The 55684-nt window shown below is 67.0% G+C and carries 59 protein-coding genes and 1 tRNA gene (1 of these 60 cut by a window edge); 27 read left to right on the forward strand and 33 right to left on the reverse strand.

Translation table 11 applies throughout. The features are described 5' to 3' along the window. The 3 genes from ACPUER_RS13660 to ACPUER_RS13670 form a co-directional block, all read left to right on the forward strand. A partial coding sequence (locus ACPUER_RS13660) for an AIR synthase-related protein (protein WP_425131376.1) occupies window positions 1-416 on the forward strand: 416 nt, incomplete at its 5' end. Further along, a complete protein-coding gene (locus tag ACPUER_RS13665; RefSeq protein ID WP_310138367.1) occupies window positions 406-957 on the forward strand; it encodes a phosphatidylglycerophosphatase A in 552 nt (183 codons plus the stop codon). The genes ACPUER_RS13660 and ACPUER_RS13665, both read left to right, overlap by 11 nt. A gap of 31 nt (window positions 958-988) precedes the next feature. Then, a complete protein-coding gene (locus tag ACPUER_RS13670) occupies window positions 989-1489 on the forward strand; it encodes a CinA family protein (RefSeq protein WP_072436346.1) in 501 nt (166 codons plus the stop codon). 102 nt (window positions 1490-1591) lie between these two features. Here the strand turns inward: ACPUER_RS13670 and pyrF are convergent, their stop codons facing one another. From pyrF to ACPUER_RS13730, 12 genes are all read right to left on the reverse strand, one after another. After that, window positions 1592-2419: an orotidine-5'-phosphate decarboxylase gene (pyrF, locus tag ACPUER_RS13675; RefSeq protein WP_175963101.1), complete on the reverse strand. Its 828-nt coding sequence runs from the start codon at window positions 2417-2419 to the stop codon at window positions 1592-1594. 39 nt (window positions 2420-2458) lie between these two features. Continuing rightward, window positions 2459-3520 (reverse strand): aldose 1-epimerase, encoded by a 1062-nt coding sequence (locus ACPUER_RS13680; RefSeq protein WP_175963102.1) that lies wholly within the window; start codon window positions 3518-3520, stop codon window positions 2459-2461. A 50-nt stretch (window positions 3521-3570) separates the two neighbouring features. After that, on the reverse strand, window positions 3571-4386 hold the full coding sequence (locus ACPUER_RS13685) for an SDR family NAD(P)-dependent oxidoreductase (protein ID WP_425131377.1): 816 nt from the start codon (window positions 4384-4386) through the stop codon (window positions 3571-3573). A 24-nt stretch (window positions 4387-4410) separates the two neighbouring features. Further along, window positions 4411-5427 carry an L-arabinose ABC transporter permease AraH gene (gene araH, locus ACPUER_RS13690; protein ID WP_034182693.1) on the reverse strand — a complete coding sequence of 339 codons (1017 nt, stop codon included), beginning with the start codon at window positions 5425-5427 and terminating at the stop codon, window positions 4411-4413. 70 nt (window positions 5428-5497) lie between these two features. Continuing rightward, the gene (gene araG, locus ACPUER_RS13695; RefSeq protein ID WP_175963104.1) at window positions 5498-7009 is read right to left on the reverse strand and encodes an L-arabinose ABC transporter ATP-binding protein AraG; all 1512 of its coding nucleotides are present in this window, start codon (window positions 7007-7009) and stop codon (window positions 5498-5500) included. A gap of 66 nt (window positions 7010-7075) precedes the next feature. Next, window positions 7076-8071 carry an arabinose ABC transporter substrate-binding protein gene (locus tag ACPUER_RS13700; RefSeq protein WP_034182691.1) on the reverse strand — a complete coding sequence of 332 codons (996 nt, stop codon included), beginning with the start codon at window positions 8069-8071 and terminating at the stop codon, window positions 7076-7078. A gap of 102 nt (window positions 8072-8173) precedes the next feature. Further along, window positions 8174-8953, reverse strand: a complete 780-nt coding sequence (locus ACPUER_RS13705) for an SDR family oxidoreductase (RefSeq protein ID WP_425131396.1) — start codon at window positions 8951-8953, stop codon at window positions 8174-8176. After that, the gene (locus ACPUER_RS13710) at window positions 8953-9630 is read right to left on the reverse strand and encodes a 2-dehydro-3-deoxy-6-phosphogalactonate aldolase (protein WP_425131378.1); all 678 of its coding nucleotides are present in this window, start codon (window positions 9628-9630) and stop codon (window positions 8953-8955) included. The genes ACPUER_RS13705 and ACPUER_RS13710 overlap by 1 nt, the downstream gene beginning before the upstream one ends. Before the next feature lie 23 nt (window positions 9631-9653). Continuing rightward, window positions 9654-10679 (reverse strand): 2-dehydro-3-deoxygalactonokinase, encoded by a 1026-nt coding sequence (locus tag ACPUER_RS13715; RefSeq protein ID WP_175963106.1) that lies wholly within the window; start codon window positions 10677-10679, stop codon window positions 9654-9656. Further along, window positions 10676-11575, reverse strand: coding sequence for an IclR family transcriptional regulator (locus ACPUER_RS13720; protein WP_425131379.1), 900 nt, complete (start codon window positions 11573-11575; stop codon window positions 10676-10678). Before ACPUER_RS13720 ends, ACPUER_RS13715 begins: the two co-directional genes overlap by 4 nt. Window positions 11576-11924: 349 nt before the next feature. Beyond that, window positions 11925-12323, reverse strand: a complete 399-nt coding sequence (locus ACPUER_RS13725) for an EF-hand domain-containing protein (RefSeq protein ID WP_175963107.1) — start codon at window positions 12321-12323, stop codon at window positions 11925-11927. 80 nt (window positions 12324-12403) lie between these two features. After that, window positions 12404-14014 (reverse strand): S10 family peptidase, encoded by a 1611-nt coding sequence (locus ACPUER_RS13730; protein WP_425131380.1) that lies wholly within the window; start codon window positions 14012-14014, stop codon window positions 12404-12406. Here ACPUER_RS13730 and ACPUER_RS13735 point away from each other — a divergent pair. After that, window positions 13908-14255 (forward strand): hypothetical protein, encoded by a 348-nt coding sequence (locus ACPUER_RS13735; protein ID WP_425131398.1) that lies wholly within the window; start codon window positions 13908-13910, stop codon window positions 14253-14255. The genes ACPUER_RS13730 and ACPUER_RS13735 overlap by 107 nt on opposite strands. A gap of 184 nt (window positions 14256-14439) precedes the next feature. Here ACPUER_RS13735 and mtgA read toward each other — a convergent pair whose 3' ends face one another. The 5 genes from mtgA to mpl all read right to left on the reverse strand — a co-directional run bounded on the left by mtgA (window position 14440) and on the right by mpl (window position 20174). Then, window positions 14440-15177, reverse strand: a complete 738-nt coding sequence (gene mtgA, locus ACPUER_RS13740) for a monofunctional biosynthetic peptidoglycan transglycosylase (RefSeq protein WP_175963109.1) — start codon at window positions 15175-15177, stop codon at window positions 14440-14442. 14 nt (window positions 15178-15191) lie between these two features. Beyond that, window positions 15192-16058 carry a shikimate dehydrogenase gene (aroE, locus tag ACPUER_RS13745; protein ID WP_425131381.1) on the reverse strand — a complete coding sequence of 289 codons (867 nt, stop codon included), beginning with the start codon at window positions 16056-16058 and terminating at the stop codon, window positions 15192-15194. After that, window positions 16055-18142, reverse strand: a complete 2088-nt coding sequence (locus tag ACPUER_RS13750; protein WP_425131382.1) for an RNB domain-containing ribonuclease — start codon at window positions 18140-18142, stop codon at window positions 16055-16057. The genes aroE and ACPUER_RS13750 overlap by 4 nt, the downstream gene beginning before the upstream one ends. An 80-nt stretch (window positions 18143-18222) precedes the next feature. Further along, entirely contained in the window at window positions 18223-18792 is a 570-nt protein-coding gene (locus ACPUER_RS13755; protein ID WP_072436359.1) for a YqiA/YcfP family alpha/beta fold hydrolase, read from the reverse strand. After that, a complete protein-coding gene (mpl, locus tag ACPUER_RS13760; protein WP_425131383.1) occupies window positions 18789-20174 on the reverse strand; it encodes a UDP-N-acetylmuramate:L-alanyl-gamma-D-glutamyl-meso-diaminopimelate ligase in 1386 nt (461 codons plus the stop codon). The genes ACPUER_RS13755 and mpl overlap by 4 nt, the downstream gene beginning before the upstream one ends. Window positions 20175-20409: 235 nt before the next feature. Here mpl and ACPUER_RS13765 point away from each other — a divergent pair, with 235 nt between their 5' ends. The 10 genes from ACPUER_RS13765 (at window position 20410) to ACPUER_RS13810 (ending at window position 28651) form a co-directional block, all read left to right on the forward strand. Beyond that, a complete protein-coding gene (locus ACPUER_RS13765) occupies window positions 20410-21054 on the forward strand; it encodes a hypothetical protein (protein WP_034182679.1) in 645 nt (214 codons plus the stop codon). 7 nt (window positions 21055-21061) lie between these two features. Further along, entirely contained in the window at window positions 21062-21613 is a 552-nt protein-coding gene (locus ACPUER_RS13770; RefSeq protein ID WP_425131384.1) for a TlpA family protein disulfide reductase, read from the forward strand. Window positions 21614-21807: 194 nt separating this feature from the next. Then, window positions 21808-22260 (forward strand): type II 3-dehydroquinate dehydratase, encoded by a 453-nt coding sequence (aroQ, locus tag ACPUER_RS13775; RefSeq protein ID WP_425131385.1) that lies wholly within the window; start codon window positions 21808-21810, stop codon window positions 22258-22260. Window positions 22261-22326: 66 nt separating this feature from the next. Then, window positions 22327-22800 (forward strand): acetyl-CoA carboxylase biotin carboxyl carrier protein, encoded by a 474-nt coding sequence (accB, locus tag ACPUER_RS13780; RefSeq protein ID WP_072436364.1) that lies wholly within the window; start codon window positions 22327-22329, stop codon window positions 22798-22800. An 85-nt stretch (window positions 22801-22885) separates the two neighbouring features. After that, window positions 22886-24253 (forward strand): acetyl-CoA carboxylase biotin carboxylase subunit, encoded by a 1368-nt coding sequence (gene accC / locus ACPUER_RS13785; RefSeq protein ID WP_111015350.1) that lies wholly within the window; start codon window positions 22886-22888, stop codon window positions 24251-24253. A gap of 2 nt (window positions 24254-24255) precedes the next feature. After that, complete coding sequence (prmA, locus tag ACPUER_RS13790; RefSeq protein ID WP_175963114.1) at window positions 24256-25158, forward strand: 50S ribosomal protein L11 methyltransferase; 903 nt, start codon at window positions 24256-24258, stop codon at window positions 25156-25158. A 45-nt stretch (window positions 25159-25203) separates the two neighbouring features. Continuing rightward, window positions 25204-26556 carry a DUF3426 domain-containing protein gene (locus ACPUER_RS13795; protein WP_425131386.1) on the forward strand — a complete coding sequence of 451 codons (1353 nt, stop codon included), beginning with the start codon at window positions 25204-25206 and terminating at the stop codon, window positions 26554-26556. 73 nt (window positions 26557-26629) lie between these two features. Then, window positions 26630-27133, forward strand: a complete 504-nt coding sequence (tpx, locus tag ACPUER_RS13800; RefSeq protein ID WP_425131387.1) for a thiol peroxidase — start codon at window positions 26630-26632, stop codon at window positions 27131-27133. A gap of 86 nt (window positions 27134-27219) precedes the next feature. Continuing rightward, window positions 27220-28158: a carbohydrate kinase family protein gene (locus ACPUER_RS13805; RefSeq protein ID WP_175963116.1), complete on the forward strand. Its 939-nt coding sequence runs from the start codon at window positions 27220-27222 to the stop codon at window positions 28156-28158. A 19-nt stretch (window positions 28159-28177) separates the two neighbouring features. Next, the gene (locus tag ACPUER_RS13810) at window positions 28178-28651 is read left to right on the forward strand and encodes a glycine zipper 2TM domain-containing protein (RefSeq protein ID WP_175963117.1); all 474 of its coding nucleotides are present in this window, start codon (window positions 28178-28180) and stop codon (window positions 28649-28651) included. Window positions 28652-28864: 213 nt separating this feature from the next. On the opposite strand, the gene ACPUER_RS13815 is transcribed toward ACPUER_RS13810, so the two are convergent. The 7 genes from ACPUER_RS13815 to ACPUER_RS13845 all read right to left on the reverse strand — a co-directional run bounded on the left by ACPUER_RS13815 (window position 28865) and on the right by ACPUER_RS13845 (window position 36772). Next, the gene (locus ACPUER_RS13815; RefSeq protein ID WP_175963118.1) at window positions 28865-29500 is read right to left on the reverse strand and encodes a histone H1-like repetitive region-containing protein; all 636 of its coding nucleotides are present in this window, start codon (window positions 29498-29500) and stop codon (window positions 28865-28867) included. A 28-nt stretch (window positions 29501-29528) separates the two neighbouring features. Beyond that, window positions 29529-29855, reverse strand: coding sequence for a hypothetical protein (locus tag ACPUER_RS13820; RefSeq protein WP_072436369.1), 327 nt, complete (start codon window positions 29853-29855; stop codon window positions 29529-29531). Between the two features lie 82 nt (window positions 29856-29937). Then, complete coding sequence (locus ACPUER_RS13825; RefSeq protein ID WP_034182669.1) at window positions 29938-31149, reverse strand: ribonucleotide-diphosphate reductase subunit beta; 1212 nt, start codon at window positions 31147-31149, stop codon at window positions 29938-29940. Window positions 31150-31512: 363 nt separating this feature from the next. Next, on the reverse strand, window positions 31513-34518 hold the full coding sequence (locus tag ACPUER_RS13830; RefSeq protein WP_425131388.1) for a ribonucleoside-diphosphate reductase subunit alpha: 3006 nt from the start codon (window positions 34516-34518) through the stop codon (window positions 31513-31515). 451 nt (window positions 34519-34969) lie between these two features. Beyond that, entirely contained in the window at window positions 34970-35560 is a 591-nt protein-coding gene (ampD, locus tag ACPUER_RS13835; protein WP_175963120.1) for a 1,6-anhydro-N-acetylmuramyl-L-alanine amidase AmpD, read from the reverse strand. Further along, window positions 35557-35865, reverse strand: a complete 309-nt coding sequence (locus ACPUER_RS13840) for a PP0621 family protein (protein ID WP_425131389.1) — start codon at window positions 35863-35865, stop codon at window positions 35557-35559. Before ACPUER_RS13840 ends, ampD begins: the two co-directional genes overlap by 4 nt. A gap of 13 nt (window positions 35866-35878) precedes the next feature. Continuing rightward, a complete protein-coding gene (locus tag ACPUER_RS13845; protein ID WP_034182665.1) occupies window positions 35879-36772 on the reverse strand; it encodes a cytochrome C assembly family protein in 894 nt (297 codons plus the stop codon). A gap of 89 nt (window positions 36773-36861) precedes the next feature. Between ACPUER_RS13845 and ffh the strand changes: the two genes are divergently transcribed. Next, the gene (ffh, locus tag ACPUER_RS13850) at window positions 36862-38229 is read left to right on the forward strand and encodes a signal recognition particle protein (protein WP_034182664.1); all 1368 of its coding nucleotides are present in this window, start codon (window positions 36862-36864) and stop codon (window positions 38227-38229) included. A gap of 94 nt (window positions 38230-38323) precedes the next feature. Further along, entirely contained in the window at window positions 38324-38875 is a 552-nt protein-coding gene (locus ACPUER_RS13855) for a hypoxanthine-guanine phosphoribosyltransferase (protein WP_034182663.1), read from the forward strand. 78 nt (window positions 38876-38953) lie between these two features. On the opposite strand, the gene ACPUER_RS13860 is transcribed toward ACPUER_RS13855, so the two are convergent. Continuing rightward, entirely contained in the window at window positions 38954-39556 is a 603-nt protein-coding gene (locus tag ACPUER_RS13860) for a MarC family protein (protein WP_111015362.1), read from the reverse strand. Window positions 39557-39577: 21 nt separating this feature from the next. Then, window positions 39578-41314, reverse strand: a complete 1737-nt coding sequence (locus ACPUER_RS13865) for a proline--tRNA ligase (protein ID WP_425131390.1) — start codon at window positions 41312-41314, stop codon at window positions 39578-39580. Between the two features lie 218 nt (window positions 41315-41532). Here ACPUER_RS13865 and ACPUER_RS13870 point away from each other — a divergent pair, with 218 nt between their 5' ends. Together ACPUER_RS13870 and ACPUER_RS13875 are read left to right on the forward strand one after the other, a co-directional pair. Beyond that, the gene (locus ACPUER_RS13870; RefSeq protein WP_034182660.1) at window positions 41533-42180 is read left to right on the forward strand and encodes an RNA pyrophosphohydrolase; all 648 of its coding nucleotides are present in this window, start codon (window positions 41533-41535) and stop codon (window positions 42178-42180) included. 13 nt (window positions 42181-42193) lie between these two features. Continuing rightward, window positions 42194-42802 carry a CNP1-like family protein gene (locus ACPUER_RS13875; RefSeq protein WP_175963124.1) on the forward strand — a complete coding sequence of 203 codons (609 nt, stop codon included), beginning with the start codon at window positions 42194-42196 and terminating at the stop codon, window positions 42800-42802. Window positions 42803-42898: 96 nt separating this feature from the next. On the opposite strand, the gene proB is transcribed toward ACPUER_RS13875, so the two are convergent. The 4 genes from proB to rplU all read right to left on the reverse strand — a co-directional run bounded on the left by proB (window position 42899) and on the right by rplU (window position 46006). After that, window positions 42899-44017 (reverse strand): glutamate 5-kinase, encoded by a 1119-nt coding sequence (gene proB / locus ACPUER_RS13880; RefSeq protein WP_034182658.1) that lies wholly within the window; start codon window positions 44015-44017, stop codon window positions 42899-42901. A gap of 90 nt (window positions 44018-44107) precedes the next feature. Next, entirely contained in the window at window positions 44108-45220 is a 1113-nt protein-coding gene (gene obgE, locus ACPUER_RS13885) for a GTPase ObgE (RefSeq protein WP_111015366.1), read from the reverse strand. 186 nt (window positions 45221-45406) lie between these two features. Beyond that, window positions 45407-45670, reverse strand: coding sequence for a 50S ribosomal protein L27 (rpmA, locus tag ACPUER_RS13890; RefSeq protein ID WP_006476999.1), 264 nt, complete (start codon window positions 45668-45670; stop codon window positions 45407-45409). Between the two features lie 24 nt (window positions 45671-45694). Continuing rightward, a complete protein-coding gene (gene rplU, locus ACPUER_RS13895) occupies window positions 45695-46006 on the reverse strand; it encodes a 50S ribosomal protein L21 (RefSeq protein WP_006025184.1) in 312 nt (103 codons plus the stop codon). A gap of 210 nt (window positions 46007-46216) precedes the next feature. Here rplU and ACPUER_RS13900 point away from each other — a divergent pair, with 210 nt between their 5' ends. From ACPUER_RS13900 to ACPUER_RS13940, 9 genes are all read left to right on the forward strand, one after another. After that, window positions 46217-47212 (forward strand): polyprenyl synthetase family protein, encoded by a 996-nt coding sequence (locus tag ACPUER_RS13900; RefSeq protein WP_034182656.1) that lies wholly within the window; start codon window positions 46217-46219, stop codon window positions 47210-47212. A gap of 181 nt (window positions 47213-47393) precedes the next feature. After that, window positions 47394-47470: transfer RNA gene (locus ACPUER_RS13905), tRNA-Pro, on the forward strand. 142 nt (window positions 47471-47612) lie between these two features. Further along, entirely contained in the window at window positions 47613-48905 is a 1293-nt protein-coding gene (locus tag ACPUER_RS13910) for an HlyC/CorC family transporter (RefSeq protein WP_310138442.1), read from the forward strand. A gap of 83 nt (window positions 48906-48988) precedes the next feature. After that, on the forward strand, window positions 48989-50266 hold the full coding sequence (locus ACPUER_RS13915) for an ATPase, T2SS/T4P/T4SS family (protein WP_310138445.1): 1278 nt from the start codon (window positions 48989-48991) through the stop codon (window positions 50264-50266). Between the two features lie 2 nt (window positions 50267-50268). Further along, window positions 50269-51474, forward strand: a complete 1206-nt coding sequence (locus ACPUER_RS13920; protein ID WP_310138447.1) for a type II secretion system F family protein — start codon at window positions 50269-50271, stop codon at window positions 51472-51474. Between the two features lie 45 nt (window positions 51475-51519). Continuing rightward, window positions 51520-52431, forward strand: a complete 912-nt coding sequence (locus ACPUER_RS13925; protein WP_175963128.1) for a prepilin peptidase — start codon at window positions 51520-51522, stop codon at window positions 52429-52431. Window position 52432: 1 nt separating this feature from the next. Then, on the forward strand, window positions 52433-53041 hold the full coding sequence (gene coaE / locus ACPUER_RS13930; RefSeq protein ID WP_175963129.1) for a dephospho-CoA kinase: 609 nt from the start codon (window positions 52433-52435) through the stop codon (window positions 53039-53041). Window positions 53042-53150: 109 nt separating this feature from the next. After that, window positions 53151-53906 carry a cell division protein ZapD gene (zapD, locus tag ACPUER_RS13935; protein WP_425131391.1) on the forward strand — a complete coding sequence of 252 codons (756 nt, stop codon included), beginning with the start codon at window positions 53151-53153 and terminating at the stop codon, window positions 53904-53906. Window positions 53907-53934: 28 nt separating this feature from the next. After that, on the forward strand, window positions 53935-54135 hold the full coding sequence (locus ACPUER_RS13940; RefSeq protein ID WP_175750257.1) for a DNA gyrase inhibitor YacG: 201 nt from the start codon (window positions 53935-53937) through the stop codon (window positions 54133-54135). Window positions 54136-54195: 60 nt separating this feature from the next. On the opposite strand, the gene ACPUER_RS13945 is transcribed toward ACPUER_RS13940, so the two are convergent. The 3 genes in view from ACPUER_RS13945 to argJ are tightly spaced (at most 19 nt apart) and all read right to left on the reverse strand, a layout consistent with a single transcriptional unit that may run on beyond the window. After that, window positions 54196-54639 (reverse strand): NUDIX domain-containing protein, encoded by a 444-nt coding sequence (locus tag ACPUER_RS13945; RefSeq protein WP_072436384.1) that lies wholly within the window; start codon window positions 54637-54639, stop codon window positions 54196-54198. Beyond that, window positions 54636-55505 carry an ATP-binding protein gene (locus ACPUER_RS13950; protein ID WP_175963131.1) on the reverse strand — a complete coding sequence of 290 codons (870 nt, stop codon included), beginning with the start codon at window positions 55503-55505 and terminating at the stop codon, window positions 54636-54638. Before ACPUER_RS13950 ends, ACPUER_RS13945 begins: the two co-directional genes overlap by 4 nt. Window positions 55506-55524: 19 nt before the next feature. After that, a protein-coding gene (gene argJ / locus ACPUER_RS13955; RefSeq protein WP_310138455.1) for a bifunctional glutamate N-acetyltransferase/amino-acid acetyltransferase ArgJ crosses the window boundary here: on the reverse strand, window positions 55525-55684 show its final stretch. The gene runs 1082 nt beyond the window's last position; 160 of the gene's 1242 nt are visible here — the last part of the coding sequence; the start codon falls outside the window, past its right edge; it ends in the stop codon at window positions 55525-55527.

The raw sequence follows: 55684 nt of genomic DNA on the forward strand, positions 1-55684 counted from the left end.
CCGAACCGCGCGTCGCGCTCGGCCTCGCGCTCGCGGGGGTCGCGCACGCGGCGCTCGACATCTCCGACGGCCTCGCCGGCGACCTGCAGCACATCCTGGCACGCTCGAACGTGCGCGCCGAGATCGACGCCGACGCGGTACCGCGCTCGGCCGCGCTCGCGACGCTGCCGCCCGACGTGCAGCGCCGCTGCACGCTGGCGGGCGGCGACGACTACGAGCTGTGCTTCACGGCCCCGGCCGCGGCCCGCGCGGCGGTCGAAGCGGCCGGCGCGACGGCCGGCGTGCCGGTCACGCGAATCGGTACAATACGCGCGTTGTCCGCGCCGTCGGAGCGGCCCGCGATCGCGTGGCGCGACGCCGCCGGCGCGCCCCTGGCTCTCACGTTGCACGGCTTCGACCACTTCCATGCAGACTGACCCGACGCCCGCGCACGCCGCGGCCGAACCCGGCGCCGCACCGAACGGGAATGCGCCGAAGCGCGCGAGCGCGCGCTTCATGCTGTCGCACCCGGCGCACCTCGTGTCGCTCGGCTTCGGCAGCGGGCTCGCGCCGATCATTCCCGGCACGTTCGGTTCGCTGTTCGGCTGGCTCACGTTCGTCGTGCTGAGCCGCTACCTGACGGTACCCGAATGGTGGATGCTGATCGCGGCCGGCTTCGCGGCGGGCACGTGGATCACCGGCTTCACCGCGAGGAAGATGGGCACGTCCGATCCGGGCGCCGTCGTCTGGGACGAGATCGTCGCGATCTGGCTCGTGATGCTGTTCGTCACGCCGGCGACCTTCATTGGCCAGTTGTGGGCGTTCGTCGCGTTCCGCTTCTTCGACATGCTCAAGCCGCCGCCGATCCGCTATTTCGACCGTCGCCTGAAAGGCGGGCTCGGCATCATGATCGACGACCTGGTCGCCGCGTTCATGACGCTGCTCGTGATCGCCCTGTGGCGCTCCGTCGTCGGCTGACCGATTTCCCGACTCCCGTTTCCCGACGCGCATGCCAACCGATTCCGTCGTCCACCAGCTTGCGATCCGCGCAGGCAACAAGCTGCGTGACGAGCACCTGACGCTCGCCACCGCCGAATCCTGCACCGGCGGCATGATCGCCGCGGCGATCACCGACATCTCCGGCAGCAGCCAGTGGTTCGAGCGCGGCTTCGTCACGTATTCGAACCAGGCCAAGATCGACATGATCGGCGTGCCGCCCGACCTGATCGACAAGCACGGCGCCGTCAGCGAGCCCGTCGCGCGCGCGATGGCCGAAGGCGCGCTGCGCAACAGCCGCGCGCAGGTCGCGCTGTCCGTCACGGGCATCGCGGGCCCGGCGGGCGGCAGCGAGAAAAAGCCGGTCGGCACCGTGTCGTTCGGCTGGAGCAACCGGCTCCATACCGACGTCGAAACGCTCGTGTTCAAGGGCGACCGCGAACAGATCCGCACGCAGGCGGCCGTGCATGCGCTGCGCGGGCTGCTGAAACTGCTCGACGAGCGCGAACGCTGAGCCGGCAGGCGGACGAAGCGGGAAAGTTGAGCGGGAAAGCGGCACCGGCCCGCCGGTGCGGGCCTGCCGAAGTCGGCCGCCCGGAGGGGCGACCGGAGCGTTTCAGCGATGCGCGTTGATCGTATCGCGGGTCTTCTGCGCGGCGAGCGCCGCGGCTTCTGCGAAATCCTCGCCGTTGCTCGCGTACAGGATCGCGCGCGACGAGTTGATCATCATGCCCGTGCCGTCGGCCGTGCGGCCGGCGTTGACGGTCGCCTGCACGTCGCCGCCCTGCGCGCCGATGCCGGGGATCAGCAGCGGCATGTCGCCGACGATCCCGCGCACGATCTCGATTTCCTTCGGGAACGTCGCGCCGACCACGAGGCCGAGCTGGCCGTTCTTCGCGTTCCACTTGTTCGCCGCGAGATCCGCGACGACCTGGTACAGCGGCCGGCCCCCCGTTTCCAGGAACTGCAGGTCGGAGCCGCCCGGGTTCGACGTGCGGCACAGCACGATCACGCCCTTGCCTTCGTGCTCGAAGTACGGCTCGACCGAGTCGTAGCCCATGTACGGATTCACCGTGACCGCGTCCGCGCGATAGCGCTCGAACGCTTCGCGCGCGTACTGCTCGGCCGTGCTGCCGATGTCGCCGCGCTTCGCGTCGAGGATCACGGGCAGGCCCGGATGCTGGAGGTGGATGTGCGCGATCAGCCGCTCGAGCTGGTCTTCCGCGCGATGCGCGGCGAAATAGGCGATCTGCGGCTTGAACGCGCTCGCGTACTGCGCGGTCGCGTCGACGATCTGCCGGCAGAATTCGAAGATCGCGTCGGGCTGGCCGTCGAACTGCACGGGAAAGCGCGACGGCTCGGGATCGAGGCCGACGCACAGCAGCGAATTCGTGCGCTGCCACGCGGCGCGCAGCGATTCGATGAAAGTAAGCGGGGAAGACATGGCGGGTACTCGCGGCAAACCGTTGGTAGACCGCGTATTTTACCCGCGTCTCCGGCGCGCCTCGCGAGTCGCGGCGTTGCCGCGCGCATCGGCGCGCCCGACGGTGAACGCGAAACGCCGCGTGAGCCGCTCGCCCGGCGCGAGCAGCGTCATTCCGTGCGCGGCCGCGCCGCCCGGCAGGTTCACCGCATTGATCGGATGATCGACCGGCTCGAAGCAGAAGAAATCCTCGCCGGGCGGCGTATAGAGCACGTATGCGTCGGCGTCGGCCGCGACCGTCAGCGACAGCCCGCGGCGCGGCCAGCTCACCGTCGCATGGCCGCCCCAGCCGGTGAACGCGTGATTGACGAGCGCGCCCGGCAGCGGATACGCGACGCCGAACTGCCAGGCCGGCGGCACGCTCACGTGCCGCACCGGCAGGAAATCGGCGCCCGACAACCATAGCCCGCCGGCCGCCGCGGCCAGCTCGGTCACCGCGTCGCGCACGAGGAACGGATGCACGCCGAGCCCGAACGGCAGCCGGGCGCGCCCCGCGTTCTCGATCGTCAGTGCGATCGACAGCGTCGTGTCGTCGAGTTCGAACGACTGGATCGCGCGGAACGCATACGGCGCGCCGCCCGCGCGATCGAGCGACAGTTGCAGCGTCGTGTCGGTCGCATCGTCCACCTGCCACGGCGCGAGCCAGCCGTCGCCGTGGATCGGCAGCGGCTCGTCGCGCCGGTTGCGCGGCACCGCGACCTTGCGCCCGTCGCATTCGAAGCGCGCGCCGCCGATCCGGTTCGAGTAAGGCAGCAGCGGATAACACGCGAGCTCGTTCGGGTCCGTCGCCGTCTCCGGATGCTCGCAGCGGCGAAACACCGGCACCAGCGCACCGTTGTCGCCGCGCCAGTCGAAGCGCGCGATGCCGCCGCCCAGATGCGGCAGCACGTCGAGCCGCAGCGACGCATTCGACAGCGAGACGGCCGCCGCATGCGCGGCGCCCACGCCCTGCGCGAATGCGGCCGTCTGCGGGCCGGGGCTGACCGGCTGCGCGGCGGCGGCCAGGCGGGCACGGCGCGACTGGCTCGTGGACGACGATGCGCGCGAGGACGTGGCGGTCATGATGAGCTCCTTTCCTTCGTCGAAGAAACGATGCGGGTCGGTGCGAACGGTCAGGCCCAGCCGCCGTCGACGATCACGTCCTGCGCGGTGATCATCCGGCTGTCGTCGGCCGCGAGGAACAGCGCCATCCGCGCGAGGTCGGCGGGCAGCAGTTCGGCGTCGAGACACTGGCCGGCCTTGATCGCCGCACGGCCCGCGTCGTCGAGCCACAGCCGGCGCTGCTTGTCGGTCATCACCCAGCCGGGCACCAGCGAGTTCACGCGGATGCCGAACGGGCCGAGGTCGCGCGCGAGGCCGCGCGTCAGGCCCTGCACCGCGGCCTTCGCCATCACGTAGACGGGATAACCGCCGTTTTTCAGCATCCAGCTGATCGAGCCTAGATTGACGATCGCGCCGCCGCCCTGCTGCTTCATGTCGTCGATCACCGCCTGCGCGGCGAAGAACTGGTGGCGCAGGTTCACCGCGATGCCCGCGTCGAACGACTCGGGCGTCACGTCGCCGATCGCGTGGCGCGTGTCGTTCGACGCGTTGTTCACGAGCACCGCGATCGCGCCGATGCGCGCGCGGATCGCGTCGATCGCATGGCGCAGCGCGCCGATGTCGGTCAGGTCGCACTGGATGAACAGCGGCGCGTGGCGTACGTGCGGCGCATGCGCGAGGCTTTCCGCCAGCGCGGTGCCCGCGGCCGCATCGAGGTCGACGAACGCGACGCGCGCGCCCTGCCGCACGAAGTGCTCGACGAACGACGCGCCGATGCCGGTCGCGCCGCCCGTGATCAGCACCGCGCGATCCTCGAGGCTCGGGTATCGCGCAAAGCGCGCATCGCTCGCGGCGTGCGGGTCGTGCGCGGAAGTGTCGATGGTCATGCGGTTCGTCTCCGTGAAATCAGGTCAGTCGCGTACGCCGCGGTTCTTCAGCTGGTCGAGCAGCACGGCCGCGAGCAGAATCGCGCCGCGCACCAGGTACTGGTAGAACGCGTCGATGTTCAGCAGGTTCATCACGTTCTCGACGGTGCCCATGATCAGCACGCCGATCACGACGCCCGAGATCGTCGCGCGGCCGCCCATCAGCGACACGCCGCCGAGCACGCAAGCGGAGATCACGTTCAGTTCGAATCCCTGCGCGGCGTTCGGCTGGCCCGACGTGATGCGCGACGCGAGGATCACGCCCGCGAGCGCAGTCACCGCGCCCTGGATCAGGAAGATGTATACGCGCGTGCGTTCGACGTTGATCCCCGCGAGCCGCGACGCCTCGGGGTTGCCGCCGATCGCGAGCGTGTTGCGGCCGTACACGGTCTGGTTCAGCAGCACGCCGAACGCGATGAAGCACAGCAGCGTGACCCAGATCGGCAGCGATACGCCGAACAGCGACAGCCCGCCGAGCGCGATGAACGTGTCCGACGACACGCCGACCGCCTGCCCCTTCGACACGATGAAGCCGAGCCCACGCACGATCTCCATCGTCGCGAGCGTGGTGATCAACGCGTTGATGCGCAGGTACGCGATCACCGCGCCGTTCACGAAGCCGATCGCGGCGCCGGCCGCGACCGCCGCAATGATCGCGACGAACGTGTTGTCGGTCGCGTTCAGCACCATCGCGCACAGCACGCCCGAGAACGCGACGGTCGAGCCGATCGACAGGTCGAAGTCGCGCGACGCGAGACAGAACATCATCGTGCACGCGACCATGCCGATCTGCGAGATCGACAGCGCGAGGCCGAGCATGTTGTCGATCGAGAAGAAGTGATCGACCGTCAGCGACATCGTGATGAACATCACCGCGAAGATCGCGATGAGGCTGTACTCGGTGAGGTGCTGCCACCACTTCTGCCGGTCGCTTTGCTGTGGAACCAGCGCGTCGGCCGACTGCTTCACGGCTGCGCCGGCGAGGTTTTCCCTGACTTGCATGATTGTGTCTCCTGCTCCTGCATCGCGCGGCCCACGCCGCGCCTGGTCGATTCGAATGTCGTGCGCCGCGTCAGGCCGCCTGGGCGGCGCTCGTCTGCGGCAGCGCGAGGTTCAGCACCGCATGCTCGTTCGCCTGTTCGCGCGGCAGCTCGCCCGCGATCCGGCCTTCGCGCATCACGACGATGCGATCGGACACGCCGAGCACTTCCGGCAGTTCCGACGACACCATCACGATCGCGCAGCCGCGCTCCGCGAGCCGGTAGATCACGTCGTAGATCTCGTGCTTCGCGCCGACGTCGATCCCGCGCGTCGGCTCGTCGAGGATCACGACCTTCAGGTCGGGCTCCGCGAGCCAGCGCGACAGGATCGCCTTCTGCTGGTTGCCGCCGGACAGGAAGCGGATCTTCTGCCGCCGGTTCGGCGTCTTGATCTTCAGCCGCTGGATGAAGCGGTCGGCCGTTTCGCTTTCGGTCTTGCGGTCGATGAACAGCCCCGCGCGCAGCGAATGGCGGCGGCAGCTGATGTTGATGTTCTCCGCGACCGACGCGATCGCGATGATCCCTTCTTCCTTGCGGTCCTCGGGGCACAGCACGATGCCGTGGCGGATCGCGTCGCCGGTGCGCTTCACGTCGATGCGCGCGCCGTCGAGCGTCAACACGCCCGCGCGCCGGCGGTCCGCGCCGTACACGAGCCGCATCAGTTCGCTGCGGCCCGCGCCGACCAGCCCGAAGAAACCGACGATCTCGCCCGCGCGCACCGAGAAGCTCGCGGGTTCGCGCAGCGCCGGGCCGTCGACGCCTTCGGCGGAAAACCGCACGTCGCCGAGCGCGCGCGGCGCGTAATGGTAGATGTCCGAAATCTCGCGCCCGACCATCTCGGCGACGAGCCTCTCGCGCGGCACGTCGGCAAGCGCATCGTGCGACGCGATCTTGCGCCCGTCGCGGAAGATCGTGCACGCATCGCACAGCCGGTAGATCTCGTCCATCCGGTGCGAGATGTAGATCAGCGCGCGGCCCTGCGCGCGCAGGTCGTCGACGAGCTTGAACAGCACCTCGGTCTCGCGATGCGACAGCGAACTCGTCGGTTCGTCGAGCGCGATCACGCGCGCATTGCGCATCAGCGCCTTGCAGATCTCGACCATCTGCCGCTGCGCGATCGACAGCCGCCCGAGCTTCGCGTCGGGATCGAGATCGACGCCCATCGCGGCGAGCCGCTCGCGCACGTAGCGCTTCGCCTCGCGCTTCCTCACCCAGCCGAACGCGTTCGGCAGGCGGCCGAGCAGCAGGTTTTCCGCGACCGTCAGGTCGGGCACGTACTGCAGCTCCTGGTGAATCACCGCGATGCCGGCCGCGATCGACGCCGCCGCACTCGCGAACTGCACGGGCTGGCCGTCGACCAGCACGCTGCCCGCATCGGGCTGGTATTCGCCGCCGAGAATCTTCAGCAGCGTCGACTTGCCCGCGCCGTTCTCGCCCATCAGGCCATGCACCTCGCCCGCATGCACGTCGAACGAGATGCCGTCGAGTGCGCGCACGCCGGGAAATACCTTGCCGATATTGTCAAAACGCAGTGCCGCTGACACGTCGTCTCCTACTTCCTGATCGATCGACCGCCGGCCGCCGCATCGCCGCGGCAGCCGGCGGGCCGCTTACTTCGACGCGAGCCCCATCTCCTCGCGCACCTTCGACACGTTGTCGCGCGTCGCGAGCATGCCCGTCGTCAGCGTCAGCGCCGGCGGTGCCTTGCCTTGCGTGATCCACGAGTACATCAGGTCCGAGGTTTCCTCGCCGTGGCGCTTCGGGCTGATGATCACGGTGCCGTAGAAGCCCGTCGGCTGCGGCTTCTTGAACTCGTTCAGCGCCGAATCGGAACCGCCGATGCCGATGCCGATCATGTTGTCCGACTTGAAGCCGCGCCCTTCGGCCGCGCGCACCGCGCCGAGCACGGCCTCGTCGTTCAGGCCGTACGCGACCCAGTGCTTGAACTGCGGGTTCTTCGTGAGCGCGATGTTCGCCGCGTTGAACGCGTTCTCGGTGTCGGTCTTCGCCTGCGGCGCCGCGATCACGTTCGCCTTCGGAAAACCGGCGGCCACCAGCGCGTCGGTCGCGCCGCTCGTGCGGTCGTGCGCGGTCGGCAGCTGCTCGTAGGTGATGTCGATCGCGCCGACCTCCTTCACGTTCCAGCCGCGCTTCTTGATCTCGGCCGCGATGCCGTCGCCGACCTGCTTGCCGATGTTGTACGCGGAGATCCCCATGTGCGGCACCGCTTCGATCGGCTTGCCCGCGCCGTCGACGAGGCGGTCATCGACCGTCATCATCTTCAGGTTGTGCGACTTCGCCTTCGCGACGATGCCCGGCCCGAGCTTCACGTCGGGCGTGCAGATGATGAAGCCCTGCGCCTTCTGCGCGGACAGGTTGTCGATCGCGCTCATCACCTTTTCGCCCGACGGCGCGCCGATCTTCACGAGCGTGAAGCCCTTTTCCTTCGCCGCCATCTCGGCGAACTTCCACTCGTCCTGGAACCACGGCTCTTCCGGCTGCTTCACCAGAAAGCCGATCTTGACCGGGTCGGCCGCGTGCGCAACCGGGCTACCCATCACCACCGCGGCTGCCGCGGCCAGCGTTACGAACGTTCTGCGTTTCATCTCCAGTGTCTCCTTGTTTTCATCGAACAGGATGCAGCCGCTTGTTGGTTTCGACGCAGCGTGCGCGCGGCCGTCGCACGTGCGGTCTTTCGAATCGTTGCGTCAGTCGTGATACAGCGCCGCGCGCCCGCCGTCGACGGTGATGCACGCGGCATTGATGAACGGCGCCTCGTCGGACGCCAGGAACACGGCCGTCATCGCGACCTCGTCGGGCCGGCCGATCCGCTTCATCGGCTGCAGCGCGAGCGTCTCGGCGCGTGCGGCGGCCGGATCGGGCTGCGCGTCCCACCAGTCGCGCGTGAGCTGCGTCTCGATGTAGCCCGGCGCGATCGCGTTCACGCGCACGTTGCGCGCCGCGTATTCGATGCCGAGCGCGCGCGTGAGACCCAGCACGCCATGCTTCGCGACCGGATACGGAAAGCAGCCCGGAATGATCCGGAACGCGTGCGTCGACGCAATGTTCACGATGCTGCCGCGGCCGCGCTCGACCATGCCTTCCAGCGCCGCGCGGCAGCCGTGCCACACGCCGTCGAGATCGACCGCGAAGCAGCGGCGCCAATCGTCGTCGGTCATCGTCAGCGGATCGGCGAACACGTTGATGCCCGCGTTGTTCACCAGCACGTCGAGCGGGCCGAATGCCGCTTCGGCCTGCGCGAGCGCATCGCGCACCGCATCCTGACGCGCGACGTCGGCTTGCAGCGGCAGCACGCGCGCACCGTCGACGTCGTGCGCGATCGCGGCGGCCGTGTGCTGCGCCTGCGGGAAGTCGAGATCGACGAGCGCGACGGCCGCGCCTTCGCGCACGAACGCACGGGCGATCGCGGCGCCGATTCCGCGGCCCGCGCCCGTCACCATCGCGACCTTGCCCGCGAGGCGGCCCATCATGCGGCTCCGCCGCGCGCGACGCGCAATCCGGCCTGGAACGCGCGCGCGTTCGCCGCGGTCGCGTCGGCCGCCTGACCGGGCCGGTACAGCGCCGAGCCGAGCCCGAAGCCGTTCGCGCCGGCCGCGAGGAACGGCTGCATGTTGTCCGGCGAAATTCCGCCGACCGGGATCAACGGCACCGCGCGATCGATCACCGCGCGCCATGCCTTCACGACCGTCACGCCGAGCTGCTCGGCCGGGAACATCTTCAGCACGTCGGCGCCGTTCGCGAGCGCAGCGAACGCTTCGGTCGGCGTCGCGACGCCCGGCGCGCTCGCGAGGCCGCGCTCGCGTGCGCGGCGTATCACGGCCGCGTCGCTGTGCGGCATCACGATCAGCGCGCCGCCCGCGTCCTGCACGCGGTCGACGTACTCGGCGCGCAGCACGGTGCCCGCGCCGACGATCGCATCGTCGGGCAACGCGCGCCGCAATGCCGCGATGCTGTCGAACGGATCCGGCGAGTTGAGCGGCACCTCGACGATCCGGAAACCGGCTTCGTACAGCGCATGCCCGTGGTCGGCCGCGTCGGCGGGCGTGATCCCGCGCAGGATCGCGATCAGCGGGCACGCGTCGAACGCGCGCATCAGTGCGGCGTGGGGCGTGTACGGTGCGGGCAACGTAAGGTCGGACGGCATGACTGGGTTCCTCTGCAATCGGTTCATTGGTCGGCCAGGACAGGCTCGCCGTCCGCGCGCACGAGCCCGGCGCGCGACGCGATCCGCCACAGGCCGCGCTCGGTCGCATGTGCGACGACCCGCGCGTGCATGTGGCCGAATACGCGAAGCGCATCGATATAGCGCGCGCACAAACCGTCGTCGCCGATCAGCAGCAGCGGCTGGTCCGCGAGCGCGATGCCACGCTCCGCGAGCATCGCGTCGAGCGCATTGAGTTCATGGCCGATCAGCAGGCCGGACAGGTAGTCGCCCTGTGCATCGGGCGCGAGCCGGTCGGTCAGGCCGAGCGTGCGCGTGCTGAAAATCGTCGCGAGCAGCCCCGTGCGCTGCGCGCCGCGCGCGACCGACACGCCGCGCAGGAACGCCGCGCGATCGGGCGACGCGCCCGCGCGCATCGTGCGGCCGAGGATCGTGTGGTCGCGCAGCGCCGCGAACAGCTCGCCCGTCATGAACGTCTGGAAGCGCTCGATGAGCCCGCCCTTCACCCACGCCCATTTCGCATGGGTGCCCGGCAATCCGATCAGTAGCCCTGAACGATCGGCGTCAAGCATGGGATCGCTCGCGAGCGCACCGAATATCTGCGTTTCTTCGCCGCGCATCACGTCGGGCAATTCGCCCGTCGCGATCACGCCCGGCACGATCGATACCGTCGCGCCGCGCGACGTCGTCACTGCAATGAGACCCGCGGCGAGCGCGTCGGCGCCGGCCGGCACTGCGACGTACGGCGCCTCGCGCCAGCCCTGCGCGCTGCCGACCATCCCGGCGGCGAGCACCGGCAGCCCGGGTGTGCGGTCGAGCCAGTCGCCGCATGCCTCCTCGAACACCGCGTCGAACGCGCGCGCGCCGCCGCCCGGCACATGCATGACGCCCGCCGCGCGGCTGCGCGTGTCGATGAGCGCGCCGTGCGCGTCGTACAGATACGCGCGCAGCGACGTCGTGCCCCAGTCGAGCGCGATCAGCGACGGGGTGGCGGAGCTGGCAACCGGAACGGCCCGGGTCGAAGTCGTCATCGTTTGATCCTGCGGGTACCCTGCGGCGGGCTCCAGCCCAGTTCCGCGGAAATGGCTCGCGCTTCGCGCTGCACGAGCGGAATCAGTTCGTCCATCCGGTCATGCGGCATGTACGGAATCGTGCTCGCGACCGACACGGCTGCGACGATCGCACCCGATGCGTCGCGGATCGGCGCGGCCACGCAGCGGATCGACGCCTCGTTCTCCTCGAGGTCGAACGTATAGCCGCCGGCCGCGTAGTGGGCCATGCGCTGCAGGAACGCACTCGTCTCCGGCCGGTTGTCGGGCTTGAAATTGACGCCGGCCAGCGCGCGCCGCGCGGCCTCGAACAGCGAGCGCCACAGATCGGGATCGAGGTCGAGCATCATCGCCTTGCCGATGCCCGTCGATGCGAGCGGCATCCGGTGGCCGACGCGCGAGCGCATCTCGAGGCCGCGCGTGCCGGGAATCTTGTCGATGTACAGCACGTCGTCGCCATCGCGCACGCCGAGATGGATCGTGTCGAGCGTCGCTTCCGCGAGCGCTTCGAGATGCGGCCGCGCCACCGCGGTGAGCGGCATCTGCTCAAGCGCGATCGTGCCGAGCTCGATCAGCTTCGGGCCGAGCAGGTAGCCGCCCTGCACCTGGCGCAGGTAGCGCGCCTGCACGAGGCTGCTGACGAGACGGTGCGTCGTGCTGCGTGTCGTGCCGAGCGCGGCGCCGATCGCGCGCATGTCGCGCGCGCCGTTCGCGATCGCCTCGAGGATCGCGAGACCGCGCAGCAGCGTCTGCGTGCCGGCCTGCTGCGCGGCGAGATCGAGCGGCGTGCTGGTCGCGCCGATGCTGTCGGTCAGCGACCCAGCGTCCGGCGTCGCGCGCCGGGCGTCGAGGGCAAGGGATACGGGCATCTTGGTCATGGGGCGGGCTTCTTCAACGGAATCGGTGAAGCCGCTCGCGCGGCGCCGGAACTGCGTCCGGCGTCGCGATGAGGCGGCGGTCGATGCACCGAGTAAAGCGCCCGGCGAACTTCATGGAATGTGTCTCCGTGTGCGTCGGGCGCCATGCGATGCGTGGGTCCGAAGCTGTCGATGTGCTTCGGATTGTAGGAGCGCACGCACTCGTCTCCAATATTTGAATGCGTTGTCCAGATAATGAGAATTCGGACGAGGTACGCTGCGCGCATGACGCGCCGGCCGCGCCATGTGCACGGGGGCGGAACCCGCCGCGCAGCAGGTTCCGCCCCCGTTTGTTCACCACGTACCGCGCTTACTGCTGGCTCGTGCTGCGTGCCTGCATGTAGCGCTGCACGTCGGCGAACGACACGCGGCCGCTGCCGCCCGAATCGATCTGCCGGAAGTGGTTCGCGACATAACCGAGCCCGGCCGCGCGCGCCTGCGCCTCGGTGATCGAACCCGTGCTCTGCGTATCGGCCGAGTCGAACTGCCGCGCGAGCTTGCGCACCACCTGCGCATGCAGCGCGGCGCCCGTCGTCTGCGTGCCGGCGGTCGGCTTGCGCGCGGCCGGCGGCACGTACGGATCGCCGAGCTGCGCCTGGCGCGCACGCGCCGGTGCGGCGGCGTCGCTCGCCTGCGCGAACGCGGATACGGATGCTGCAGCGGCGGCGCATGCGAGCGCCGCGGCAACGACGATGAAACGAATCTTCATATCAGGCTCCAGTCTGGAATGAGGTCGTCGACGGCAGGCGAGGCGCCGCCGGGGGCGCCTGTCGCCGGCCCGGCGCAGCATCAGTGCGCGGCCGCGTTGTAGAAAGTCACGAGATCGGCTTTCTCCTGCGGACGCGACGTATCGTCGAGATAGACCATGTGTCCGCCCTGATAGTCCTTGATCGTCAGGTTCGGTTGCGTCCCGAGCCGCGCGAGGTCGAGCTCGGTCTGGTAGAACGGCGTCGCGATGTCGTGATACCCGTTCAGCGACAGCACCTTCAGCGACGGATTCAGCGTCAGCGCAGCAGCGAGATCGGGGATCGTGTCGGGCATCGCGAGGCCGTCGTGCGTCCAGTCCCACGTGTTGATCGCATTGCTGCTCAACGAGTAGGCCGACTGCGCGGTGTACTTCAGCTCGTTCGGCAGGTAGCTGCCAATCGTGTCGGTGAACGGCTTCGTGATGAACGTGCTCGACGGATCGCCGTCCGCCGCCAGCGGGCTCGACACGGGCACGTTCACGCGCGCGTCGTAGCGGCCGATCAGCGTGCCCGGGATCAGCGACAGCTGGAAGCTGTTGTCGAAGAAGGTCGGGATCACGTTGAAGTTCGCGTTCCACAGCGCCTGTTTCGTGCCGGTCGAATTCGCCATCGTCGTGACGAGACTCGGCGGCGGCGGCGTATGGCTCGCCAGGTACGCGTTCACGGCGGGCGCGTAGCTGCCGGCCGTCAGCACGCGCATCTGGTCCGCATACTGCGGCAGGTTCGACGGGTTCGGATTGTCGAGCTGGTAATACGCGCCGACGGTGCCGTAGGACGGCGCGAAGCCCGCGCAGCTCACCGGGCTCGACCCGTTGTTCGAGTTGCCGACATAGTCGCTCGCCATGTCGCAGTTCGTGTTGTAGTTCAGGATCGACGACTGCAGCACGATGCCGTCAAGCTTCACGCCGGCCGTCTCGAGCAGGTTCGCGAGCACGTCGGTGCGCGGCGTGCCGTACGACTCCCCGAACAGGTATTTCGGCGAATCGTTGCGCTGGTTCACGGTCAGGTAGCGCGTCACGAAATCGCGGAACGCGCCGGCGTCCTGGTCGACGCCCCAGAACGTCTGGTTCGTGTTCGGCGCGATCGCTTCGGAAAAGCCGGTGCCGATCGCGTCGACGAACACGAGGTCGGTCGTGTCGAGCAGGCTTTCCTGGTTGTCGACGAACGGGAACGTCGACGCGTTCGCGTTCGGGTCGCCCGTCTGGACCCGCCGCGGGCCGAACGAGCCGAGGTGCAGCCACACCGATGCCGAGCCGGGACCGCCGTTGTACAGGAACGTGACGGGCCGCTTCGCCGCGGGCTGGTTGTCGGCCGTGTAGGCGACATAGAAGAACGACGCCTCGGGCGCGCCCGTCTGCGGATTACGCGCGACGAGGTGGCCGGCCTTGGCCGTGTAGCGGATCGTCTTGCCGTTCAGCGTGATCTGGTGATGCGTGACGGCGGCCTTTTCGATCGCGGCGGATGCGTCGAGCGACGCGTTCGCGCTCGACGAATAACTGTTCGGATCGTTGTACGCCCTGTCCACCTGACTGGCGGGATCGGCTGAGTTGTCGGCGCTCGCAGCAGCGGACGATGTCACGTCGTCGTTGCAGGCCGTCAGAATCAGCGAAGAAAAAACCACCCCCAACAACAGCTTCGCTTTGCTCGCTGGCATCGTTGCTTTCCTTCTCTCGGATGTTTTTTGTGTCGAGCAGCCGGATAAGCCGCCCCCCGCCTCGATTGCGGCCGATAAGCCGAGGCGCTGGCCAATATACGCGAGCATGTCGGCTTTGAAAAATTTTGAAATATTTGGCCGACGGCCGGTGCGGCGCACACCTTTCAGGAATGCTTCGGTTCGCGAAACGTTGCATTTCGCGCCGCTTTCAACGCCTTTCGCGTTTACCCGGGAATACTAAAAAAGTGCGGATTTCGCGCCTATCGGCAAACAAAATCGCGCGGTCGCCGGCATTGCTCAGCAAAGCGAAATAGACGAATTCGTCTAACGGATGTGGCCCGAAATGCGCGCGACACGAATGCGCTGCGGCGCACCAATGGCGCATTGACGGCAGAACGGACAATGCGGCGGCGCGAGCGCGCCGTTCACTCCGATTGCGGAAGCGCGGCCGCGCCCATCCGGCGGGCGATGATGGCCGCGCGCTGTGCCTGGTAGGCCGAGCCGCGATGCGCGTCGAACCAGCGCGGCTTCGGCAGCATCACCGCGAGACGCGCCGACTGCCACGCGCCGAGCCGGCTCGCGGGAATCCTGTAGTAATAGCGCGCGGCCGCTTCGGCGCCGTACACGCCGCGGCCCCATTCGACGGAATTCAGGTAGATCTCGAAGATCCGCTCCTTGTCGAGCGCGGTTTCGAGCATCCACGTGATGATGAGCTCCTGCCCCTTGCGGATATAGCTCTTCTCGCGCGACAGGAACAGGTTGCGCGCGAGCTGCTGCGTGATCGTCGAACCGCCCGCGACGATCCGGCCGCGCGCCTTGTTCTTCTCCCACGCCTGCAGGATCGCATCGACGTCGTAGCCGTTGTTGGTCGCGAAGGTCGAGTCTTCGGATGCGATCAGCGCGCGCTTCAGGTTGCGCGAGATCTGGTCGTACGGCACCCACTGGTGCTGGATCTGCGCGGGCGGCTTGTCGCGCGACAGCCACCACGCGTCGGTGCGCATGAATGCGGTCGAACCCGGGTTCACGAACGACCACAGCGCGATCTGCGCGAGATAGAACAGCTGCGTCGCGAGCCACGCGCCCGCGAACACCGCACCCGCGTAGACGATCCAGCGGGCCGGGCTCACCGTCCGCGTGCGCTGCGTGCTGCTCACCGCCACCACGTGCCGCGCTCCGTTCAGCTCGCCGCGAGCGCCTGGCGCAGCGCGGCGAGCACCGGTGCACCGTCCGGCCGCACGCCGCGCCAGATAAAGAACGATTCGGCCGCCTGCTCGACGAGCATGCCGAGCCCGTCGGCCGTGCGTGCGCCGAGCGACGCCGCATGCTGCATGAACACGGTCGGCTGCGCGCCGTACATCATGTCGTACGCCAGCGTGCCCGCGCCGAATGCGGCCGCGTCGCACGCCGGCAGCGCGGCATCGAGGCTGCCGGCCGTCGCATTGACGATCACGTCGTACGGCTCCGCGCGCACCACGTCGGGGCCGCCGCCCGCGAGCGTGCAGCCCGCATCGTGCGCGGCCTGCATGAACTGGCCGACGAGCGCCTCGGCCTTGCTTGCGGTGCGGTTCACGATCGTGATCGACAGCGGCGCGCGCTCGAGCAGCGGCAGCACGACGCCGCGCGCGGCACCGCCCGCGCCGAGCAACAGGATGCGCGCGCCCGCGAGCGACACGCCGAGGTTCGCTTCGATGTCGCGCACGAGGCCGACGCCATCGGTGTTGTCGCCGTGGATGCTTCCGTCGGCGTCGATGCGCAGCGTGTTCACCGCGCCAGCCGCCGCCGCGCGCGGCGACAGCGTGTCGGCGAGCGCATGCGCTTCGAGCTTGAACGGCACCGTCACGTTCGCGCCGCGACCGCCTTCGGCGACGAACGCGCGCACGGCCGCTTCGAAGCCGTCGACCGGCGCGAGCCGGTGCGCGTACTCGATCGCCTCGCCGGTCTGCGCGGCAAATTGCGCGTGGATGAACGGCGACTTGCTGTGCGCCACCGGGTTGCCGAACACTACGTAGCGGTCGGCGCCGCTCGTCGACGCAACCGCGTTCATGATGCGCGCCCCTCTTCGCCGTCGTTGCCGCTCGCGGCTTCGCCGCCCGCACCTGCCGCCGCACCGTCCGCTTCGGCCAGCGCTTCCGCCTCGGTTTCCGCCGTGGCGTCTTCCGCGTCGATCAGCGTGTCGTCGCCGCCTTCGGCATCATCCTCTTCCTCGGCCGCATCGCCGCTGGTCACGGTCGGCGCATCGAGCACGTTCAGCAACCGCACCGACGCCTCGATCGTCAGCTCGTCGAGCGACATCACGTCGAGCAGCACGCGCGTGCCGCGCGCATGCACGCCGAGCCCCGGCACGTGCAGCAGCAGCGGAATTTCCTCGAGGCGCACGAGATCGCCCTTCACGACCGTCGCGACGACCTGCTTCTTCTGCTCCTGCGCGAGCCAGCGCAGGCACCAGAAATATTCCATCCGGCGCTGGTAGTCGGCGTACGCGGTGTAGGTGTCGTCGAAGCCCTGCACGACCGCGTACAGGTCGGCGTCCTTCGGCTTGAACGGCGCGGCGAGCTTGGCGGTGACGCCATGCTGCACGCATGCGAGCAGTTGCCACTGGTTCACGAGGTCGACGTAGCGGCGCAGCGGCGACGTGCTCCATGCGTACTGCGGCACGCCGAGGCCTTCGTGCGGCGCGGCCGTCGTCTGCATCCGCGTGCGCTTCGGGCCCGGCGCGCCGAAGCCGCGCTGCGAGCGGTAGATGCCGGGCACCGTATGATCGTGCAGGAACGCGCCCCAGGTCGAGTTCGCGAGGATCGCGAGCTCGGACACGATCAGGTCGAGCGGCGAACCGCGGCGGCGCGGCGTGATCGACACGTGCTCGCCTTCGACGTAGAAGTTGTAGTCGGTGTTGCGCTGCACTTCGCGCTTCAGGCCGTAGCCCGCGCGCGCGAGCTGGCGCTTCTCGAACAGCGCCTGCGCGAGCGGCCACAGCACGGCGATGTCGTCTTTGTGCGGATAGTCGCCGGTGCCGGCCGCGAGCGTCTCTTCGTTGACGAGTTCGTCGAGCGTGTTGTGACGCAGGTTGCTCTTCACGAACACGAGTTCGGCGCGCGTCTCGTTCGCGACGATGTCCTGCGTTTCGCGGTTGACGATGATGTACAGCGACAGCGCCGGACGGTAATCGCCCTCCTTCAGCGTGAACACGTCGACGACGTCGTCCGGCAGCATCGTGATCTTGTCGCCCGGCATGTAGACGGTCGACAGGCGCGTGCGCGCGATCGCGTCGACCGCGTCGCCGCGCACGATGCCGAGCGCCGGCGCCGCGATGTGCACGCCGATCCGCACGCGGCCGTCGGACAGGTGTTCGACCGAGAACGCATCGTCGATTTCGGTCGTCGTGACGTCGTCGATCGAAAACGCCTCGACGTTCGCGCGCGGCAGGTCGTCCGGCAGCGCGCCGACGGTGACGGGCGGAAAGCCCGTGCCGTGCGGGAAGAATTCCGCGAGGAAGCGCGCCTCGTGCAGCGCACGCGGCGACGCGATGCCGCCGCAGTCGAGCATCAGCCGCGCCGGCGACACGCCGCGCGCGCCGGCCGCCGCTTCCAGCGCCTTGTATTCGATCGCGTTCTTGTCCGGCCGCGTCAGCAGCCCGAGCACCTTGCCCGCGAACGCTTCCGGCAGCTTGCCGGCCTTCAGCTCCTCTTCATACTGCGCCTGGACGAGCGCCTGCTGGCGCTTGCGCTCGAGCGACGCGAGCGCCATCTTGAGCTGCTCTTCCGGCGCGCGCTGATACTGGCCGCGCCCCTTGCGGCGGAAGTAGACGGGCGAGCCATGCAGCCGCAGCACCAGCGCCGCGCGCTCGACCGGGCCGTACGCCGCGCCGAAGTACTCCTCGGCCAGCGCCGTATACGCGAACTCGTCGGCCGGCGCGCATTCCCACAGGAAATCCAGATCGATCTGCTGCGCGGCCGTGTCGGCCTCCTGCATCAGTTCGCCCGCGGCCGGCTTGTCGAATTCGATCAGCACGTCTTTCGCGCGCACCTTCGCGCGCCGCCCGCCGGGCAACTCGACCTGAAATGCGTCGCCTTGGCGCGACAGCACGCTGCCCGCCTTGAAACTGCCCGATTCCTCGAAGAAAACGTTCACTCAGTACTCTCGTTCAGACTGCCGGACGCCGCATCGGCGGCGCCGCATGATGATGGGGATTCGATCGGCACGCGGCCGGTTTATCGCGCTTTTCCGTCGCAAAACGCGAGAACGTCGTCGACATAGTCGGCAAATTCGCTGATTCCGTGATCGCTGCCTTCGATCACGCGCGTTTTCGCGCCCGGGTAATGGGCCAGCATCTCGCGGTAGTCGAGCACTTCGTCGCCGGTCGCCGCGAACAGATAGTAGCGCTCGGCACGCGTGATCGCCGGCACGCGCAGCGCATCGAGCTCGTGCAGGTGATGGCGCTCGACGACGATCGTGCCGCCGCCGTGCCACAGCGGCTGTTCGCCCAGATGCTGCTCGAGATCGCGCTGCGGCACGACGGCCGGATTCAGCAGCACGGCCTTCCAGCCATGCTTTTCGGCCAGCCACGTGGCGTAGTAGCCGCCAAGCGAGCTGCCGATGACGGTCACGTCGCGTGCGCCGGCAACCTCGGCTTCCGCGACGGCGATCGCGTCGAGCGGCGACACGGACAGCGACGGGCAACGCCACTCGGCCGTGCGGCCGAGTTCGGCCATGCGCGCGGCAAGCAGCCTCGACTTCTGCGATTCCGGCGACGACCGGAAGCCGTGCAGATACAGGATCACGTGCGGCCCCCGAGCGCATCGAGCAACTTCTGGTGCACGCCGCCGAAGCCACCGTTGCTCATCACGAGCACGTGGTCGCCCGGGCGCGCGGCCGCGGTGACGGCCTTCACCAGCAGGTGCAGATCGTCGAACGCGCGTGCCTTGTCGCCGAGCGGCGCGAGCGCCTCGCCGAGATTCCAGCCGAGCGCATCGCGCCCGGTCGGCGCGCCGTAGCCGAACACGAGATCGGCATCGGCCAGGCTCGCGGGCAATTGCGCCTTCATCACGCCCAGCTTCATCGTGTTCGAGCGCGGCTCGAGTACCGCGAGGATGCGGGCATTCCGGCTACCGATGCGCGCACGAAGGCCGGCGATCGTGGTTTCGATTGCGGTCGGATGGTGCGCGAAGTCGTCGTAGACGGTCACGCCGTCCACGCTGCCGCGCACTTCCATGCGGCGCTTCACGTTGCGGAACGCTGCGAGGGAGGCTGCGGCCTGCGCGGGCGGCACGCCGACGTGGCGCGCGGCGGCGATCGCCGCGAGCGCGTTCATCCGGTTGTGATCGCCCTGCACCTGCCACGCGACTTCGCCGACGCGCTCCGCGTGCGAATACACGGCAAAGCGCTCGTCGACCGGCACGCCGTCCTCGGCCGGCAGCGCCTGCCAGCCGCCGTCGACGCCGAACCGCTCGACCTCGCTCCAGCAGCCGCGCGCCAGCACGCGCTCGAGCGCGTCCGAGCGGCCGTTCGTGACGATCCGGCCGACACCGGGCACGGTGCGCACGAGGTGATGGAATTGCGTTTCGATCGCGGCGAGATCCGGGAAGATGTCGGCGTGATCGAATTCAAGGTTGTTCAGCACCGCGGTGCGCGGCCGGTAATGGACGAACTTCGAGCGCTTGTCGAAGAACGCCGTATCGTATTCGTCGGCCTCGATCACGAAGAAGCTCGAATCGGTGAGCCGCGCCGACACGCCGAAGTTCAGCGGCACGCCGCCGATCAGGAAACCCGGGTTCAGGCCCGCGTCTTCCAGCAGCCACGCGAGCATCGACGACGTGGTCGTCTTGCCGTGCGTGCCCGCGACCGCGAGCACCCATTTGCCGGCCAGCACGTGCTCGCCGAGCCACTGCGGGCCCGACACGTACGGCAGGCCGCGATCGAGGATCGCCTCCATCAGCGGATTGCCGCGCGTGACGACGTTGCCGATCACGAACAAGTCCGGTTTCAGGTCGATCTGTTCGGCGCCGTAGCCCTCGATCAGCGTGATGCCCTGCGCCTCGAGCTGCGTGCTCATCGGCGGATAGACGCCCGCGTCGCAACCCGTCACCGTGTGGCCCGCCTCGCGCGCGAGTACGGCGAGACCGCCCATGAAGGTGCCGCAGATGCCAAGAATGTGGATGTGCATAGATGAATGCTTTCGCGCCGCCGGGCGCCGTCGATTCGGAAAAGATGCGTCTGCGGCGCGCCGGACAGGCCGTGCGACCGGCGCTCGTCGCCGCGACACAAAGAACAGTATTGTAACTGACGGCCTGCCGTGCCCGGCGGCCCGAACGATGCGCGCGAACGCCGCCGGCGCACCGGGCGGCAGGCCGCCGCACCCGTGTTCGGGCGCCGCGGCGATCTAGTATGATTGCCGGATCATGTCTCGCAAACCTCTTGTCGACCCGCGGCGCGTCCGCGAGGAAATCGCCCAGTCCGCCGCCCGCCTGATCGCGGAGGACGGGCTGGACTATGCCGGCGCGAAACGCAAGGCCGCGCGCCAGTTGCTCGGCGATTCGCGCGTTGCCGGCGAATGGCTGCCGGATAACGATCAGATCGAGGAAGAACTGCGCGAGTACCTCGCACTGTTCCAGAGCGACACGCAGCCGGACGAACTGCGCCTGCTGCGCGAGATCGCGCTCGACTGGATGCGCCGGCTCGCCGAGTTCCGTCCGTATGTGACGGGCGCCGTGCTGAACGGCACCGCAAACGCGCATTCGGATATCCATCTGCAGGCATTCACCGACAACCCGAAGGACGTCGCGATCTACTTGCTGAACCAGAATATCCAGTACGACGTGTCCGAGACGCGGCACTTCGCGGGCCGCGGCGACGTCGAGACGCTGAGCTTCCTGTGGCGCCCGCGGCGCGACGTGGACGCGATCGGCATCCACCTCGCGCTCTATGCGAGCGACGACCTGCGCGGCGCGGTCAAGGCCGACTCGCGCGGCCGGGTCGCTCGCGCGGATGCCGCCGCGCTGCGCACGCTCGTCGAAGCAGGCAAAGCCCCTTCCGAACCTGAATGATTCAACGATGATGATGAAACGCATGTTGGCGCTCGCGGTGGTCGCGGCCGCCGCTGTCGCCGGCGGGATTACCGCCGGCCATTGGTTCCGCGGCAATGCCGACGACGGCGTCGCCGTCGCCTCGCCGGCCGCAGCGGGCAGCCCGGTCGACCAGTTGTGGGCAGCGGCGCTGACGGGTGTCGACGGCAAGCCGGCCACGCTGGCTGCCTTCAAGGGCCAGAAGGTCGTCGTCAATTTCTGGGCGTCATGGTGCGGCCCGTGCGTTGAAGAGATGCCCGAGCTCGTCGCGCTGTCGCATCAGTACAAACAGAAAGGCATCCGTTTCATCGGAATCGGTGTCGATTCCGAGCAGAACGTGAAGAACTTTCTGCAGAAAGTGAAGGTCGACTATCCGGTTTTCGTCAGCGGTTATGCCGGCGCCGATCTGGCCCGTAATTTCGGAAACACCGCTGGCGCGTTGCCGTTTACGGTTGTCATCGACGAAACCGGCAAGATTCGCGAGACAAAATTGGGACAAATCCAGCCGTCCGAGCTGAAAAAGACGCTCGACGCGTTGTAACCTGCCCGAACGCCGGCCCGCACGTTCGCAGCAATTTGTCCGTCGATCGCCGCAATTTCGCGTGAATTCGCCGATACTTTGCATCCGCACCGGTAATTCTTGCGGGTTCGGCGAACTCGGCCGTTCGGCAAAACTAGACAAATTTCTCTAAATAGCGCTAAAGTTCGCGCAATTCCGCAGAAATAGAAGCGACCATGACACGATTGCTGGTGCTGCACGGCCCCAACCTGAACCTTCTCGGCACCCGGGAACCGGAGGTGTACGGCCGCGTCACGCTGACACAGATCGATCAGGCGCTTGCCGCGCGTGCCCGGGAAGCCGGCGCCGAACTGTCGTCGTTCCAGAGCAACCATGAAGGCGCGCTGGTCGACCGCATCCAGGCCGCGCGGGAGGAACAGACCGATTTCATCCTGATCAATCCGGCCGCGTATACGCACACGAGCGTCGCGATCCGGGACGCGATCGCCGGCGTTGGCATCCCGTTCGTCGAGGTTCATTTGTCGAACGTGCATCGCCGCGAAGCGTTCAGGCACCACTCCTACTTTTCCGACCAGGCCGAAGGCGTGATCTGCGGGCTCGGCTGGAAAGGTTATCTGTACGCGCTCGAGTACGCGCTGGGCAAGCTGCAAGGCACGTCGCGCGGCTGATTTCGCGATCTAGATTCAGCGCCGGCCCCTAACCGGCGCTTTCACGTATTGAAAGGGGAATTCCCGATGGATCTTCGTAAGCTGAAAACTCTGATCGACCTCGTTTCCGAATCCGGCATCTCCGAGCTGGAAGTGACGGAAGGCGAAGGCAAGGTGCGCATCGTCAAGAACGCACCGCCGGTCTACGTACAGCCGACGGCTGGGTATGCCCCGCAATTCAGCGCGCCCGCTCCGTCGGCCGCGCTGCCGACGGACGGTGCCGCTGCGCCGGCAGCCGGCGCCGCAGCCGCGCCGGCCGTCCCGCAGGGCCACGTCGTGACGTCGCCGATGGTCGGCACGTTCTATCGCGCGCCGTCGCCGGGCGCGGACCCGTTCGTCCAGGTCGGCGACACGGTCAAGGAAGGCCAGACGATCTGCATCATCGAAGCGATGAAGCTGCTCAACGAGATCGAGTCCGATAAAGCCGGCGTGATCAAGGAAATCCTCGTCGAGAACGGCCAGGCCGTCGAATACGGCCAGCCGCTTTTCGTGATCGGCTAAGTCCGCCGCGCGGCTAAGCCAGCCGCGCGCCGCCGATGCTCGCCAGGCGCCGTTCGCGCGCCCCTCGAAGAGACGAATACTCGCTATGTTTGAAAAAATCCTCATTGCCAATCGCGGTGAAATCGCGCTGCGCATCCAGCGCGCGTGCCGCGAGCTCGGCGTCAAGACGGTGGTCGTCTACTCGGAAGCCGACAAGGAAGCCAAGTACGTGCGCCTCGCGGACGAAGCCGTCTGTATCGGCCCGGCCCCGTCGAACCTGAGCTACCTGAACATGCCGGCGCTGATCAGCGCCGCGGAAGTCACCGACGCCGAGGCGATCCACCCCGGCTACGGCTTCCTCTCGGAGAACGCCGATTTCGCGGAACGCGTCGAGCAGTCGGGCTTCACGTTCATCGGCCCGCGCCCGGAAACGATCCGGATGATGGGCGACAAGGTCACCGCCAAGCAGACGATGATCAAGACCGGCGTGCCGTGCGTGCCGGGCTCGGAAGGCGCGTTGCCGGACGATCCGAAGGAGATCGTCAAGATTGCGCGCACGATCGGCTACCCGGTCATCATCAAGGCGGCGGGCGGCGGCGGCGGGCGCGGGATGCGCGTCGTGCACACCGAGGCCGCGCTCGTCAACGCGGTCAACATGACCCGCGAGGAAGCCGGCCGTGCGTTCGGCAACCCGCAGGTGTACATGGAGAAGTTCCTCGAGAACCCGCGCCACATCGAGATCCAGGTGCTGTCCGATGCGTTCAAGAACGCGATCTGGCTCGGCGAGCGCGACTGCTCGATGCAGCGCCGCCACCAGAAGGTGATCGAGGAAGCGCCGGCGCCCGGCATTCCGCGCCGCCTGATCGACCGCATCGGCGACCGCTGCGCGGACGCGTGCAAGAAGATGGGCTACCTCGGCGCGGGCACGTTCGAATTCCTGTACGAAAACGGCGAGTTCTACTTCATCGAGATGAACACGCGCGTGCAGGTCGAGCACCCGGTGTCGGAACTGATCACGGGCGTCGACATCGTGCAGGAACAGATCCGCATCGCGGCCGGCGAGAAGCTCGCGCTGCGCCAGCGCGACATCCAGTTCCGCGGACATGCGATCGAATGCCGGATCAACGCAGAAGATCCGTTCAAGTTCACGCCGTCGCCGGGCCGGATCACGTCGTGGCATACGCCGGGCGGCCCCGGCGTGCGCGTCGACTCGCATGCCTACAATGGCTATTTCGTGCCGCCGAACTATGATTCGATGATCGGCAAGCTGATCACCTACGGCGCGACCCGCGAGCAGGCGATCAGCCGGATGCGCATCGCGCTGTCGGAAATGGTCGTCGAAGGCATCCAGACCAACATCCCGCTGCACCGCGAGCTGATGATCGACTCGAAGTTCGTCGAAGGCGGCACCAGCATCCACTACCTCGAAAACCGGCTCGCACAGAAGCAGCAGGTCGCACCGGAAGAAGCGTAAGCATGAGCTATCGCGAACTCGTCGTCGAACTGGCCCGTGAGCACGCGGAGGCATTGTCCGACGCGCTGCTCGACCTCGGCGCGCTGTCGGTGTCCGTCGAGGACGCCGACGCCGACACGCCCGACGAACAGCCGCTCTTCGGCGAGCCCGGCCTCGTGCCCGACCGCACCGCGTGGCAGCACTCGCGCGTGGTCGCGCTGCTGTCGCCCGACCACGATCCGGCCGTGCTGCTCGCGGCGGCCGCGAACGAGATCGGCCTCGCCGGGACGCCGAAATTCGACGTCCGCGAAGTCGAGGAACAGGACTGGGTGCGGCTCACGCAATCGCAGTTCGAGCCGATCCCGATCGGCGAGCGGATCTGGGTCGTGCCGTCGTGGCACGACGCGCCCGATCCCGACGCGCTCGTACTCGAACTCGACCCCGGCCTCGCGTTCGGCACCGGCAGCCACCCGACCACGCGCCTTTGCATGGAATGGCTCGAACAATCGGTGAAGCCCGGCCAGTCGGTGCTCGACTACGGCTGCGGCTCCGGCATTCTCGCGATCCTCGCGAAGAAATGCGGGGCGAACCCCGTCATCGGCATCGACATCGATCCGCAGGCGGTGGAATCGGCACGGCAGAACAGCGAACGCAACCGCGCGGAAGTCACGTACGGGCTGCCCGATGCATGCCCGGACGGCGAATTCGACATCGTCGTCGCGAACATCCTGTCGAACCCGCTGAAGCTGATGGCGTCGATGCTCGCGTCGAAGGTCAAACCGGGCGGGCGCATCGCGCTGTCGGGCGTGCTCGCGCGCCAGGCGGACGAAGTCGCGGCCGTCTATGCGCGCTACATCGACATCTCGGTCTGGCGCGAACACGAAGGTTGGGTCTGCCTTGCCGGAACCCGGCGGGAAAGCCATTAGAATAGCGCTGTCCTTTACTCTGGCCAGCAGGCCGCCCGGCTCGACATGCTTCTTGCGACGCGCTGCCCCCATTGCGAAACCGTCTTCCGGCTGCAGCAGGAACAGCTCTCGCTGCATGAAGGGCTCGTGCGCTGCGGGCATTGCCACGAAGTCTTCAACGCGTCGGAATCGCTCGTTCCCGAGCACGCGCAGCAGCCCGAACCGGCATTGACCGAAACGGCTGCCGCGCCGGAGAACGGCGATGCGCGCCACCAGGCCGCGCCCGCGCGGCTGTTCGCCGCCGACGCGCCGGCCGGATTGCCGTCCGACACCGATTACAAGCCGGAAGGCTGGGACATGTGGGCGCCGTGGCTCGACGCCGGCGTCGATCCGTCGCTGCAGCACAACGTGCAGACCGTGCGCACCGCGCCGCTGGTGCCGCTCGCGCTCCCGTCCACCGAAGCCGGCATCGTTCACCTGTCGGGTACGCCCGCGCCGTTCCCGTCCCCGACCGAGCTCGATGCATCCGCCGACGCCGCGCAACCGGCCGAACCGCATTCGACGCAGACGGAACAGGAAATCGAAGCATCGCCGGCGCCCGTCGTGTCCCCCGTCGAACGCGACCCGCATGAGCCCCGCTTCGTCGCCCACATTCCGTCGGAAGCAGAAACCGCTACCGACGACACCGAACCGGTGGGCAACGCGCACTTCGCGGTACCGGACGACGAGCGCGCGCCGCGCGAACCGCGTTTTGCGTTCGCTCCGGCGCCGGCCGTCACCGTACCCGAAACCGGATCGGAACCCGACGCCGCCGCCCGGCACGACGAAACCCCGGCCGCGGTCACCGACATACCCGCCGCGCCGTTCCCCGCCGCGCCGACCGACGACGATCGCCCGCACTTCGCCGTCACGCGCGAGACGCGCGCGCCGCAGCGGCGCGGGTTGCTCGGCGGCTTTTTCGGCGGCCTCGTCGCCGCGGCACTGGCCTTCCTGCTCGTCGCGCAACTCGCATGGTGGCAGCGCGAGACGCTGATGATCTACTGGCCCGTCACGCAGGGCTGGTTCCGTCAGGCCTGCGCGCCGCTCGGCTGCACGGTCGCGCCGCCGCGCGCGATCGACGGCCTGCGGCTCGACGCGACCGACCTGCGCCAGCTCGACGGCCCGCGCGTGCTCGAGCTGAAGGTGCCGCTGACGAACCGCTACCGCGTCGCGCTCGCGTACCCGTCGCTCGAACTGACGCTGCTCGACGACACCAATCACGTGACCGTGCGCCGCGTGCTCGCGCCGCGCGACTACGTCCGCCCGGGTACGCCGATCGACGCCGGGCTGCCGCCCGGCAAGACGCAGACGATGATCGTCCGCGTCGAAACGACCGGCACACCCGCCTCGAATTTCCGCGTCCAGATCTTCTATCCGTGACGCGCCGCGGCGCGCGCCTGCGCGCCCGTCTCAACCCGCGCGCCCGAGCGGCGCGCTATTTCGGAGCACGAACATGAGCAAAGTTACGCTGGGTGGCAACTCGATCGATCTCGCCGGCACGTTCCCGGCCGTCGGCGCCCAAGCCGCCGATTTCAAGCTGGTCGGCAAGGACCTCGCCGACCTGTCGCTCGCCAGCTTCGCCGGCAAGCGCAAGGTGCTGAACATCGTGCCGAGCCTCGACACGCCGACCTGCGCGACGTCGACCCGCAAGTTCAACGAAGCCGCGTCGTCGCTCGACAACACGGTCGTGGTCGTCGTGTCCGCCGACCTGCCGTTCGCCGCCACGCGCTTCTGCACGACCGAAGGCCTCGCGAACGTCGTGACGGCTTCGACGTTCCGCACCGGCCGCGCGTTCGCGAACGCATACGGCGTCGACGTGACGAGCGGCCCGCTGAACGGCCTGACCGCACGTGCCGTCGTCGTGCTCGACGCGCAGGACAAGGTGATCCACGCGGAACTCGTCGGCGAGATCAAGGACGAGCCGAACTACGACGCCGCGCTCGCCGCACTGACGTAAGCTTTCCCCCCGCTGTCCCCTGCCGCGCCGCGCCCTTCGCGCGGCGCTGTCGCGCAGGGCCTTTCATTTCTACAGGAACGCACACCTTGGCTACGCTGATTTGCGGCTCGATCGCCTACGACTCCATCATGACCTTCGAAGGGCGGTTCCGCGAGCACATCCTGCCCGACCAGGTGCACCTCATCAACCTGAGCTTCCTCGTGCCGACGATGCGCCGCGAATTCGGCGGCTGCGCGGGCAACATCGCGTACGCGCTGCACCTGCTCGGCGGCGATGCGCGCATGATGGGGACGATGGGCGCGCTCGACGCGCAGCCGTATCTCGACCGGTTCGATCAGCTCGGCCTGCGCTGCGATCACGTTCGCGTGTTGCCCGACACGTACACGGCGCAAGCGATGATCACGACCGATCTCGACAACAACCAGATCACTGCGTTCCACCCCGGCGCGATGATGCAGTCGCACCTGAACCATGCGGGTGACGCGCCGGACATCAAGCTCGCGATCGTCGGCCCCGACGGCTTCGACGGGATGGTGCAGCACGTGGAAGAGCTCGCCAAGGCCGGTGTGCCGTTCGTATTCGATCCGGGCCAGGGCCTGCCGCTGTTCGACGGCGCGACGCTGCGCCGCAGCATTGAACTTGCGACCTATGTCGCGGTCAACGACTACGAGGCCAAGCTGGTGAGCGACAAAACGGGATGGTCCGAAGACGAAATCGCCAGCCGGGTCGACGCCCTCGTCATTACGCGTGGCGAGCACGGCGCGACCATCCGCCACAAGCAGGGCACGGAGCAGATTCCGGTTGTGCCGGCCGAGCGTGTCGTCGATCCGACCGGCTGCGGCGATGCCTTCCGGGGCGGCCTGCTATACGGTATCGAGAACGGCCTCGACTGGGCAACCACGGGCCGCCTCGCGAGCCTGATGGGTTCGATCAAGATCGCTCACCAGGGGCCCCAGACTTACGTACTGACGCGCGCCGAAATCGACGCGCGCTTCGAGGCTGCATTCGGTTACAGTCTCAAATGAATATTGTGGGAGAGCCAAAATGTTGACGACAAAAAACCTCACGCTCGCGGCCATGCTGACTGCCACGCTGACCCTCGCCGGCTGCTTCACGGCACCCGGTTCGGCAGATGTCTATAGCGTCGGCCAGGCGCAGCGCGAACAGACGGTCCGCATGGGCACGGTCGAAAGCGTCCGTGCGGTGCGCATCCAGTCCGACGGCGGCGGCAGCGCGATCGGCACGCTCGGCGGCGGCGCACTCGGCGCGGTCGCAGGCAGCGCGATCGGCGGCGGCAAGGGATCGATCCTGACGGCAATCGCCGGCGGTCTCGTCGGTGCGGTCGCGGGTAACGCGGTCGGCGAAAACCTCAGCACGGCGAACGGTGTCGAAATCACCGTGCGCCTCGACAACGGCGACCTGCGCTCGATCACGCAGGCAGCAAGCGGCGAAGCGTTCCGCGCCGGCGAGCGTGTGCGGCTGCTGTCGAGCGGCGGCGTCACGCGCGTCACGCACTAACCGGGTACCTCAGCATGCGGCGCAAGCCGCAGTCGAACGCATGTGCGAAGCTGCACATGCGTTTTTTTTCGTCCGTCCTCGCCGCAGCCGGTACATGGGCGAATACGGACGAAAAAAATCCCGCCACCTGAGCCAGATGGCGGGACTGATTGAGTAGCGCTACTCAACCCGCGGACACCACGTGAGTGCCCGGGTGATGCTGGTCAGCCGCGATTACGGACGGCTGCCGGTCGGGAACGGCCATGCCGCTGCCGGGTTGAGCGCGGTCTTCACGCCCGATGCCGGCGCGACCGATGCGGTCGACGCGGTCGTTGCCGGTGCAGCCTTCTTCACGACGGCCTTCTTCGGAGCAGCAGCCTTCTTCGCCGGAGCGGCAGCCTTCTTCGCAGGGGCAGCCTTCTTGGCGGGCGCAGCCTTCTTCGCAGCGGCCTTCTTCGCAGGCGCAGCCTTTTTGGCAGCAGCCTTCTTCGCAGGCGCAGCCTTCTTGGCAGCAGCCTTCTTGGCCGGTGCGGCCTTCTTCGCAGCAACCTTCTTCACTGCGACTTTCTTGGCTGCAACCTTCTTCGCAGCGGCCTTCTTGGCCGGCGCTGCCTTCTTCGCAGCAACCTTCTTCACTGCGACTTTCTTTGCTGCGACCTTCTTGGCTGCAACCTTCTTCGTTGCGACCTTCTTCGCAGCGGCCTTCTTCGCCGGTGCTGCCTTCTTCGCGGCAACCTTCTTCACCGCGACCTTCTTCGCAGCAACCTTCTTCACTGCAGCGGCCTTCTTCGCCGGAGCAGCGGCCTTCTTCGCGACGGTCTTCTTGGCAGCAACTTTCTTAGCAGCCGGTTTCTTCTTGGCGGTAGCCATGTTGTTCTCCTTCAGGTTCAGATGAGAGTCAGTTCAAACTACACCCTTCGTCAAAACCCGCTTCCCGCGGACGCTGTTCAGGACGTGCGCTTCGAAGCGGGCTATTCATCGGCGTACGCGGATACCGCGCGCTTACGCTAATGAATACGGTATGGCGCGCGTGACCACCCGGCCTCGCGCGCCAAATCAAGTCGGTAGCCGGCGCACCTCGCGCCGCTACCCCTAATCGCTTGATCAAGCGGACCGCCACACGGCCGTCCGCTTTATCCGGAGGGAAGTTTGCCCATCCCACTGAAGGGTTCGCAAAGTGCCTGTCGTGTCGTTGTGCCGCTAAGGCACCGGGCATGCTTTGCATCAGGCGTTCTTGCTCCTAAACCTTGGGCCGGGGCCGAGAGGCCGCCGGCTGCTCCATCATGTAACGGGTTCGCTGCTGCGGGTTATTCCCAGGACAGCGCGCCCCCCGTCTGATACTCGATCACACGCGTCTCGAAGAAGTTGCGCTCCTTCTTCAGGTCGATCATCTCGCTCATCCACGGGAACGGGTTTTCCTCGTTCGGGTACAGCGGATCGAGGCCGATCTGCTGGCAACGGCGGTTGCTGATGAAGCGCAGATAGCTCTTGAACATCGACGCGTTCAAACCCAGCACGCCGCGCGGCATCGTGTCCTCGGCGTAGCGGTATTCGAGTTCGACAGCCTGCTTGAACAGCTCGCGAATCTCCGCGCGGAATTCCGCGGTCCAGAGATGCGGGTTCTCGAGCTTGATCTGGTTGATCAGGTCGATGCCGAAGTTGCAGTGCATCGACTCGTCGCGCAGGATGTACTGATATTGCTCTGCAGCACCCGTCATCTTGTTCTGGCGGCCGAGTGCGAGGATCTGCGTGAACCCGACATAGAAGAACAGGCCTTCCATGATGCAGGCGAACACGATCAGCGACTTCAGCAGCTTCTGATCCGCTTCGAGCGTGCCGGTCTTGAAGGCCGGGTCCGTCAGCGTGTGGATGAACGGGATCAGGAATTCGTCCTTCGCGCGGATCGACGCGACCTCGTGGTACGCGTTGAAGATCTCGCCTTCGTCGAGACCGAGCGATTCGACAATATATTGATACGCGTGCGTGTGGATCGCCTCTTCGAACGCCTGGCGCAGCAGGAACTGCCGGCACTCGGGCGCCGTGATGTGGCGGTACGTGCCGAGCACGATGTTGTTCGCCGCGAGCGAATCGGCCGTCACGAAGAAGCCGAGGTTGCGCTTCACGATGCGGCGCTCGTCCTCGGTCAGACCGTTCGGGTCCTTCCACAGAGCGATGTCGCGGGACATGTTGATTTCCTGCGGCATCCAGTGGTTCGCGCAACCGGCCAGATACTTTTCCCACGCCCACTTGTACTTGAACGGCACCAGCTGATTGACGTCAGTCTGGCCGTTGATGATGCGCTTGTCGGCGACATTGACCCGCGCTTCCGAACCGCCGGCGGGAACAGCCGATGCTTGCGGCGGCACCGCAAGATCGCCTTCGAAAATGTCGCGGACCTGATGGGCGGCAGGCGACGCAGCCTGCATTCCGACAGCCACTCCTGCGGGGGCGCGCATCGCATTGTGCTGCGCTCCGCTCGCGGGAGTTACGGCAGTCTTCTCGTCATCCCAGTTGAGCATAAATTCTCACCATCAATTTAGAACGGTTTGTACCATCTTTTCCTGAGCGATAAAAGGGTTCGCTCACGAAAAATCCTTTTTTCGATTCGCGTTGCGACCTCGATACAACACTTTGAGCAACGCATCGTCGTTCATGCAGAGCGCGACGTGTGTCGCGCGTGTATCGCGAGGTGCGCTCGACGCATCGAACGCTGATCGAAACGCGACGTCGTCGGGGATGTTTCGATCGCTTGTCGCTGCCTGCAACGCTGGTGTCGCGTTACAGATTCCTTATCATTTTTTTAGTTGAGAGCGGCGCACACTTCAACCTCGATCGGTCGTCGTGCGCGCCGCACGGCACATCTTCAGGTCAGGCGCGCTGCGTTACTGGCACGCTTCGCATTCGTCGAAGCCCGGATCGCCCGGACGCATCGTGCACACCGGACCGTCGGCCTCGACCGGCGCGAGTGCCGCCGCTGCACCGAGCGCGCCCGACGACGCATCGCCGCCCGCCGCACCGAAGCCGCCTGCCGCGCCTTGCGCGCCGCCGCTGCTCGAACCACCGCTGCCCGCACCACCCGTCGGCACCGCGTTCAGCGCGCCGTGTGCGACCGTCGACTTCTCGACGTGCGTCGCCGCCATCGTGCGGAGGTAGTAGGTCGTCTTCAGGCCGCGCAGCCAGGCGAGCTTGTAGACCTCGTCGAGTTTCTTGCCCGACGCGCCGCCCATGTAGATGTTCAGCGACTGCGCCTGGTCGATCCACTTCTGGCGACGCGATGCGGCTTCGACCAGCCACGTCGGATCGACTTCGAACGCGGTCGCGTAGATCGCGCGCAGGTCGGCCGGGATGCGGTCGATGCGCGACAGCATGCCGTCGAAGTACTTCAGGTCGGCGACCATCACTTCGTCCCACAGGCCGCGTTCCTTCAGGTCGCGAACGAGGAACTCGTTCACCACCGTGAACTCGCCCGACAGGTTCGACTTCACGTACAGGTTCTGGAAGGTCGGCTCGATGCACGCCGACACGCCGATGATGTTCGAGATCGTCGCCGTCGGCGCGATCGCGACACAGTTCGAGTTGCGCATGCCGTGCGCGGCGATCCGCGAACGCAGCGTCGTCCAGTCGAGCGACTCGGACGTGTCGACCTCGACGTAGCCGCCGCGCGCTTCCGTCAGCAGCTTCAGCGTGTCCTGCGGGAGGATGCCGCGATCCCACAGCGAGCCGCGGTAGCTCGAGTAGCGGCCGCGCTCTTCGGCCAGCTCGGTCGACGCGTAGTAAGCGTAGTAGCAGACCGCTTCCATCGAGCGATCGGCGAACTCGACCGCCGCTTCCGACGCGTACGGCGTGCGCAGCAGGTGCAGGCAGTCCTGGAAGCCCATGATGCCCATGCCGACCGGGCGGTGCTTCAGGTTCGAGTTACGCGCCTTCGGCACCGCGTAGTAGTTGATGTCGATCACGTTGTCGAGCATGCGCATCGCGACGCTGATCGTGCGCTTCAGCTTGTCGTGGTCGAGCGCGTAGCTGCCGTCGGCCTGCTTCACCAGGTGCGCGAGCAGGTTCACGGAGCCGAGGTTGCACACCGCGATTTCGGTGTCGCTCGTGTTCAGCGTGATTTCCGTGCACAGGTTCGACGAGTGGACGACGCCGACGTGCTGCTGCGGCGAGCGGATGTTGCACGGATCCTTGAACGTGATCCACGGGTGGCCCGTCTCGAACAGCATGCCGAGCATCTTGCGCCAGAGCTGCTGCGCCGGGATCTTCTTGAACAGCTTGATCTCGCCGCGCGCGACCTTCTCTTCGTAAGCCGTGTAAGCCTTCTCGAAATCGGCGCCGAACTTGTCGTGCAGGTCCGGGCAGGTCGACGGCGAGAACAGCGTCCAGTCGGCGCCTTCCATCACGCGCTTCATGAACAGGTCGGGAATCCAGTTCGCCGTGTTCATGTCGTGCGTACGGCGGCGATCGTCGCCCGTGTTCTTGCGCAGCTCGAGGAATTCCTCGATGTCGAGGTGCCAGGATTCGAGGTACGCGCAGACCGCGCCCTTGCGCTTGCCGCCCTGGTTGACCGCGACGGCCGTGTCGTTCACGACCTTCAGGAACGGGACCACGCCTTGCGACTTGCCGTTCGTGCCCTTGATATGCGAGCCGAGTGCGCGCACGCGCGTCCAGTCGTTGCCGAGACCGCCGGCGAACTTCGACAGCAGCGCGTTTTCCTTCAGCGCTTCATAGATGCCGTCGAGATCGTCCGCGACCGTCGTCAGGTAGCACGACGACAGTTGCGAGCGGTGCGTGCCCGAGTTGAACAGCGTCGGCGTCGAGCTCATGAAGTCGAAGCTCGACAGCACGTTGTAGAACTCGATCGCGCGCGTTTCGCGGTCGATCTCGTTCAGCGACAGACCCATCGCGACGCGCATGAAGAATGCCTGCGGCATTTCGATACGGGTGCCGTCGACGTGCAGGAAGTAGCGGTCGTACAGCGTCTGCAGGCCGAGGTAGCCGAACTGCAGGTCGCGGTTCGCGTCGAGCGCTTCACCGAGGCGCTTCAGGTCGAACTGCAGCAGCTTGTCGTCGAGCAGGCCGGCGTCGACGCCGCGCTTCAGGAACTGCGGGAAGTACTCCGCGTAACGGGTCGACATCTCCGCCTGCAGGACTTCCTCGCCGAGGATCTCGCGGCGGATCGTGTGCAGCAGGATGCGGGCCGTGACCTGGCTGTATGCCGGATCCTTCTCGATCATCGTGCGCGCAGCGAGGATCGCCGAGTCGTAGACCTGGCTCATCGGCACGCCGTCGTACAGGTTCTTCACCGTCTCCGCGACGATCGGCTCAGGGTTAACCGCAGCGCCGAGGCCATCGCACGACGACACGATCAGCGCGCGCAGCGCGTTCATGTCGAGCGGACGCGAGACGCCGTTGTCGACGACGTTGATGCCGATGCTCGACTCGCCGCCTGCCGCCGCTGCTTCCTCGCCCGCATGCTGGCGCTCGAGGTGACGCTTCTCGCGATACAGCACGTACGCACGCGCGACGTTGTGCTCGCCGCCGCGCATCAGCGCGAGTTCGACCTGGTCCTGGATGTCTTCGATATGGAACGTACCGCCGTTCGGGCGGCTGCGCACGAGCGCGCGCACGACGTTGTGCGTCAGCTGTTCGACCTGCTCGCGCACGCGCGCCGATGCCGCGCCCTGCCCGCCGTTGACGGCCAGGAAAGCCTTGGTCACCGCGATCGCGATCTTCGAAGGCTCGAACGACACCACGCTGCCGTTGCGACGGATCACCTTGTAGTCGGCGAACGTGGCTTGCGGCGCGAGCGCTTGCGCGCCCTGTTCGGTCCCGCCGAGCGGACGGCTCGAGGCGCTCTCGTACTGGGACGTCGCGTTGTCGGTGGTTTGCATGTGCAAAGCTCCTGGTGTTGGATGGTGCGGAGAGAACCGCGGATTAAAACGAACGCTGCGCAGTGCGGTGCGCGAGCGGTAAGAGGCGAGCGATGCGTCGGGGAAGCCGGTTCGGTCGATGCGCGACAACCGAGCCGGTCGTGTGCTTCGTCATGTGTACCCCGCCCCGTCGAAATTCGCTGCGCTGAGCGCGACGCTCTGACCGCCCGGCCTGACGCGCCGCCCTGAGAACCCTGTCCGCCGGCGTTGCCCGCCGGCCGGTGCCGCTCGGGTTTCCCCTGCGACACACACTATATCTAGTACAGAACTGCTCAACTGGCACCAAGTATAGTGGACATTCGGACGACGTCCAAACGGATAATTTACGCTGAAGGTCTTGACATCGCTCGCGCGCCGACACGACAAGGCATTGGTCGGAGAAAAAACTTTCTCCGGTCAAAAAACCCCGCGATCAGTGCTGACGGAAAGGAAAGTATTCGGCGGAAAAACCGGCATCGCTCGCGAAGCGTTGCCAATCGAAATGCGGGCCCGGGTCGGTCTTGCGGCCCGGCGCGACGTCCGAGTGCCCCGCGAATGCGTCGACGGGATAACGTGCGGCGAGCGCGCGCGAGAGCGTGGCGAGCATCGCGTACTGCGCGTCGTCGAACGGCACGTCGTCCGCGCCTTCGAGCTCGATGCCGATCGAGAAATCGTTGCAGCGCGCCCGGCCGAAGAACTCGGACGAGCCCGCGTGCCACGCGCGCTCGTCGCACGACACGAACTGCACGAGCTCGCCGCCGCGGCGGATCAGGAAGTGCGCGGACACGCGCACGCCGCGCAGGTGGCTCTGGTAATAGGGGTGCGCATCGCAGTCGAGGCGGTTCAGGAACAGCGCCTCGATCGCGTCGCCGCCGAATTCGCCGGGCGGCAGGCTGATGTTGTGGACGACCACGAGCGTCGGCACCGCCCCCGTGGGCCGCGCCTCGAAGTTCGGCGACGGCGCATGGCGCGCTTCGCGCACCCAGCCGTTCGCGTCGACCGACAACGGCGGCGCGTCGCTCATCGTGCGTCGTGACCGCTCGCGCGCGCGGCGTGGCGCTGTGCGTGCTCGGCGCTGCAGAAGTATTCGCCGCCCGCGACGACGGCGTCGCCCTTCGGCGCATGCACGCCGCATTCGGCACAGCGCACCATCGGCTCGGGCAGCAATCGCGTGTCGCCGTTCGGGCGCGCAGCGCCGGCACCCGGCGCGCCGCCGTCACCCGCGCCGCGGCCGGTGCGTGCCTGCGCGTGCTCCTGGGCCTGGCGCACCTTGCGCGCGAGCCACGAACCGGCGAAGAAGAGAAGAATCAGGAGAAGAATCTGTCGCATCGTAAACCTGCGGTCAAACCACGGAACGGTGCAGCAGCACCTCGAAAACGAACCGGCTGCCGACATACGCGAGCAGCAGCGCGGCGAACGACACGAGCACCCAGCGCGCGGCGCCGCGCCCGCGCCAGCCCGACGTCTTGCGGGCGACCAGCAGGCCGCCGAACATCAGCCACGACAGGATCGCGAACACGGTCTTGTGGTCGAGCCGCAGCGCGCGCGCGTCGACCTGCTCGCTGAACAGGATGCCCGACGCGAGCGTCAGCGTGAGCAGCACGAAGCCGGCGCCGATCAGGCGGAACAGCAGCTTCTCGAGCGTGAGCAGCGGCGGCAGCGTTTCGAGCCAGCTCGCGATCCAGCCCGTCGAGCCGTCGCGCCCGCCGTTGCGCAGCGACTGCAGGCGCCGCTCGACCATCAGCATCAGGATCGCGTGCAGCGCCGCGATCGCGAACAGGCCGTACGCGATGTTCGCGATCAGGAAGTGCAGCTTGAACAGCGGCGCTGCGGCATAAGGAAGCACCCGCACGCCGCCGAACACCAGCGGCAGCAGCGACGCGCCGCACGCGAGCGGCAGCACCAGCAGGCGCAGGCTGTCGAGCGGGAAGAAAAAGCTCTCGATCCAGTAGATGCCGGCGCCGAGCCAGAACATCGCGGACAGCGCGAACGCGAAGCCGAACACCATCGCGTCGTTCGGAAAAATCGTCATGTGGAGCAGCACGCCGTGCGCGACGAGCGCGGCGAACAGCAGCGCGCGGCCCGCCCCGCTCATCCCGGACGCGGCGGACGCGGGAACCGGCACGGCCGGCACGCTCGCGACGAGCGGCGTCGCGCCCTGGCGGTGCGTGCGCCAGCCTGCGACGGCGAGGCCGCCGTACAGGAATGCGGTGAGGGCATACAGTACAATATCCATGTTCGAAGTTTACACTAGGCCCCCTTCCCGCGACGGCTCCCTTTGTTCGGTTCCGTCGCGCCTTCGGGCCCCACTGTCCATCGCTCCCCATGCTCGACAATCTCACTCAACGGATGGCGCGCGTCGTCAAGACGCTGCGCGGCGAGGCCCGGCTCACCGAGGCGAACACGCAGGAGATGCTCCGCGAGGTGCGTCTCGCGCTGCTGGAAGCCGACGTGTCGCTGCCGGTCGTCCGCGAATTCATCGCCAAGGTCAAGGAAAAGGCGCTCGGCGAAGAAGTGATCAGCAGCCTGTCGCCGGGTCAGGCGCTCGTCGGCGTGGTCCAGAAGGAACTGACCGCCGTGATCGGCGGCGACTATGAAGGCAAGGCCGCCGAGCTGAACCTCGCGGTCACGCCGCCCGCCGTGATCCTGATGGCCGGCCTGCAGGGCGCAGGCAAGACCACGACCGTCGGCAAGCTCGCGAAGCTGTTGCGCGAGAAGTACAAGAAGAAGGTGCTGACCGTGTCGTGCGACGTGTATCGCCCGGCCGCCATCATGCAGTTGAAAACGGTGAGCGAACAGGTCGGCGCCGACTTCTTCCCGTCGACGCCGGACCAGAAGCCCGTCGACATCGCGCTTGCGGCCGTCGACTGGGCGAAGCGCCACTACCATGATGTGCTGATCGTCGACACGGCCGGCCGCCTCGGCATCGACGAGGCGATGATGCAGGAAATCGCCGCGCTGCACAGCACGCTGAAGCCGGCCGAAACGCTGTTCGTCGTCGACGCGATGCTCGGCCAGGATGCGGTCAACACCGCGAAGGCGTTCAACGACACGCTGCCGCTCACGGGCGTCGTGCTGACCAAGCTCGACGGCGATTCGCGCGGCGGCGCCGCGCTGTCGGTGCGCCACATCACGGGCAAGCCGATCAAGTTCGTCGGTGTGGCCGAGAAGCTCGACGGCCTCGAGGTGTTCCACCCCGACCGGATGGCAAACCGGATCCTCGGCATGGGCGACATCCTCGCGCTCGTCGAGGAAGCGCAGCGCGGCGTCGACGTGCAGGCCGCGCAGAAGCTCGCCGACAAGGTCAAGAAAGGCGGCGACTTCGACCTGAACGATTTCCGCGCGCAGATCTCGCAGATGAAGAACATGGGCGGCCTGTCGTCGCTGATGGACAAGCTGCCCGCGCAATTCCAGCAGGCGGCGGCCGGCGCCGACATGGGCCAGGCCGAAAAGCAGATCCGCCGGATGGAAGGGATCATCAGCTCGATGACGCCCGCCGAGCGCGCGAAACCCGAGATCATCAAGGCGACGCGCAAGCGCCGCATTGCGGCCGGCGCGGGCGTGCCGGTGCAGGAAGTCAACCGGATGCTGAACCAGTACGACCAGATGCGTACGATGATGAAGAAGCTGAAGGGCGGCAACATGCAGAAGATGATGCGCGGCCTGAAGGGCATGATGCCCGGCATGCGCTGATTCCGCCCGTCGGCCGGCGCGCGGGTTTTTGCTGTAGCGCGCGCCGTCCGTTCTGCTTCATCCTTATTTGTATACCGACTGCCCGCCACCACACATGAACCGCGAAGAAGCCCTCCACATTTTCGACCACTCCGAAGAGATCGTCTCGGCCGACGCCGTCAACGCATCGATCGCCCGGATGGCCGACGCGATCCGCGCCGAGATCGGCGATGCGTTCCCGCTCGTTCTCTCGGTGATGGGCGGCGCCGCGGTGTTTACCGGGATGCTGCTGCCGCATCTCGATTTCCCGCTCGAATTCGACTACATCCACCTGACCCGCTACCGCAACACGACGCAGGGCAGCCCGGAGATGCACTGGCGCGTCGCGCCGCGCGAGTCGGTGAAGGACCGGATCGTGCTCGTGCTCGACGACATCCTCGACGAAGGCGAAACGATGGCCGCGATCCGCGACCGCATCCTCGACATGGGCGCGCAGCGTTTCATGTCGGCCGTGCTGTGCGAGAAGACGCTCGCGAAGGCGAAACCGCTGCACCCCGACTTCTGCGGCTTCTCGGTACCGGACCGCTACGTGTTCGGCTGCGGGATGGATGCGAAGGGCTACTGGCGCAACCTGCCGACGATCCGCGCGCTGACCGCGAACGTCTGATCGCCGCCCTGCCCGCTATATAAAAAAAGCGGCGCTCCGGTTTCCCGGAGCGCCGCTTTTTTTCGTGCCCGCGCCGCCCTACAGCTGGTGCACGAACGCGCGGATGCCGGCCAGCAGCATCTCGACCGAAATCGCGACGAGCACGAGGCCCATCAGCCGCTCGAACGCCGCGACCGTCCGCTCGCCGAGCCACTGCTGGATCCTTTCGGCCAATACCAGCGTGACCGCGCAGACGAGCATCGTGACCGTCAGCGCGCCGACCCACTCGAACATCTTGCCCGGCGCCTGCGACGTCAGCAGCATCACTGTCGCGAGCGCCGACGGCCCGGCGAGTGCCGGAATCGCGAGCGGCACGATGAACGGTTCGCCGCCCGCGCGCGGATCGCTGCCGAGCGCGCCGTCCGGATGCGGGAAGATCATCCGCAGTGCGATCAGGAACAACACGATCCCGCCGCCGAGCCGCAACGACAGGTCGGTAAGGCTCATCATCCGCAGGAAGCGGTCGCCGACCACCATGAAGAACAGCAGGATCACGAACGCGATCCCCACTTCACGCAGGATCAGCTTCACGCGCCGCTCGCGCGGCACGTCCCGCATCGCCGAAATGAACAGCGGAATGTTGCCGAGCGGATCGGTGATCAGCACGAGGAGCACGGTGGCCGACAGGAACGTGTATTCCATCGTGTCCCCCGGTCGCCGCGCTTAGTGCGCGAGCGCGGCGCGGATCTTCTCCGCGACCGTCGCCGCAGCCGCGTCGGCCGGCAGCAGCGTCGCTTCGGCGTCGCGGCGGCCCTGGTACTCGATCTTGCCTTCCTTCAGGCCGCGCTCGCCGATCACGAGGCGATGCGGCACGCCGATCAGCTCCCAGTCGGCGAACATCACGCCCGGGCGCTCGCCGCGGTCGTCGAGGATCACGTCGATGCCGGCCGCGGCGAGTTCCGCGTACAGCTTGTCGGCGGTCTCGCGCACCATTTCGCTGCGGTCATAGCCCATCGGACACAGCACGACCTCGAACGGCGCGATCGACTCCGGCCAGATGATGCCGCGATCGTCGAAGTTCTGTTCGATCGCCGCGCCGAGAATGCGCGTGACGCCGACGCCGTAGCAGCCCATCAGCATCGGCTGCGGCTTGCCCGATTCGTCGAGGAACGTCGCGCCCATCGCTTCCGAGTACTTGGTGCCGAGCTGGAACACGTGGCCGACCTCGATGCCGCGGCAGATGTCGATCACGCCCTTGCCGTCCGGCGACGGGTCGCCCTTCTGCACGTTGCGCACGTCGGCAACGTCCGGCTCCGGCAGGTCGCGGCCCCAGTTCACGCCCGCGATGTGATAGTCGACCTCGTTCGCGCCGACGACGAAGTCGCTCATGTTCGCGACCGTGCGGTCCGCGATCACCTTCACGGGCTTCTTCGTGCCGACCGGGCCGAGGTAGCCCGGCGGCGTGCCGAACCACTCGACGATTTCCTGCTCGGTCGCGAAGCGGTGGTTCTTCAGGCCCGGCAGCTTCGACACCTTGATCTCGTTCAGGTCGTGGTCGCCGCGCAGCATCACGAGCCAGATGGTCGGCTCGGTGCCTTCGTTGTCGGTCGCGAGCACGATCGACTTGATCGTGCGCTCGAGCGGGATGGCCAGCAGTTCGGCGACGGCTTCGCATTTCGCCTTGCCCGGCGTCGCGACCTTTTCCATCGCTTCAGCCGGCGCCGCGCGCTCGGCAATCAGCGGCAGCGCTTCGGCCGCCTCGATGTTCGCCGCGAACTCGGACGTCGGGCAGTAGGCGATCGCGTCCTCGCCGGTGTCGGCGATCACGTGGAACTCGTGCGAGAAGTTGCCGCCGATCGAGCCGCTGTCGGCCGCGACCGCGCGGAATTCGAGGCCGAGGCGCGTGAAGATGCGCACGTACGCGTCGTACATCTTGCGATACGACTCGTTCAGACCGGCCGCATCCTTGTCGAACGAATACGCGTCCTTCATGATGAATTCGCGGCCGCGCATCACGCCGAAGCGCGGACGGATCTCGTCGCGGAACTTCGTCTGGATCTGGTAGAAGTTCACCGGCATCTGCCGGTAGCTCTTGATCTGGTTGCGCGCGATGTCGGTGACAACTTCCTCGTGCGTCGGCCCGATCACGAAATCGTTGTCCTTGCGGTCCTTGAAGCGCAGCAGCTCGGGGCCGTACTGTTCCCAGCGGCCCGATTCCTGCCACAGCTCGGCCGGCTGCACGGCCGGCATCAACAGCTCGATGGCGCCCGCCCGGTTCATTTCCTCGCGCACGATCGCCTCGACCTTGCGAATCGAACGCAGGCCGACCGGCAGGTAGTTATAGATGCCGCCGGCGACGCGGCGGATCATGCCGGCGCGTACCATCAGCTTGTGGCTGACGATCTCTGCGTCGGCGGGTGCTTCTTTCAGGGTGCCGATAAAGAAACGGGAAGCTTTCATGCGGACGGTTCCAAAAACGGCGCCCCCAGGCGGGGCGCCCGAAAAAGTTTCAAGGTGAAAAAGCTGCGCGCGACGAACGACGATGGCGCAGATGACGTAGCAGACTAATCAGGGACAATTCAGCCGGTGCGCCCCGCGCGGATTCGCTCCGTCACGGTGCGCAGCGCCCGTTATCTGTTTATAATCAAAGCAATTTTAAAGGATTCGAAGGTGGTTGTATGCTGGATCGTGAAGGCTTTCGCCCGAACGTCGGCATCATCCTCTTGAACGCGCGCAACGAGGTGTTTTGGGGCAAGCGGCTCCGCGAGCACTCCTGGCAGTTTCCTCAAGGTGGGATCAAGTACGGCGAGACCCCCATGCAGGCGATGTACCGGGAACTGCACGAGGAAACGGGCCTGCATCCGGAACACGTCAAGATAATCGGCCGCACTCGCGACTGGTTGCGTTACGAGGTGCCTGACAAGTTCATCAAACGCGAAGTACGCGGTCATTACCGCGGCCAGAAGCAGATCTGGTTCCTGCTGCGGATGGTTGGACGCGATTGCGACATTTGCTTGCGCGCGACCGATCACCCGGAGTTCGATGCGTGGCGCTGGAACGAGTACTGGGTGCCGCTCGATGCGGTGATCGAGTTCAAGCGGGATGTCTATCAGTTGGCGCTGACGGAACTGTCGCGCTTCCTGCGCCGCCCGGCGCAGCGAGCCGAAAAGCCGCGCGGGCCGCGTCTGTCGCGCTATCCGCGCGTCATCGGCGCACAGGCCCAGCAGACGTTGACGATTGTCGACACATCGGTAGTCTGTTCGGAGATCGAAGTGGAAGCGGGCACGCTCGACGAGATGCCGCCCCACGTGATCGTCGGCAAATGACGAGTCGGACTGCATGACCGGGCGCGACCTTGGTGTCGCGCCCTTTTTTTACGAGGAATGCATATTGAAAGCGATTGCTCTCGCGCTCGCATCGATTGCCGCAGCGGCCATGCTGGCCGGTTGCGCGAATTCGAAGACGCCGACCAACAAGGATGACAGCGAGTTCGTGTATCTGCTGGACCGCCAGGGCACCTGGAAGGAAAACGCGGTCGACACGCTGCCGCCGCTGCCGCAGACGGGCGACCTGCTGCCGTTCAACGTATCGCAGAACACGCCGCTCAAGTTCTTCGTCGACGCGAAGTCGCTCGCGGTCGGCACCGATGGCGTCGTGCGCTACGCCGTCGTCGTCACGAGCCCGGCCGGCGCGCGCAATGTGAACTACGAAGGCATCCGCTGCGACACCTACGAATGGCGGCAGTACGCCGGCCTGAATGCGGAACACGACGGCTGGGACCGCACGGTCGAGAACGACTGGCGGCGCATCGAGAACGGCGAACTGAATGCGTACCACTCGTCGCTCTATCAGGACTACTTCTGCGCGAACAAGATGCCGCAAGGCTCGACCAAACAGATCCTGGAGAACATCCGGTTTCACCGCACCGCGATGAGCCAGCTGCGCTGACGGTACGCGGCACGAGCCGCCTGCTCCGTCCTGCACCATGCAAAAAGCCCGCATCACGCGGGCTTTTTATTTGGCTGCCGGATCCGGAGCGGACAGTCACACCAGCACGAGGTTGTCGCGATGGATCAGTTCAGGCTCCAGCATGTATCCGAGCACGGTCTCGATCTCGCCGCTCGGCTTGCGCTGAATCAGCTTCGTTTCCGCGCTGCTGTAGTTCGTGAGCCCACGCGCCACTTCGCGCCCGTCGGGGCCGACACACGCGATCACCTCGCCGCGCGCGAACGCACCCTGCACGCCGGTCACGCCGATCGGCAGCAGGCTCTTGCCGCCGGCCGTCAGTTTCTCGACCGCGCCGGCATCGATCACGACATGGCCGCGCACCTGCAGGTGATCGGCCATCCATTGCTTGCGCGCCGCCATCCGCGCGGTACGTGCGATCAGTTGCGTGCCGATCGCCTCGCCGGCCGCCAGACGCACGAGCACGTCGGACTCCCGACCGCTCGCGATCACGGTGTTCGCGCCGCTGTGCGCCGCACGCTTCGCCGCGAGAATCTTCGTCAGCATCCCGCCGCGGCCGAGGCTCGAGCCCGCACCGCCCGCCATCGCCTCGAGTTCCGGCGCACCGGCATTGGCCTCGGCGACGAGCGTCGCGTTCGGATCCTTGCGCGGATCGGCCGTGAACAGCCCCGACTGGTCGGTCAGGATGATCAGTGCATCGCCTTCGATCAGGTTCGCGACGAGCGCACCGAGCGTGTCGTTGTCGCCGAACTTGATTTCGTCGGTAACGACCGTGTCGTTCTCGTTGATGATCGGCACGACGCCGAGCCGCAGCAGCGTGAGCAGCGTCGAACGCGCATTCAGGTAACGTTCGCGGTCCGCCAGGTCGGCGTGCGTGAGCAGGATCTGCGCGGTGCGGATGTCGTGTTCGGTGAAACGGCTCTCATACACCTGCGCGAGCCCCATCTGGCCGACTGCGGCGGCGGCCTGCAGCTCGTCGATTTCGCGCGGCCGCTTGCTCCAGCCGAGCCGCTGCATCCCTTCGGCAATCGCGCCCGAACTGACGAGCACGACTTCCTTGCCCTGAGCGCGCAGCGCGGCAATCTGGGCAGCCCAGCGGCCGATTGCAGCATGATCGAGCCCTTTGCCGTCGTTGGTCACGAGGCTGGAGCCCACCTTCACCACCAATCGCTTCGAATCCGCGATGATCGAACGCATCCTGCACTGCCTCCTGTATCTGATGCCTGCCCGGCCGGGCGCGATTGAACACCGACGCCGGGCGGCACGCCCGGCACGTTCCGGAACCGCTCAGGCGTCGTCGCCCGGCACTGCACCGCCGTTCGCAGGCGGCGCATCGCGGAAACGCACGTCCGCCGCGAGATCTTCCGCTTCCGCCGCGCGATGCGCGTCCGAATGCTCGGACAGGTAATCGTAGATCGCGTAGCACAGCGCTTCGCAGCCCTGCCCCGTCAGCGCCGAAATCTCGAACACGGGGCCGTCCCAACCGAAGCGGTCGAGGAAATCCGCGACGCGCGCCTCGCGCTCGTCTTCCGGCACCATGTCGAGCTTGTTGAGCACGAGCCAGCGCGGCTTCTCGTAGAGCGCCTCGTCGTACTTGCGCAGCTCGCCGACGATCGCGGTCGCTTCCGCGACCGGATCGACGCTTTCGTCGAACGGGGCGAGATCGACAAGATGCAGCAGCACGCCGGTGCGCTGCAGGTGACGCAGGAACTGATGCCCGAGGCCCGCGCCTTCGGCTGCGCCCTCGATCAGCCCCGGGATGTCGGCGATCACGAAGCTCTTGCTCGGGCCGACGCGCACCACGCCGAGATTCGGCGCGAGCGTCGTGAACGGGTAGTCGGCGATCTTCGGCCTCGCGTTCGACACCGACGAGATGAACGTCGACTTGCCCGCGTTCGGCATGCCGAGCAGGCCGACATCGGCGAGCACCTTCAGCTCGAGCTTCAGCATGCGCCGCTCGCCGGGCTTGCCGTCCGTCTTCTGACGCGGCGCGCGGTTCGTGCTCGACTTGAAATGCAGGTTGCCGAGGCCGCCGGCGCCACCCTGTGCGAGCATCACCTGCTGGTCATGCTCGGTCAGGTCGGCGATCAGCTCGCCGGTATCCATGTCGCTGATGATCGTGCCGACCGGCATGCGCAGCGTGACGTCGTCGCCGCCCTTGCCGTAGCAATCCGAGCCGCGACCGTTTTCGCCATTGCGCGCCAGGTGCTTCTTCGCGTAACGGTAGTCGATCAGCGTGTTGATGTTGCGGTCGGCGATCGCGTAGACGCTACCGCCCCGGCCGCCGTCGCCGCCGTCCGGCCCGCCGAACGGGACGAATTTCTCGCGGCGCATCGACGCGCTGCCATCGCCTCCGTCGCCGGCGATGACTTCGATTCGTGCTTCGTCAATGAACTTCATTCGTCACTCCGCCCAGTATTTCCGCTATTGTGCCGCGCGCCGGCGCGCTTGAACAATCTGCCGTTCGGCCGATCGTACGCCGGTTGCACGACGGTCGCCGGAACGCACATGCGCCCGGCGGCCAAATAAAAAAGGCCCCGCGAAGACTGCGGGGCCTTTCGGCTCGAAGCCCGTGGGTGCCTGAACTTAGGCAGCCGCCGGGACGACGATGACCAGATGCTTCTTGTCCGCGCCCTTGGTCGCGAACTTCACGTGACCGTCGACCAGCGCGAACAGGGTGTGATCCTTGCCCATGCCGACGTTCTCGCCTGCGTGCATGCGCGTGCCGCGCTGACGCACGATGATGCCGCCGGCATTGATTGCCTGGCCGCCGTACACCTTCACGCCGAGACGTTTCGACTCGGAGTCGCGGCCGTTCCGGGAAGAGCCGCCTGCCTTTTTGTGTGCCATCTGATTGCTCCTTAACCGAGGCGCTTACGCGTTGATCGCGTCGATGCGCAGCTCAGTGTAGTTCTGGCGGTGGCCGCCGTGCTTTTGGTAGTGCTTCCGGCGACGCATCTTGAAGATGGTGACCTTGGCGTGACGACCGTGCGACACAACGGTGGCCTTGACGGAAGCCCCACTGACCAGCGGCGTACCGAACTTAATCGATTCGCCTTCGCCCACTGCGAGAACCTGGTCGAGCGTGATTTCAGCGTCAATGTCAGCCGGTATCTGTTCTACTTTGAGTTTTTCGCCAACGGCAACCTTGTACTGCTTGCCGCCGGTTTTTATGACCGCGTACATTGAGAACCTCACTCTGGATCCAATTTCTCCGCACACCACGCGCGGAAAACGCGTGATTATACATGGGGTTAGCACCGAAGTCAAAACCGATCGACGATTGCCGCGCAGCGGCCTCGGCCGGACGGCCAAAATCGCTGCTGCGGCACGTCCGACAGACCGGGATATCTCGGATTCGACTTATAATCCGCGGCATCACCCAATTCCATCATCATGTCGTCGTCCACCGCCTCCCCCACCCTCAGCGCCGCCCACCTGCTCGCTCCGATCACCAGCGACATGGAGCAGGTGAATCGCGTTATCCGGCAAAGCCTCGCGTCCGACGTGCTGCTGATCAACCAGATCGCCGAGTACATCATCGGCGCGGGCGGCAAGCGGCTGCGTCCGGCGTTGCTGCTGCTCGTCGCCGGCGCGCTCGGCGAGACGTCGCACCAGCGGCACGTGCTGGCCGCCGTCGTCGAGTTCATCCATACGGCCACGCTGCTGCATGACGACGTCGTCGACGAATCCGAGCTGCGCCGCGGCCGCCAGACCGCCAACGCGCTGTTCGGCAACGCGGCGAGCGTGCTGGTAGGCGATTACCTCTATTCGCGCTCGTTCGAAATGATGGTCGGCGTCGGCAAGATGCGCGTGATGGAGATCCTGTCCGAAGCGACGACGATCATTTCCGAAGGCGAGGTGCTGCAGCTCCTCAACATGCACGACGCGGACGTCGACGAAACGCGCTACATGCAGGTGATCCGCTACAAGACGGCCAAGCTGTTCGAGGCGTCGGCGCGCCTGGGCGCGGTGCTCGCCGGCGCCGATGCGCCGACCGAAGCCGCCGCCGCCGAATACGGCCGCCGGATCGGCACCGCGTTCCAGATCATGGACGACTGGCTCGACTACGCGGGCACCGTCGAGGCGATGGGCAAGAATGCCGGCGACGACCTGCGCGAAGGCAAGCCGACGCTGCCGCTCATCTACTTGATCGAACGCGGCACGCCGGAACAGTCGGCGCTTGCACGCGAGGCGATCGAACAGGGCGGCACCGATCGCTTCGACACGATTTTCGAAGCGATCACGCGTTCGGGCGCACTGGATCACACGCTCGAATGCGCACGCCAGGAAGCGCAGGCGGCAGCGGCAGCGATCGCCGCGTTCCCCGATTCGATCTATAAGGAGAGCCTGCTCGCGCTGTGCTCGTACTCGACGTCGCGGCAGTCGTAAACGCATTGCGTGCGTCGTCGCCACTGCTGCGACGACGCACGTTCGACACGGTGCGATTCCCCCGTCTCGAAAAATTTCTTCGCCAAGGCATTCCATTTTCGAAGAAACGTCGTTATAGTTATGTTCTTGCTCGACGACGCAGCGGTCTTGAAGAAGACTGCGAAATCGGAAGAGTCCAAATCGGGGTGTAGCTTAGCCTGGTAGAGCGCTACGTTCGGGACGTAGAGGCCGGAGGTTCGAATCCTCTCACCCCGACCAGGTTTGTAAAAAACCGTGCACTGCGTGCACGGTTTTTTTTCGTCCGGCCGTTGCGGGCCCATCGTGTCGCGCACGACACATCGCGGTCGCCGGCCTCTGCTATATTCCCTCCATCCCTGTCCTTCACTGCCCTTTCCGACGCGTGGACCAAATTCCCTTATGGGCGCAAATCGGCGCCGTCTTCCTGCTTCTCCTCTGTTCCAGCTTCTTCTCCATTTCCGAGACCGCGATGATGGCGCTCAATCGCCATCGGCTGAAGCATCTCGCCGGCCAGGGCGCACTCGGCGCGAAGACCACCCAGGGGCTTCTCACGCGTACTGACCTGCTGCTCAGCGTGATCCTGATCGGCAACAACCTGTTCAACACGATCATCCCGGTCCTGACGACGTCGCTCGCGCTCCATACGTTCGGCCGCAACAATCTCGCGCTGTCGATCGCGACCGGCATCGTCGCGTTCCTGATCATCGTGTTCGCGGAGATCGCGCCGAAGATCGTCGGCGCGACCTTCCCCGAACGCATCGCCCTGCCCGCGAGCCTCGTGATCGCGCCGCTGATGCGCGTGTTCAAGCCGGTCGTCTGGTTCGTCAACGCGCTCGCGAACGGCGTGCTGTGGGTGCTGCGCATCAACACGAAGAAGGGTCGCGACCAGCGGATGTCGGCCGACGAACTGCGGGCCATCGTGCTCGAGTCGAGCAGCTTCATGCCGACCAAGCACCGCAGCATCCTGCTCAACCTGTTCGACCTCGAGAACATCACGGTCGACGACGTGATGGTGCCGCGCCGCCAGATCGAATCGCTCAACTTCCATGCGCCGCTCGACGACGTCCTGCACCAGCTCGAAACCTGCTATCACAATCGGCTTGTCGTCTACGAAGGCGACATCGACAAGGTGCTCGGCGTGCTGCACGTGCGCAAGACGCTGACCGCGCTGCACAACCAGGAGTTCGACCGCGAAACGCTGCGCTCGCTGCTCGCCGAGCCGTACTACGTGCCGTCGGGCACGCCGGTGGTTCAGCAACTCCAGTATTTCCAGGAGACCCGGCAGCGGACCGCGCTCGTCGTCAACGAATACGGCGAGCTCGAAGGGCTCGTCACGCCCGAAGACATCATCGAGGAGCTGATCGGCGAATTCACGACGTCGATGCCGCGCAGCGAACGCGCGGGCGGCTGGGACGAGAACGGCGAATGCATCGTCACGGCCGGCATGCCGCTGCGCGAACTGAACCGCTGGCTGCACCTGAAGCTGCCGACCGACGGGCCAAAGACGCTGAACGGGCTGATTCTCGAAACCCTCGAAGAAATTCCGGAAGACGACGTGTGCCTGAAAATCGGCGACGTGATGCTCGAGGTGATGCGCAGCGACGACCAGGCCGTGCGCACCGTCAAGCTCTTCAAGCCGCGCGGCACGCGCACCGCACGCACCGCATTACGCTAGCCGAACGGCCGACTGCCGGCACCGCCCGCAATGCGCGACCATCTGCAGGTCACGTTCAACAGGCGGCCGACGCGCCGGCTCACATGCATTTCCCTCCTCCCGGGGCGCCGCTGCGCACGCAGCAGCCGCCCGCCCACTCCGATGCGTCGCCCGCCGCCGCACCACACGCGCTCGACGCGGCCCAGCTCGACGACGCACCGGCCGTACGGCTGCTGACCGACACGCTTCACGCGGCACGCGTGCGCGACGCATCCGACATCCACGTCGAACCGTTCGAAGCCGGCTGGCGCATCCGCCTGCGCATCGACGGCGTGCTGCACGAACATGCGCGGCCGCCGTTACACCTGCGCGACGCGCTCGTCACGCGGATCAAGGTCCTCGCGCGCATGGACATCGCCGAACGACGGCTGCCGCAGGACGGCAGGCTGCGCATCGCGATCGACGGCGGCACGCGCGGCGACTACCGCGTCAGTTCGCTGCCCACGCTGTTCGGCGAAAAGCTCGTGCTGCGTCGCCTCGAAACGCTGCCGCCCGATCTGACGCTCGCCCGCCTCGGCTTCGACGCGCAGCAGGCAGCAGCGATGGAAGCCGCAATACGCGCACCGCACGGCCTCGTGCTCGTCACGGGCCCGACCGGCAGCGGCAAGACGCTGTCGCTCTACTGCGCGCTGCAGATGCTCGATCGCGACGCGCACAACGTCTGCACGGTCGAGGATCCCGCCGAGATCCAGCTCGACGGGATCAGCCAGGTCGGTGTCGCCGAAAAGGCTGGGCTCACGTTCGCGACGGCGCTGCGCGCGCTGCTGCGACAGGATCCGGACATCATCATGGTCGGCGAGATTCGCGATGCGGAGACGGCCGACGTCGCGATCAAGGCCGCGCAGACCGGCCATCTCGTGCTGTCGACGCTGCACACGAACGACGCGCCGGCCGCCGTCGCGAGGCTGCTCGACATCGGCGTCGCGCCGTACAACCTCGCGGCCGCGCTGCACCTCGTCACCGCGCAGCGCCTCGTCCGGCGCTTGTGCGTCGCGTGCCGCATGCACTCGGACGCACCGGCGCGCGTGCTGCGTGAAGCCGGCTGCGACGCGGCGGCCCTGGCAGCCGGATGGCGGCCGTTCGTCGCGCGCGGCTGTTCCGCGTGTCACGGTATCGGCTATCGCGGCCGCATCGGCCTGCATCAGACGATGCCGGTATCGCCCGCGCTGACGGAACGCATCGTCGCGCGGGCGAGCGTCGGCGAACTCGCGCAATGCGCGGCGGCCGAAGGCGTGCGCAATCTGCGCGACGCGGCCTTCGCGCGCGTCCGGGACGGCACGACGAGCATCGCGGAAGCCGTCGCCGCGACACCGGTGGCCTGAGCATGCGCACACCACCGCGCGAAACCCGCTTCGCGTGGCGCGGCCGCCGCCGTGACGGCACGCCACGCGGCGGGACCGTCATCGCCTTCGACGCCGCGGCTGCGCGCGCCGCGCTCGCGCGCGACGGCATCGCGGTGCTGTCGCTCGACGTCCGCGGGCCGGCCCGGCCGCCGACGGCCGGCGCGCGCGACATCACGCGTTTCACGCGCCAGCTCGCGAGCCTGCTGCAGGCCGGGCTGCCGCTCGCGCCGTCGCTCGAGATGCTCGCGCGCACGCGCACGCGCGACGGCGTGCCGCGCATCGCCGCGGGTCTCGCCCGCGAGATCGTCGGCGGGCAGCGCTTCGCCGATGCGCTCGCCCGCTATCCCGCGCAGTTCGGCACGCTGTATCGCCAGCTGATCGAGGTCGGCGAAGCGTCCGGCTCGCTCGGCATCGTGCTGACACGGGTCGCGGAACACCGCGAGCGCGCCGACGCGCAGTGGCGCAAGCTGCGTGCCGCGCTCGCGTATCCGGCAGCCGTCATCCTGTTCGCGCTCGCGATCTCGGCTGCGTTGATGGTGTGGGTCGTGCCGACGTTCCGGCAGATCTTCGACGGATTCGGCACCGCACTGCCGGCGCCGACCCGCGCACTGCTTGCGCTGTCCTCCGCGCTGTCGGCGTGGGGCGGCGTGCTCGTGGCCGTTGCCGCGGCAACGGGGCTTGCCGCTCATCACGCGCTTCGGCGCTCGGCGCCGCTGCGCCATGCGCTCGCGCGACGCCTGCTGCACGCCCCGCTCGCAGGCAGCGCGCTCACGCGGTTCGCAGCCGCACGCTGGTGCCGCTCGCTTGCGACGCTGCTCGGCGCCGGCGTGCCGCTCGCCGATGCCTTCGCCACACTCGAGCGCACGGCCGGCCATCCGGTGTTCGAGCGGGCCACCGCGCACATCGCGGCACGCGTGCTGCGCGGCGCGCGTCTCGCCGACGCGATGCAGTCGGCTGGCTGCTTTCCGGACGACGTCGTGCAGCCGATCGCCGTCGCCGAGGAGACCGGCACGCTCGACACGATGCTCACCGACCTCGCCGCGCTGTGCGAACGCCAGCTCGACGCGCGTCTCGATACGCTCGCGGCGCTCGGCGAACCGCTGATCGTCGTCGTACTGGGTGCACTCGTCGGCGGCCTCGTGATCGCGATGTACCTGCCCATCCTTCAGCTCGGCAACGTGGTGTAGCATCGCAACCGATTCTGTCGCCTTTTAGTCCGAACCTTGAGCCTCATGACGCCAGCCCCCCTGTCCGCCGTTCCCGATTCGCCCGAGAGCACGCTGCTCGCGCTGGCGATGCTGCCGCCCGCGTTGCAGTATGCGTTCGCGGTCGTCATCGGCCTTTGCGTCGGCAGCTTCCTGAACGTGGTCGTGCACCGGCTGCCCGTGATGATGCAGCGCGCATGGCAGGCCGAGATCGCCGAAGCAACCGGCAACGCCACCACCGCCCCCGACGACGGTTATCCGCCGCGCTACGATCTGTGGCACCCGCGCAGCGCATGTCCGCATTGCGGCCACGTGCTGCGCGCATGGGAAAACATCCCGCTCTTCAGCTACCTGATATTGCGCGGACGCTGCCGCCGCTGCGGCCACGCGATCGGCATCCGTTATCCGCTCGTCGAACTCGCGTGCGCGCTGCTCGCCGCCGGCTCGCTCGCCGCGTTCGGCCCGACCGTCGCGGCGCTTGCCGCCTTCGCGCTGTGCACCGCGCTGCTGGCGATGAGCGCGATCGATATCCGCACCGGCTACCTGCCCGATTCGATGACGCTGCCGCTCCTGTGGGCCGGGCTCGTGCTGAACCTCGGCGGCACGTTCACGTCGCTACGCTCCGCCGTGATCGGCGCAATGGCGGGCTACCTGTTCCTGTGGTCGATCTACTGGCTGTTCAAGTGGTTGCGCGGCATCGAGGGCATCGGCTTCGGCGACCTGAAGCTGCTCGCTGCGCTCGGCGCATGGATGGGGTGGGCCGCACTACCGCAGGTCGTGCTGTTCGCCGCGGTGACGGGCGCGATCGTCGGGCTCGTCGCGACCTGGCGCGGCCGCATGCGCTTCGAGGAGCCGATTCCGTTCGGCCCGTTCCTCGCGGCGGGCGGCGTCGCGACGCTGTTTTTCGGCACCCCTTTCTACGCGGCGCTCGGAGGCTGACATGTTCGCAGTAGGACTCACCGGCGGCATCGGCAGCGGCAAGACGACCGTCGCCGACCTGTTCGGCGCCCGCGGCGCATCGCTCGTCGATACCGATCTGATCGCCCACCGCATCACCGCGCCGGGCGGCCTCGCGATGCCAGCGATCGAACAGGCATTCGGCCGCGGCTTCGTTGCCGCGGACGGTTCGCTCGATCGCGCGAAGATGCGCGCACTGATTTTCAGCGACGACGACGCGCGCCGGCGTCTCGAAGCGATCACGCATCCGCTGATCCGCGCGGAAACCGATCGCGACGCGCGCGAAGCGCAGGGCCCGTACGTGATGTTCGTCGTGCCGCTGCTCGTCGAGTCGGGCAACTGGAAGGCGCGCAGCGATCGCGTGCTCGTCGTCGACTGCCCGGTCGAGACGCAGATCGCGCGCGTGATGCAGCGCAACGGGTTCACGCGCGAGCAGGTCGAGGCGATCATCGCGAGACAGGCGACGCGCGAAGCCCGTCTCGCGGCGGCCGACGACGTGATCGTCAACGACGCGACGACGCCCGATGCGCTCGCCGCGCAGGTCGATGCACTGCACCAACGCTACCTCGGTTTCGCGGCCGCCGCGCACTGACCCTCGTGCGCGATCGTGATGGCGTACGAAATTGGTGCGTTGCTAGGGTAGAGAGTGAGCATTAGAATGTGCTGCATTGTTTCAATTCCTACCCTAGAGGCGAGCGCGCTTGATTCTTTACGAGTATCCGTTCAACGAGCGAATTCGCACGCTGCTGCGCCTCGAAGACCTGTTCGAGCGCTTCGCGTTCTTTTTGGCTCAGGAGGACCCGCGTGAACACCACGTCGCGCTGACGACGATGTTCGAAATCGCCGAGGTAACCGGCCGCGCGGACCTGAAATCGGATCTGATGAAGGAGCTCGAACGTCAGCGCCAGACGCTCGCCCCCTTTCGCGGCAATCCGGGCATCGAGCAGAATGCGCTCGAAGCCGTGCTCGGCGAAATCGAGCAGACGCTCGCGAATCTCGCGCAGATGCAGGGCAAAACCGGGCAGCACCTCATCGACAACGAGTGGCTCGCCAGCATCCGCAGCCGCGCGGTGATTCCCGGCGGCACCTGCAAGTTCGACCTGCCGTCGTACTACGCGTGGCAGCAATGGCCCGCCGAGCAGCGGCGCCAGGACATCGCGAAGTGGATCATGCCGATGCTGCCGCTGCGCGACGCCGCGTCGATCGTGCTGCGCCTCGCGCGCGAATCAGGCCAGGCGTCGAAGGTCATGGCGATGCAGGGCAGCTACCAGCAGATGCTGTCCGGCCGCACGTACCAGTTGATGCAGGTGCGCGTGCCGCCGGAGTTGCGCGTCATTCCCGAAGCGAGCGCGAACAAATACATGCTGTGGGTACGGTTCACCATGCAGGACGGCGATGTGCGGCCGCGCGCGGTGGACATCGACGTGCCGTTCCATCTGACACTGTGCAATCTGTAACGGCCGCGTGCCGGATCGACGCTTTCGTATGACTACCGTTGTGAAATGCCCGTCGTGCGGCGCCGAAGTGCGCTGGACACCTGAAAATCAGTTCCGCCCGTTCTGTTCGGCCCGCTGCAAGCAGCTCGACCTCGGCGCCTGGGCTGCGGAAAAGTACCGGATCGGCGGTACGTCCGACGAAGGCCCTTCGTCGGAAGAAGACGGCACGGACGACCGCCGCGACAGTTGAGCGGCGCGCGGCACCGCCCGCAGGCGATATGGCCCGCCTTTCAGGCAGGCCGCCGCGGCATCAGTGCGACGCCGCTTCCTTTTCGAGCAGTTCGAGCACCGGCAGCGCCGCCGGCAGCAGCGGCGCAACGTCGACCGGCAGTTGCTGCCATACGAACGCCTGCCCTTCCTTGCTGTGCGGCTCGCCGGTCCAGCCCGTCACCTTGCAGAAATAAAGCCGCACGTACGCATGCGGATAATCGTGTTCGAGCGTGTGCCAGCGGTGGCTGGCCGTGACAACGATGCCGAGCTCCTCGTGCAGTTCGCGCGCCAGCGCGTCCTCGACGCTTTCGCCGGCCTCCAGCTTGCCGCCCGGAAACTCCCAGTAGCCTTCATACGGCTTGCCCTGCAGCCGCTGCGCGAGCAGGTACCGGCCATCCGGCTGCACCATCACCCCGACCGCGACTTCCGTCACCTTGCGGCCATCCGGCGCGCGCACGGCGCCCTGTGCGAGATCCGTGCTCATGCCTGCTCCTTGCGACCCGACCAGTCACGCGCGAATTGCCACGCAACGCGTCCCGACCGCGAACCGCGCTCGAGCGCCCATACGAGCGCGTCGCCGCGCGCGGACTCGATCTCCGCATCCGCGCAGCCGAAATGACGCAGCCAGTGCGCGACGATACCGAGGTAGTCGTCCTGCTTGAACGGATAGAAGCTGACCCACAGGCCGAAGCGCTCCGACAGCGAGATCTTCTCCTCGACGACTTCGCCGGGATGAATCTCGCCATCCGGGAGATGCTTGTACGACTCGTTGTCGCTCATGTACTCGGGCAGCAAATGGCGGCGGTTCGACGTCGCGTAGATCAGCACGTTGTCCGACTGCGCGGCGATCGAGCCGTCGAGCGCGACTTTCAGCGCCTTGTAGCCCGATTCGCCTTCCTCGAACGACAGGTCGTCGCAAAACACGATGAACCGCTCGGGACGCTGCGAGATCAGCTCGACGATGTCGCCGAGATCGTGCAGGTCGTCCTTGTCGACTTCGATCAGGCGCAGCCCGTCCTTCGCATACGCGTTCAGGCACGCCTTGATCAGCGACGACTTGCCGGTGCCCCGCGCGCCCGTCAGCAGCACGTTGTTGGCCGGCTTCTGCTGCACGAACTGCCGCGTATTCTGTTCGATCAGCCCTTTCTGGCGATCGATGTTGTGCAGGTCGCCGAGCGTGATCGACGATACGGCCGGCACCGGCTGCAGGTAGCCGCGCCCCTGGCGCTTGCGCCAGCGGAACGCGTGCGCGGCGTTCCAGTCGATGGCCGCGGGTGCAGGCGGCAGCATCCCCTCGAGGCGGCCGAGCAGCGCTTCCGCGCGCGCCAGAAACTGTTCAAGCTTGTCCATGTCGTTCGAGCGCTCCCGATCAGGAGCGGTAATCCGCGTTGATGCTCACGTAATCGTGCGACAAGTCGCACGTCCACACGGTGGCCTGCGCGTCGCCGCGGCCGAGCAGCACGCGGATCGTGATTTCGCTCTGCTTCATCACGCGCTGGCCGTCCTCTTCCTGGTAGGCCGGATTGCGG

This window comes from Burkholderia sp. DN3021 (genome assembly GCF_049805555.1).
Taxonomy (GTDB): domain Bacteria; phylum Pseudomonadota; class Gammaproteobacteria; order Burkholderiales; family Burkholderiaceae; genus Burkholderia; species Burkholderia pyrrocinia_C.

Coding starts and splice junctions, on each gene's coding strand:
- ACPUER_RS13665 (WP_310138367.1), top strand. CDS start 406: ATGCAGACTGACCCGACGCCCGCGCACGCCGCGGCCGAACCCGGCGCC.
- ACPUER_RS13670 (WP_072436346.1), top strand. CDS start 989: ATGCCAACCGATTCCGTCGTCCACCAGCTTGCGATCCGCGCAGGCAAC.
- pyrF (WP_175963101.1), bottom strand. CDS start 2,419: ATGTCTTCCCCGCTTACTTTCATCGAATCGCTGCGCGCCGCGTGGCAG.
- ACPUER_RS13680 (WP_175963102.1), bottom strand. CDS start 3,520: ATGACCGCCACGTCCTCGCGCGCATCGTCGTCCACGAGCCAGTCGCGC.
- ACPUER_RS13685 (WP_425131377.1), bottom strand. CDS start 4,386: ATGACCATCGACACTTCCGCGCACGACCCGCACGCCGCGAGCGATGCG.
- araH (WP_034182693.1), bottom strand. CDS start 5,427: ATGCAAGTCAGGGAAAACCTCGCCGGCGCAGCCGTGAAGCAGTCGGCC.
- ACPUER_RS13700 (WP_034182691.1), bottom strand. CDS start 8,071: ATGAAACGCAGAACGTTCGTAACGCTGGCCGCGGCAGCCGCGGTGGTG.
- ACPUER_RS13705 (WP_425131396.1), bottom strand. CDS start 8,953: ATGGGCCGCCTCGCGGGCAAGGTCGCGATGGTGACGGGCGCGGGCCGC.
- ACPUER_RS13710 (WP_425131378.1), bottom strand. CDS start 9,630: ATGCCGTCCGACCTTACGTTGCCCGCACCGTACACGCCCCACGCCGCA.
- ACPUER_RS13715 (WP_175963106.1), bottom strand. CDS start 10,679: ATGACGACTTCGACCCGGGCCGTTCCGGTTGCCAGCTCCGCCACCCCG.
- ACPUER_RS13720 (WP_425131379.1), bottom strand. CDS start 11,575: ATGACCAAGATGCCCGTATCCCTTGCCCTCGACGCCCGGCGCGCGACG.
- ACPUER_RS13725 (WP_175963107.1), bottom strand. CDS start 12,323: ATGAAGATTCGTTTCATCGTCGTTGCCGCGGCGCTCGCATGCGCCGCC.
- ACPUER_RS13730 (WP_425131380.1), bottom strand. CDS start 14,014: ATGCCAGCGAGCAAAGCGAAGCTGTTGTTGGGGGTGGTTTTTTCTTCG.
- aroE (WP_425131381.1), bottom strand. CDS start 16,058: ATGAACGCGGTTGCGTCGACGAGCGGCGCCGACCGCTACGTAGTGTTC.
- mpl (WP_425131383.1), bottom strand. CDS start 20,174: ATGCACATCCACATTCTTGGCATCTGCGGCACCTTCATGGGCGGTCTC.
- ACPUER_RS13765 (WP_034182679.1), top strand. CDS start 20,410: ATGTCTCGCAAACCTCTTGTCGACCCGCGGCGCGTCCGCGAGGAAATC.
- ACPUER_RS13770 (WP_425131384.1), top strand. CDS start 21,062: ATGATGATGAAACGCATGTTGGCGCTCGCGGTGGTCGCGGCCGCCGCT.
- aroQ (WP_425131385.1), top strand. CDS start 21,808: ATGACACGATTGCTGGTGCTGCACGGCCCCAACCTGAACCTTCTCGGC.
- accB (WP_072436364.1), top strand. CDS start 22,327: ATGGATCTTCGTAAGCTGAAAACTCTGATCGACCTCGTTTCCGAATCC.
- accC (WP_111015350.1), top strand. CDS start 22,886: ATGTTTGAAAAAATCCTCATTGCCAATCGCGGTGAAATCGCGCTGCGC.
- prmA (WP_175963114.1), top strand. CDS start 24,256: ATGAGCTATCGCGAACTCGTCGTCGAACTGGCCCGTGAGCACGCGGAG.
- ACPUER_RS13795 (WP_425131386.1), top strand. CDS start 25,204: ATGCTTCTTGCGACGCGCTGCCCCCATTGCGAAACCGTCTTCCGGCTG.
- tpx (WP_425131387.1), top strand. CDS start 26,630: ATGAGCAAAGTTACGCTGGGTGGCAACTCGATCGATCTCGCCGGCACG.
- ACPUER_RS13810 (WP_175963117.1), top strand. CDS start 28,178: ATGTTGACGACAAAAAACCTCACGCTCGCGGCCATGCTGACTGCCACG.
- ACPUER_RS13815 (WP_175963118.1), bottom strand. CDS start 29,500: ATGGCTACCGCCAAGAAGAAACCGGCTGCTAAGAAAGTTGCTGCCAAG.
- ACPUER_RS13820 (WP_072436369.1), bottom strand. CDS start 29,855: ATGCAAAGCATGCCCGGTGCCTTAGCGGCACAACGACACGACAGGCAC.
- ACPUER_RS13825 (WP_034182669.1), bottom strand. CDS start 31,149: ATGCTCAACTGGGATGACGAGAAGACTGCCGTAACTCCCGCGAGCGGA.
- ACPUER_RS13830 (WP_425131388.1), bottom strand. CDS start 34,518: ATGCAAACCACCGACAACGCGACGTCCCAGTACGAGAGCGCCTCGAGC.
- ampD (WP_175963120.1), bottom strand. CDS start 35,560: ATGAGCGACGCGCCGCCGTTGTCGGTCGACGCGAACGGCTGGGTGCGC.
- ACPUER_RS13840 (WP_425131389.1), bottom strand. CDS start 35,865: ATGCGACAGATTCTTCTCCTGATTCTTCTCTTCTTCGCCGGTTCGTGG.
- ACPUER_RS13845 (WP_034182665.1), bottom strand. CDS start 36,772: ATGGATATTGTACTGTATGCCCTCACCGCATTCCTGTACGGCGGCCTC.
- ffh (WP_034182664.1), top strand. CDS start 36,862: ATGCTCGACAATCTCACTCAACGGATGGCGCGCGTCGTCAAGACGCTG.
- ACPUER_RS13855 (WP_034182663.1), top strand. CDS start 38,324: ATGAACCGCGAAGAAGCCCTCCACATTTTCGACCACTCCGAAGAGATC.
- ACPUER_RS13860 (WP_111015362.1), bottom strand. CDS start 39,556: ATGGAATACACGTTCCTGTCGGCCACCGTGCTCCTCGTGCTGATCACC.
- ACPUER_RS13865 (WP_425131390.1), bottom strand. CDS start 41,314: ATGAAAGCTTCCCGTTTCTTTATCGGCACCCTGAAAGAAGCACCCGCC.
- ACPUER_RS13870 (WP_034182660.1), top strand. CDS start 41,533: ATGCTGGATCGTGAAGGCTTTCGCCCGAACGTCGGCATCATCCTCTTG.
- ACPUER_RS13875 (WP_175963124.1), top strand. CDS start 42,194: ATGACCGGGCGCGACCTTGGTGTCGCGCCCTTTTTTTACGAGGAATGC.
- proB (WP_034182658.1), bottom strand. CDS start 44,017: ATGCGTTCGATCATCGCGGATTCGAAGCGATTGGTGGTGAAGGTGGGC.
- obgE (WP_111015366.1), bottom strand. CDS start 45,220: ATGAAGTTCATTGACGAAGCACGAATCGAAGTCATCGCCGGCGACGGA.
- rpmA (WP_006476999.1), bottom strand. CDS start 45,670: ATGGCACACAAAAAGGCAGGCGGCTCTTCCCGGAACGGCCGCGACTCC.
- rplU (WP_006025184.1), bottom strand. CDS start 46,006: ATGTACGCGGTCATAAAAACCGGCGGCAAGCAGTACAAGGTTGCCGTT.
- ACPUER_RS13900 (WP_034182656.1), top strand. CDS start 46,217: ATGTCGTCGTCCACCGCCTCCCCCACCCTCAGCGCCGCCCACCTGCTC.
- ACPUER_RS13915 (WP_310138445.1), top strand. CDS start 48,989: ATGCATTTCCCTCCTCCCGGGGCGCCGCTGCGCACGCAGCAGCCGCCC.
- ACPUER_RS13920 (WP_310138447.1), top strand. CDS start 50,269: ATGCGCACACCACCGCGCGAAACCCGCTTCGCGTGGCGCGGCCGCCGC.
- ACPUER_RS13925 (WP_175963128.1), top strand. CDS start 51,520: ATGACGCCAGCCCCCCTGTCCGCCGTTCCCGATTCGCCCGAGAGCACG.
- coaE (WP_175963129.1), top strand. CDS start 52,433: ATGTTCGCAGTAGGACTCACCGGCGGCATCGGCAGCGGCAAGACGACC.
- ACPUER_RS13940 (WP_175750257.1), top strand. CDS start 53,935: ATGACTACCGTTGTGAAATGCCCGTCGTGCGGCGCCGAAGTGCGCTGG.
- ACPUER_RS13945 (WP_072436384.1), bottom strand. CDS start 54,639: ATGAGCACGGATCTCGCACAGGGCGCCGTGCGCGCGCCGGATGGCCGC.
- ACPUER_RS13950 (WP_175963131.1), bottom strand. CDS start 55,505: ATGGACAAGCTTGAACAGTTTCTGGCGCGCGCGGAAGCGCTGCTCGGC.